The organism is Legionella sp. 39-23 (assembly GCF_001897665.1).
Taxonomy (GTDB): domain Bacteria; phylum Pseudomonadota; class Gammaproteobacteria; order Legionellales; family Legionellaceae; genus Legionella; species Legionella steelei.
In genome coordinates, this window is the sequence record NZ_MKTO01000040.1 from 1 (window position 1) to 47,163 (window position 47,163).

The following is a 47,163-nucleotide window of genomic DNA, read 5'->3' on the forward strand; positions in this document are numbered from 1 at the left end:
ATTGTAAAGTGTCAACTATGTCCCCGAACATATGTCAGGGATGTCCCCGGTCTATACACAGCTAAGCCCAGCATGTAACAATGCCAATGTATGAACATTATGGTACGTACTTGTTAATTGAGATTACCGTGATGGTTTTCATAATGGACATTTTGAGAAATAAGAATTAATTCAGCAAACGCTGGGCTTAACGGCCCAGCCTACCTTACTATTGAGCTTAGCTTAATAGTGTCATCTTATTATCCGGAATGGGAATGCTTGAAGAACTTGAGCATTTCATAAAAAACATAGGGTCCGGCATCTCTATGGTCGAGGGTGTCGCTGACTGATTGAATAAAGACGGCACTGCTGTATTTTGTAAATTGCTCATAAGCGAGTTCGGCACCATGATAAGGCACGTCTTTATCTCCTTTAGTACCGATAAGCAGTAACGGTGCTGTTGGTGAGAAATCATAATGATTGAAATAGCTCCTAAGGTTGTCCGAGTGGCTATCTGTATGATCTAAGATGGCATTGAAGAATTCCTGTTGAAAAATTAATGCTGGATTTTGCGGGAGCGCATTAAGTATTTCTTTCGACGAATGAAGTCCATCAAATAATTTGGGAACAATGACATGATATGGGCTGACAAATATCTGATTTAAATCAGTCCAATAGTTTTTATAAGCTTGCAGGGAATAGAAAAAATACGCTAAATAGGCAGTTGCTCTGGGGCCAGGATCAAGCATGATGAATTTCATCGTTTCATCCCAGTCATAAGGTGCTGAACCTAAAGCAACTGCAGTAACCGGTATGTTGGGATACTGTGTGCTAAGTAATTCAAACATCACTAAAGAGGAGAAGCCTCCTTCTGAGTAACCACCAATATAGAGCTGATCATTTACTTTAATATGTATTTTTTGGGCAAGTTCTTTGGCGGCCAAAAGCATATTCACACTACTGCTGGCAAGGGTTTCATATTGTACGTAAGGATGTAGGGTTAACTCGTTATCTCCAAAACCAAGGTAATCTGGCAGCACTGTCAAATAACCACCATGGCTGGCAAACAAGGCAGGATAAATCGCATCACCCTCTGTCATTCTGGACGGTGCATCATTGTGGTTGAAGCGAGTTCCATGTTGATAACTTACGATGCCCAGGTCACCCGGTACTGAGGGGATCGCAACGAGACCAGAGGCGGTGCTTATATGTCCATCGGGTGCAGGGGTTTTATAATTAATTTTATAAAGGGTTACATCGTACTTTGCTGTCAGTGCATCAAGTGGCGGCATTTTTTTTAAGGCTACTTCTGCCATTTCTTTAGGAAGCATCCCTAGCGAAGTGTAGCTAATTAGGATTTCATTATCTTGTTCTAGTGATTGGCTATGGGAATTAATACTTAGAGTGAAATATAAAAAGAAGAAAATTATTTTTTTAAAATGTGCCATAGCGATCTATTTCCAAAATAATATTTTAAAAGAATAGGGATGCAACCATCACTCAGGGTCAACTTTTTCTGCATGGTTGTCAATTGTAAATTTACTTACGCCACGTGGTTTTTCTTGTACATAAAAAATTTTCCCGTTCCAACTATTGGGGGGCAGAGAGCACTTTTCGGAAAAAAATGTGTCGAAACGGATAGGTTTTACTCTCCTTAAAAGTGGCTCTTTTTGTCTTTTTATTTTACACGTTAGACTTATGATTTCATTACCTGAGTTAAGGGTAAACATATAGACATCTAATTGGATTCTGCTAATCTATAGCCTCAGAGGATTTCTGATTAAATTTTTGTTAAATGTAATCTGTTAATGGAGTGAACGTGATAATTTTAAAACAAAAAGGGAAGTTTCTTTTCGGCTTATTTCTTGCTAACAGCACCCTCGCTTTTTCCGGTACTTTAGGTGATGTTCAAAACTACAGCAACGGCTTTTTCGTTACTGGCGGTGCAATATATGGTTCTTTAAGTGACGAAGGAATTAATAAAACTTTATTTGCCGATACGTTTACTGTGGATGGCGATATTGTTGCACATCAAATAAGACCTGGCTCGCGTTGGGGCTTTACAGTAGGCGCTGGTTATACATTTGGCCCGCAGAAAGATAACGATGTGACATTTACTTATACTAATTTAAAAAGCAAAGGATTTAGTGAGATAGTTAATACCGGACCCCAAGGCGTACTATCAAACCGCTTAAGCCAAATTGTGCAAAATGAAAATAGTTTCTTTAGCCTGCTACATGCTGGTGGACAGGAAATGATTAATGCGAGTGCGTCGGTCAGTTCTCACTATGATTTCCAAACTGCTGAATTATTAACACATCATTATTTCCAAAGTTCTGTTTTAAAAAATGTGCGTTTTTCACGTTTTTATGGACTTAAGGCGACTGAGTTTAAAAAAGGATTTTCAGCTGAATACAATGGAACCATGGCATTTTTAACGCCCAATTTTGCATTGCTCGAAACTCCATTAGACGATGAAATTGATTACTCAGCAAAATATTTCGGAATTGGACCTCAAATTGGTATGGGAGCATCTTGGAGCCTAAATCGTTATATAAGTGTTGTCGGCGATGTATCGGCGTCTGTTTTAGGTGGTTCTTATAATTCTGGCTGGGATGAAAAGTTAAGTACTTCAGGAGTTATTCCTAATTACCCAACTAATGCGGTGATGAATCAATATAGTTATAAGCAATCTACGCCAACAACGCTTTGGACTTCTATTGTAGTGGGCTCGAATATCGCAGTAGCAGCAACAATCCCGTTCCATAACGGCAGCAGCTTTGGCGTTCAAGGTGGTCTTAATACAGAACAATATTGGTCACAGGTTAATGCAGAGTCAATACGTAGCAGTATTTCTAAAAATAATATCTACTTTGCTCAAAGATTTGCTGTTCGTGACGTTTTCATTAAAGCAAGTTACACATGTTAATCTAAAAGACACAATATCCAGAAGTTTGTTTTTAGATTGAGAAAGGCTTTATAAGGTACATTATGTTTGGATACTTAATGTACCTTTAAAATGACCGTTGTTTTGAGATTTAAGTTGTGGAGGTAAAAATGCTAGTGAGTCAATTAGATCATTTAGCAATTAATGTTATTCCTAGCCTGAATCAAATTCATCCAACAGCATTGATTGCTCCTGGGGCTAAAATCGGTCCTAATGTCATAATCGGTCCTTATTCTATTATCGGTGAAAATGTAAGGATTGCAGAAGGAACATCAATTGCTTCCCATGTAACAATTGAGGGATGGACAGAAATTGGGGCGCGTAATCAGATCAGTGCCGGGGCCATTATCGGAGGCATTCCTCAAGATCTCAAGTTTAATGGAGAGATCAGTAAGGTCGTTATTGGAAATGATAATATTATTCGTGAGTACGTCACTATAAATCGTGGAACGCGAGGAGGAGGCGGACAGACATGCATCGGTAATAATAATGTTCTTATGACCTCAGCGCACGTGGGACATGATGTGTTTATTGGGAATCATAATATCATTTCAAACGCGGTGGCCATTGGTGGCCATGTCGTTATTGAGGATTGGGTCACGGTCGGCGCTCTTTGTGGTTTACATCAATTTATCAAACTAGGTCGTATGTCCATGATAGGGGCTCTTAGTTTAATCACTAAAGATGTTTGTCCTTATGCCTTGGTTTCAGGAAACCCGGCAAAATTATATGGGATTAATGTCGAACGTTTACGTCGAAGAGGGTATTCATCTGAAGCAAAAAGCTGTATTAAACGTGCATATAAGACTTTATTTCATAAAGGATTAGGCATTGCAGAAGCCATCATACAAGTACAATCTGAGTTTGCAGATAATATTGATATCCATCATATCGTGCACTTTCTTAAAGGTTCTACTCGTGGCTTGTATCGTTAAGATTCATTAATTAAGGTGTTTGCATTGTGTCATTTCGATTTTCTACTCCCCAAGGTCCTTTTAGTTTGGCTTATTTAGCAAAGTGTTCTGGCGCATCACTTCATCATAATGGTGGCGCGACATATACCGTTACAGATATTGCGCCACTTGCAAATGCTCAAGAACATCATATTTCCATGCTGCATGAGAAAAAATACATAAAAGCGCTAAAAAACTCTCAAGCAGGTGCATGCATTATTTCACCAAATTACATACATCATGCACCCAAACAGATGCATTTATTGGTTCATCCTAATCCCTATAAGGCTTATGCACTTATTGCACAGGTCTTCTACCCAACTGATGCAGTGAAACATTTTATTGCTCCGACTGCTTTTATTGCTGCAAGCGCTACGCTTGGTCCAGAATGTCACATTGCTCATGGTGTTTATATTGGTGAGCACGTTCGTATCGGCGCTCGTTGTAAAATTGGAGTTAATACTTTTATAGGTGATGGTGTCGTCATTGGCGATGATTGTTGTATTGAAAATAATGTCAGTATTAGTCATACCGTTATGGGAAATCAGGTATTGATTTATCCAGGAGCACGAATTGGCCAAGATGGGTTTGGTTTTGCTGGCGATGAGCATGGATATTATAAAATTCCCCAGGCTGGTGGGGTTGTTATCGGAAGTCATGTTGAAATTGGAGCCAATACCTGTATTGATAGAGGCTCTATGGAAAATACTGAAATTGGTGATTGGTGCCGTTTGGATAATCTGATCCAGATTGGTCACAATGTAAAAATTGGGAAAGGGTCTATTCTTTGTGGGCAAGTCGGTATTGCGGGCAGCAGTAAACTAGGTGAATATGTTACCTTAGCTGGTAAAGCTGGAGTAAGTGGGCATCTTACTATAGGAGATCGTGCTACGATTCTGGTTGGTTCTACTGCAGTTCAAGATGTTGACCCAGGTGCGCGAGTGGGAGGCTATCCTGCTTTACCAGATCGTGAATGGCACAGACAAACTTACTTTTTAAAAAAACGGCTTAAGAGCGACAAGTACCCAGAAGCTGATAAATAGCTAAGGCTGCTTTTTCATTGGCGTTTTGTTTTAAGCAGTGGTGTATGCTCGTAAATTGTTTTTTCTGTTCCTCGGTATCTGTAGAGTTCAACAATTGAAATACTTTTTGGGCAATTGGCCTAGCTAATGCTTCAGATTGGATAAACTCAGGAATTAATTTCTGGTTTGCTAAAATATTAGGTAAGGAGATAAAAGGGATTTTAACTTGAGGGGCGATAATGGCATGATTTAACGCACTCCATTTAAAGGCAACAACCATGGGACGTTTTAATAGCATGGCTTCTAATGTGGCCGTTCCTGATTTGACTATCGCAAAATCCGAAGCAAGCATGGCTTCACGAGATTGCCCATCCAGTATCTTAAGCTTTAAATCATACCCCTTACTTGCTACTTGTTGTAAAAAAAGCGCTTTTAGATTGGCATTGGCTGTTGGCACAATAAACTGAAGATCAGGCATCTGTGTCGTGAGCTCATGCATGACGTCAAGGAATAACGGTCCCATATATTTTATTTCACTTGCCCTACTTCCTGGGAGGACGCTAATTATTTTGTCTTGAGTTGAAAAGCCCAATTGTTTTCTGATAGGGGCGGCATCAATGTCTATGTCAATATGATCAGCAAGAGGATGGCCTATATAGCGTACTGGGACATCGAACTTCTTATATAAAACCTCTTCAAAAGGAAATAAAGTAAGAATTAAATCAACAGCCTCTTTAATGTAAAAAACTCGTTTTTGTCGCCAAGCCCAGATTTTGGGGCTGACCAAATGGACGGTTTTAATCCCCAATTTTTTTAGGCGTAGCTCTAGAGATAAATTAAAATAAGGATAATCAATTCCAATAAAGACATCAGGAGGATTTTTCTGCCATTCCTTATAGAGCATTTTTCTGATTTTGAATAATTTAGGGTAATGAAGCAGCGCGTCACTAATTCCCATAACAGAAAGGCGCTGCATGTCTATCCTGGAGTTAAAACCTTCCCGTATCATCTCAGGACCACCAATGCCCATCCATTCAATATCCGGCAGATGCTTTTTTAGCTCGCGTATTAATCCTGCCCCCAATAAATCTCCAGAGGCTTCTCCAGCAACTATTGCAATCCGAGTTGGAGTTTTGCTTATATCCATAATGAATCAATACGGTAGTTTTTTAATGTGCTGATATTACTTAACTGAGATCTAAAAGCCAAATACTATTTTATTTTCGAGGTTGGGAACTAATTTTCAGGTTATTTCTCTAGTTTTGGATTTTGCTCTGCCAAAAGCGGCATGTAGTTGATTTTTTTCTTGGGCCTCTTTAATGCCTTGAGAGAATAAGAAACTTGAGCTAATCTTAAGCCCTTAAAATTATGTAGATGGTTAATGTGTATAGTATCGCACGAGGCAACAGACTAAAATTTTTGGACTCTCAAAAACATATTTCCTATTGCTTCTGGAGTCTCTTCTTTTTACATATCAGCTGTTGGGTAATTTTGCCTGCGATTTTTCAACTTAATGTCCCGCTTGATGTATGTGAAGGATTTGTTTGGGGCAACGAATGGCCTTTAGGCACTTACAGACATCCCCCCCTGTATGCATGGTTGCTCCAGGCTGTATATTATCTATTTGGAACTTCTCCCGTTGGATTTTATGGATTGTCCGCATTCGCTAGCGGATTTAGTTTATATGCAATATATCGAACAGGGGCTTTACTTATTAGTCCAATTCATGGACTAATGGGAGCCGCATTGGCACAAAATATAGTCTACTTTAATTTTCTATCTACGGAATTTAATCCTAATGTATTACAAATGTTTTGGACAGCGATAGGAAGTTATGTATTTGCGCTGGCTTTATTACGCTCTAATATAATCTATTGGATCTTGCTTGGGTGCATCATTGCGCTTAGTTTTTACACGAAATACACCACCCTAATACAAGCGACCGTACTTTTTTTATTCCTGGTCTTCAATTCTCGTGCTCGTAATAATTTTAAAAAAGCAGGTCCTTATCTGACGGTGTTGTCCTTTATTATACTGTTCATTCCGCACCTTCAGTGGTTAATTCAGCATAATTTTCTCCCCCAATATTATATCAAAGATAGACTTGGGGATGTTTTAACCGTCAAAGACAGCCTATATTATTCCCTACGTTTTTTGCTGGTCCAAATTCTTGATTGTGTTTTTTCTTTATTAGGAGTCTGCCTTTTATTATATCCTTTTCATGCTATAAGCCCCAAGAAAACTGAAGAAATTTTCAAAAGAAAGATTGTTTCCTGGTTGGCTTGGTCTCCCATTGTATTATTAATTTTGATTAGTTTTATTAGCGGTCATAAAATAAAGGATATGTATGGTATGCCTTTCTTATCATTTATCCCGCTTGCACTCTTGTCTTATTTTGAAGTGAATAAAAATAGGATTTACAAATTTTTTTCCTTCTGGATAGTCATGTTTCTGTTTCAGATTACACTTTATGTGGGCGTCAATTACTATCACGCAAATGAAAAAAATGATAATCCGCGTCGAGTAGATTTTCCAGGACTTGAATTGTCAAAATACGTTCACTCATTATGGCATACAAAAACACAGACACCTTTAAAATTTATTATTGGCGACACCTGGATCGCTGGAAATATAGCTTTCTACAGCAGTGAAAAACATCGGCCTAATGTATGGATTAATGGGGACATACGTATATCAGAATGGATCAATTTATCAGAGGTAAAAATGAATGGCGCTATTCTTATATGGCTGCAAAACGATGGTGAGTATGCAATACCAAGCTATTTAGCTGAAAAGTTTCCCAATGCTCAATTAGGCGATAAATTCAATCTGGTGTGGGAGAAACATCCAGAAAAAATGAGTACTTTTGGCTATGCTTACCTGCTGCCTACATCTTAGACCGTATAAAACTGATATAGGGTAGTGTATCAATTACTCCATTTATATTTCGATTGTAGGGGCTCGTTGTCGAGATTGGTATTGGACTGTTTATCCCTTTACTTTCTATACCCGCGTAGGTAGACTGCGTGAGCAAATTTTCTGCTTGTTGCAATCTACAGATTAGGATGTTGTATGCTCGAGATGAAACGCAATTGTAATGTGCTTCCGGTGAATTGGGTAGGGTGGATTGTTTACTTCTTGATGCCCACAAAGTACAGCATTGCGCAAAAAAATATCGAGCAAGTATTCCATGGTTTGCTTTCAGCCTACGAGAAAAAACGTATTGCTATTGCCTATTATTCCCATATATTTCTTTGTATCAAAGAACTTTTTTTAATGAATTTTTTAACAGAAAAATCTTTAGAGAAGAGGGTGAAACTTATTGGTGTCGAACATCTATATAATGCGCTCAAAAAAGAAAATGGGGTGCTTATTTTAACGGGGCATTTAGGTAATTGGGAGTTTGCTCCTCTGTTCTCACTGAACCAAGTTGAAAAAGGAGCACACCATTACTATTGTGTTCGTAAAGCATTACGACTCAGTTTTCTAAATTCTATTTTTTGGGGCCGTTTTGAAAAAGCGGGCTTTAAAATAATTAACAAAAATAATGCGCTTGCTGAAACCCGTCTTGCATTAAGAACTAAAAATGTTGTTTTTTTCCCTTTTGATTTAAGACCACCTTGCCATAGCAAGTCCAGTTTAAGCGCCAGTTTCTTAGGCCAGCCAAGTAAAACTTATGGAAGCATCGCTTATCTGGCTCATCGTCTGAATTGTGCCGTATTGTCCGTTAGTTTTTATCGATTAAACAAAAAACAACATATTATCGAATTTTACCCTGAAATTCCCAGTGATGCTTCTAAAGACAAAAAACAAGCCTATCTGGAAAATACGGAAAAATATAATAAAAGATTGGAGGAAATGCTGCTTGCATATCCTGAGCAGTGGCTGTGGTCGTATAAGCGGTGGTAATGTCGTAGGAGATGTAGTTGAGGAGTCAATGTCGCATTAGTATTGCAGGATTTCTATTTTATTATTTAGTACCGATACGTCGGAAAATCGTGCTGGAAAATATCGATCGTGTTTTTAAGAATCAGCTTTCTTTAAAAGAGAAAAAGCATTTGGCCTGGGCGTTCTACTCGCATGTGGCTTCCACTATCAAAGAGTTAATCTTTATGGATTGGTATGCGCGCGTTGATAATCGCGTGGAAATTAAAGGGATTGAGCATCTTTTGGAGGCCAAAAAACAAGATCATGGATGTTTTCTGCTTATGGGGCACATAGGGAACTGGGAGTTAACTATTTCACTGGTATTTTCTCAATTGAAATCGTTAATTGGTCCTATTTGGATTATTAGAAAGGCCATTCGTATCCAGTGGCTTGAACGGCTCATTTTTAACCGTAATCAGCGTTATGGTGGGCAACGAATTGATAAAGCTGGAGCCCCGCTAAAAATAATCAAGGCACTAAAAAATAAAGAAACGGTTTTATTTACCATGGATCAGCATGCCGAACTTAAAAATAAAGAAGGTATTGCCGTAAACTTCTTTAATGCTAAGGCAGGAACGTTCCGCAGTTTGGCTCTTTTTGCCGGTAAATATCAAGCTCCGGTGGTGCCTCTTGCATGCTATCGCCTAGCCAATGGTAAACATGTACTGGAGTTTTTCCCCGCCTTATCATGGGAGACCCATCCGGATGAGGAGCAGGCAATATCTAATAATACCTTACGGTATAACCAACAATTGGAACAATTAATTCTTGAACATCCCGAACAATGGTGGTGGGTTCATCGTAGGTGGAAACTGTGACTATTGAAACTCCAGCTCTTTATCGATTTAAGTTTTAATAAGATGATAAAATGAAAATATTGGTCATGCAGCATAAAAAAATTGGTGATGTTTTAATGAGTAGTATTATTTGTAATAACTTAAAAAAAATAATGCCGAATGCAGAGATCCATTACTTAGTGAATAAAGAGGCTTTACCTGTATTAGAAGGAAACCCTAACATTAGTCGGGTTATTACCTTGCATCCTAAACATAGGACTAGTGTCCGTACTTTTATAAAGTTTGCTTTGCAAATCAGGCGTGAACACTACGATATTGTAATTGATGCGTATACCAAATTGGAAAGCTGGATTATTGTTTGGCTTTGTAACGCAAAGCGTCGGGTCTCTTATAGGAAAAAATACAGGACCTTTCTGTATACAGATAATCTTCCTCGAGAATCAGTAAAGAACACTCCGCCTGGTCGGATGATTGATTTAAAACTGCTTTTAATTCAACCCTTTTTAAACAATGTAGTACCTGAACGCCATCCGCAAATCTATCTTTCTGAAGATGAAAAACAAAGGGCTGCACTTTTATTTAAAAAACACCATGTCCCTGCTAAAAAAAACCTAATGCTTAACATTTTGGGGAGTTGTCCTTTAAAAACATATCCTCTTGAATATATAGCAACGCTGGTGAATCAGATAGTAAGCCAGGTCGATGTGAATATTTTATTTAATTTTTTGCCTGACCAAAAAGAGGAAGCACAAAAAGTCTATGAATTGTGCAATGATGACGCCAAAAAGAAGATATTTTTTGAGCTATCCAATTATGATTTAAGAACGTTTATTGCGATTATGAATGAGTGTGATGCGATTATCGGTAATGAAGGTGGCGCAATCCATATGGCGAAAGCGCTCAACAAGCCTTCGTTTACAATTTTTTCTCCTTGGATAAATAAACATGATTGGTCTACTTTTGAAGATGGCATAAATCATGTTGCTGTTCATCTGTCTGACTTTAAGGCGGATTTATATATGAATACTCCTGATACGGAACATAAGGAGAATGCACTCGAACTTTTTAAAGAGCTAAAGCCAGAATTTATTTTACCTAAGCTTAACGCTTATTTAGCCTATCATTTTTGGCAACATACTGATTAGACAATATTTTTATTAGGGTAATTGGGCTTTATATTTTTGCTAGGCTCCATTAGAGTACGAAGTAATTAAGGGAACATCTAGAAAAGGAACTTATTATGAAAGCAGTCTTGGTTTCTGGATTTGCTCGTTCGTTTATCTCTGGACTGCCTATTGCAGATGCAACAATTACTGTACTTGAAAATAACCAACTAAAATTTAAGACGGACGCTTCTGGAAAATTTGGACCATTTGCATGGGCTGTCGGCAAGCCCATTACTTTAGTTTTTGAGAAACCAGGATCTTTTTGGACTGGATATAAGACAACACAAACCGCTACGGTGATTGTCCCACCAGAAGGAATAAACCATGAAAATTACGTTAAAAATATTTCATTCCAAGTTCCTTCCAATATGGCTTATAAATTACTTTCATTTGCTATTGGAGAAGCTGAAGATCCGGACGCGTGCCAAATTGCTGCAACCATAACACCGCCTAATACAACCATGGATGATATTCCACAAGGTGTTGAGGGGGTTACAGTCAGTTTATCTCCTAACGTAAAGGTACGAACTTTTTATTTTGATATTTTTCCATTTATCCACAAAACCAATCCTTTTATCCGCACTTTGAAATCGACGTCACTGGATGGCGGCGTGGCTTTTCTCAATGTGCCGCCTGGTGATTACATTATGGAAGCAAGAAAGGATAATATCCTTTTTTCTAAGGTAATTATTAAAGCGCGTAAAGGAATGCTTGTGAACGCAAGCCCGCCACAAGGCCCTACCATGCTTATGGATGCAAGTTCGACACAGGATACGGCAGTGATCCAAAAACCTAAAGTGAACAAAGCTGAAATAAAACCCAATCAATTTAGTTTTTTTAAACCTGCTTTAGCCTTCGGATTAACTGCGGCGGCGGGGGTTCTTCTTGCGGCAACTGCCTTAAATAAGAGTATGGCACCATAATTTCAAAAGAGAACTATACTCTAAATATTCTCTATTTTTTTAGTTGTGAGTATGCAAGAAAAAGAGGAAGCACCGACAATTCAATTTAACGCACAGCAGGGAAAAGAAACCACAGAAAACTTGCTCAAGAAGATTCTGGAAGATGGATTGCAGGCGAACAATCTTCTTGTTGACACGCTACGTGAACATGCAGAAGAAAATAATTTACAAGAGTCTTTAGAGTTGTTCAACAATCCTCCCCCCAGAAAAAAAGCAACAGATGAAAAGGCTACCCAGGAAGAGGCTGTGCCAATAGGTAATAAACAAAAAAACGAAGGATTATTTGAGCAGCAAGAAGAAGTTAAAGCATATAGAAATAAAGCCCAAAAACTAGAGAGTACGACACATAATCCTGCAGCGTAATCCGTTACCCCATGAAGCAAAGAGAGCGTATGAATATGACTTCAGCGATAGAGCAGACAGTGAGAAGAGTTTTTGATGAACTGTGGAATCAGCAAAAGGTGGCAGTAGCTGATGAGCTATTTTCAGCAAAGACTTCAATTCATTTTAGCTATGAACAAGCAGCCAATTTACAGGATTTCAAAGAAGCGTTACAACAATGGTATAAGGCCTTTCCCGATCTACTGCATCAGATTGATGATCTTATTGTGAGTGGCGATAAAGTGGTGACACGTTGGCATGGCCATGGAACCCATAAGAATGAATTTTCGGGTATTCCCGCCACAGGTATATCCGTGTTTTATAGTGGGATTACCATTTTTCGCCTGGATCATAATCATCAAATTATTGAAGCCTGGGTCTATAGTGATTTAAATGACATGATTGCCAAAATGCAACAAAGCCAAAAACAATAGGCCTAATTATGGAACACGATCAAACAAAGCGCTATGAAAAGTCAAAGAAATTTCTCCCTCAAAATGTGGGGTGCTTAATCAAGAACTTACAGCCTGCGATTGCATGGTCACCCAATGAAAAGTTTCTTTGCTATAGGCATGATACGGCAAAAGGCTATGAATATCTTATTTTTAATCTAGAGAGTAAAAAGAAAGAACCGGCTTTTGACCATCTATTCCTGGCAAAAAAAATTGCTGAGCAATTAAATAAAGAAATAAACGCCTTTATATTGCCCATCAGTAAGGTGGATTTTTTTAACGAGCATATTTTGCAACTCCATATCGAACAATTTATTTTTCAATATGATAGAACAACTCAAGAGCTCGTATGGATTGCGGATACCACACAGCAAACCGCCATGTCTCATTGTCCTACAATTATGGAAATTTGGGGGTTTATTCCCGCGACAATCCTGTCACGAATACGTTCACCAGATCAGCATTGGGATATATACAGCAAAGACCATAATTTATTTCTTTTTTCAGGTACTGAGAATAAAGAATATCAACTGACTACAGATGGGAGTGCGCTACAGGCCTATGCTGCTTCCCCAGATACGAATTTAACTTCGCTCACACTACGCCGTATGCAGATAACGCTTCCGCCTATGGCGCTTTGGTCTCCTGACTCACAAAAGATTGTGACGTTTCAATGTAATCAAGAGCATGTAAAAAAATTAGCATTGCTGCAACATGTGCCGGAGGATGGTTCTTTGCGTCCGCAGGTTTTTGAGGCGCATATTCCGTTGGTCGGCGATGCAGTGATTCCAGAAATTAAATTATGTGTGATTGATGTCCGCACAAAGACGCTGCGCTTTATTGACGTGCCTCCATTGATGCCTGCATTGGTAGGCTCACCGATTGAGGCAGGCTATGTCTGGTGGAGTGAAGACAGTAAAAAAATCTTTTTTTTAAAAGAAGAACGAGGAAATCATCAGCTTTCTTTATGTGAGCTGGATGTTGCTACCGAGCAGCTGCGGATTATTTTAACTGAAAAATCCACGGGATATGTTGAACCCAGCCAGCTCATCCTGTGGCAGAATTACACGCACATACTCGAAGCAACGAATGAATTTACTTGGTTATCTGATCAGCATGGTTGGGCGCATCTGTATTTACATGATTTACAGACTGGACAAGTCAAAAATCCAGTAACGCAAGGTGCGTGGATGGTGCGTAAGGTATTCCATGTCGATCTTATCAATCGGTGGATTTATTTTTTAGGGAATGGAAAAGAAGCGGGTGTTGATCCCTATTTTCGTTATTTATATCGTGCCCGTTTAGATGGGAGTGATGTGCAATTACTAACCCCAGAAACAGCCGATCACACCATTGTTTTTTCACCATCTCAGGATTATTTTATCGATTATTATTCGTCTATGGATTCTCTTCCCATAACTAAATTACGTGATACAAATGGGCATGAGCTTGCAATGCTGGAAACAGCCGATTTTTCTCAATTATTTGCTTTGGGCTATAAGCCGCCACAGTCGTTTTGCCTTAAAGGTGCTGATGGAGAGACGGATATTTATGGTCTTATCTATTTCCCTACAGATTTTGATCCTAAGAAAAAATATCCAATAATTGATGATATTTATCCCGGGCCACAATTGATGCGTGTACCTAAAACATATTGTTCTGATCTTCCAGAATATATCTATGGTTGTTGGTGGCCTCAAAGTTTGGCTGAGTTAGGATTCATCGTTGTTAATATGGACGGACGCGGTACCCCGCTGCGTTCTAAAAAGTTTCATGAGTATTCGTACCAGCATTTAGAAACTGCTGGAGGATTAGAGGATCATGTAGAGGTCATTCGACAGTTAGCCAAGCAGTATTCTTATATTGATATCAACCGAGTGGGTATTATGGGGCAGTCAGCAGGAGGTTATGCGGCAACGCGCGCATTACTGATTTATCCCGATGTCTATAAGGTAGGGGTTTGTGTTTCTGGGTTACAAGATTTACGAAGTTATTTGGCATTTTGGGGGGAGCGCTATCAAGGTTTGCCAAGTGATATAGATTATACCGTACAATCAAATTATCCTCTGGCGTCACAATTACAGGGGCACTTATTTTTAATTCATGGTGATTTAGATGATAACGTGCATCCGTCCAATATGATGCACTTAGTGGATGCCTTAATTAAGGCAGATAAGGATTTTGATATGTTATTAGTGCCCAATGCAAATCATTCTCTTTATTTCACGGATCAATATGTTTTACGCAGAATAGGGGCGCATTTTGTTGCGCATTTATAGCATGCGGAGCCCGCAAATTAGTGGTGCGCAACACATAAATTACGAGTAAGGAGAAGTACAAAGAATACCTTGAAGAAAGCACAACCCACTGCCATAATAAATTTAATTCTCTATCAGTATTTTCAAAGAAAAGGACTCCTTATGGCCACTGTAGGCACTTATCTTGCACAACGCTTCCAAGAATTAGGAATGAATGATTATTTCGCCATTCCTGGAGATTACAACCTTGGTTTGCTAGACGAACTATTAAAAAACGACTCCCTTAAAATGATCAATTGCTGTAATGAGTTGAATGCAGGTTATGCCGCAGATGGTTATGCGCGCATCAAAGGCGTTTCTGCTCTGGTGGTAACCTTTAGTGTTGGTGGTTTAAGTGCAGTCAATGCGGTTGCAGGAGCTTATGCTGAGAATTTGCCGATCATTGTTATTTCAGGTGGGCCTAATACGAACTCGGTGCAGGATGCGGAGATTTTACACCATACTTTGGCAACGGAAAATTACAGCTACGTTCGCGAAATATTTGCGAAAATTACAGCGCATAGCGTATTTATTCATAGACCAAGTGATGCACCCATGCAAATTGATGCGGCGATCGCGATTGCACTTGAAAAGAAAAAACCTGTTTATATTGAAATTGCATGCAACATTGCGGGAGCCGATGTTTCTCCTCCGACACAACGGGCGCTTAACGTCAAACGCTTGAGTGATACCTCCTCTCTTGCTGCTGCAATTGAAGATACCGCAAAACAACTTAATGCTGCAGTCAAGCCAGTGTTGGTAGCAGGAAGTAAATCGCGACCCTGTGAGGCAACTGCTATGATTGAAGCTTTAAGTCAATCTTGTGGTTATGCCTTGGCAGCAATGCCTGATGCAAAGGGATTTATTTCAGAACAGCATCCTAATTATATTGGCATTTATTGGGGGCCAGTCAGTTCGCCTGGATGTGGAGAAATTGTCGAATCAAGTGATCTCTATTTTTTTATCGGACCTAATTTTAACGATTATACAACTGTTGGCCATATGTGTAACATCCAGCCAAAGAAACTCATTGTCATTGCGGATGGTAGCGTGTCTGTTGCCGGTAAAGTATATACCGAAGTGTATATGAATGAGTTTTTGAGTGGCTTAAAGGACAAATTGAAATTCAATGATGCGTCGCTTAAAGCATACAAACGCATTGCGGGATCTGCTCCCTTATATCATGAGCCGGATGACTTGAACTCACCGCTCACTACACGATTCCTTTTTGGACAAATCCAAAAGCTTTTAAGTAGTGATTACGGTGTTTTGGCAGAGACTGGTGACTCATGGTTTAATGGCATGCGTCTTAATTTACCCGAAAATTGTCCCTTTGAAATTCAAATGCAATATGGATCAATTGGCTGGTCTGTCGGCGCACTTCTGGGTATGCAAGCAGCACTTCATAATAAAAAACGTGTCATTGCTTTGATCGGCGATGGTTCGTTCCAAATGAGTGCTCAAGAAGTGTCAACCCTTATTCGTTATGGGTATAAACCCATTATCTTTTTAATGAATAACGCTTCTTATACGATTGAAGTGCAAATTCATGATGGTCCGTATAATGTGATTAACAATTGGCATTATGCTGATTTGGTGGAGGTTTTTAACGGACAGCAAGCCAACGCTCGCGCGTTTAAAGCACCTACGCATCAAGCGCTTCTTGATGCAATCGAAGAAGCAAAAAAAACAGATGGATTATGTTTTATCGAGGTGATTTTAGATAAAGATGATTGCAATAAAAACTTGTTGGAATGGGGCGCTCGCGTCGCATCATACAATGGCCGCTCTCCAAGAGCGAATTAGCGGTTTTCATTTCATATCATAAAGGGCAGATACGTATCTGCCCTTATGTTTTCTGTAGTGTTTCCCTCTGCCGTGAAGGATACCATCTTACCATTCAGACTCCTTATTCAATAAGAAAACATGGACTAAGATACAAAATGCACTTTCTTAGCAGGTAAGTCTGTTTTATATGAAAGAACTATACTTATAGTCACTATGATGATTAAAAGGGACTCATATGAAAACCTATCTCAATCCCCAACCACATGCGGTGGAGCGTATTAATAAACTTCGAAATAAACCCAGTAGTATGCCAGCTCCCAGGCATGAAAAGGTGGTGCCAGAGCGAGCAGAAAAGTCAGATACCGAGATTTTTGAAACTGAATCTGAGGAACAAGCTTGGCGAGATTCTCTTGCAAAAGATAAATCGCACTGATTGACTTTGCGATAAGGAAATACCTGGGTAATTAATGTCCTACTGGTAATACTCACAAAAGAGATAGCTTCTGGATAAAGGCTTTATGTTGGTCAAAATGGAAAAAAATCGGATGACTATTTAGTGTGGCGCTAATTGCAAGGAACATACACAAAATTGAATAAAATAAAAAAGCTTATCTATCATTTTTTGAACTATACTGATAGGCACAAGGCAATACCAATATAGAATAGATAAATAAAATCAATATCAAGAAAGTTTTATGATGCGCTCATTTCTGCGAGGTTAAGTCGGTTATCACCTGTAGTGAATGCCGCAGTGACCACCATATTAGGGGGCATTCCTTTATTACAAGATGTTTTTTGGGGTTTCTCTTGCTGTAACCATTATGTTTGGGCTGACCGTCGGTACGATACTCACCATGTTTTTAGTACCTGCCTTTTATTGCATTTTATACCGCATTAATTCCGAGAAAGGAGGGTAGCCTACCAAGATAGCGCTTGGTTATTAATCCATTTTATTAATTAAATAGATGCTGAGTTTATTAGGCAGCAGTCTTAATAACTGTGAGAGGTATACCTGTAATTTCGGCACTTTAATTTCAGTTTTCTTTTTTTCAATCCCATCAACGATTAGTTTAGCCGCTTTACTCACACTATAAATGAATCTTTGCGGAATATTAGCATTATCGAGTAATGACGTTTGTATAAAACTGGGTATCACAATGGAAACAACGATTTGTTCTTTTGCTAACTCCAGCCTTAGGCCTTGAAAAAAGTTACTTATTGCGGCTTTACTCGCTCCATAGGCTTCGCATTTGGGAAGACAAAAATAAGACATAGCACTACTCATTGCGACCAGCTGAGGTTGGCTGCTGGCTCTAAGCAGTGGAAGGGATGCTTCAACACCATAAATAGGCCCTAAGAAATTGACTTGTAAAATCGCTTCAACCGTCTCACTATTAAAATTTTTTACGTCAATCGATTCATATTTTCCTGCATTAAGAAACACAAGATCAACATAGCCATATTTTGCTAATATTTTTTCCCCTGCTGCTTTATTCGCATGTTTATCAAGGACATCAAACGGAATCATGTCTGCTTGCGTTGCATCAGCAACTTCTCGTAGCGCGGTTTCATTATAATCTGATAAAATTAATTGATAACCTCGTCGATGCATTTCCAGAGCAACTTCTTTACCTATTCCCAACGCTGCCCCAGTGATCCATGCTATAGATTTCATTTTAGTCCTTAAGTCTTTGCATCAATCAATAATATGATAGCCACTATCAATATAAATGGTGTCACCGGTAATGTTTTTCGCGTAATGACTTGCAAGGAAAACAACCATCGCGCCCACATCATCAATATCAACCAACGATCTGAGAGGTGATTTTTCTTTTGCACGTTGGATTAATTCATCAAATTTCTCCAGGCCTGAGGCCGCGCGTGTTTTTAAAGGACCAGGAGAAAGGGCAATTACCCGAATCTGTTGTGGTCCCAGCTCTACGGCCATATAGCGCACAGAAGCTTCTAGAGCTGCTTTAACGGGTCCCATGAGATTATAATTTTCAACCACTTTTTCCGCACCGTAAAAGGACATCGCAAATAATGAGCCACCATTTTTCATTAGTGGCTTCGCGCGATTTGCTATGCGGATAAACGAATGACAAGAAATATCCATCGCAGTGAGGAATCCTTCTTTAGAGCATTCATACACGGGGTTTTGTAAATCCTGTTTGGGCGCATACGCAATAGAATGGATGACGATGTCAATTTGTCCCCATTTTTTGTTTATTTCTAAAAATAAATTATCTAAATCATGTTCGTTGGTGACGTCACACTCACAATAAATCGTGGGTTTAAGAGCATTGGCAATTTCATCTACATAGGGTTTGGTTTTTTCATTTAAATACGTGATTGCCAGGTCAGCACCAGCCATTTTCAATGCGCGAGCACAGCCAAAAGCGATGGAATGGTCATTGGCAATACCAATTACTAACGCTTTTTTTCCTGAAAGTAATGTATTATCGATGTTCATCATTCCTTATGTTTGATAAGACAATAGCAATGATTGGCAATAATCCATTCTTCGTCAGTAGGGATTGCATAAATGTCGACGCAACTTTTAGAGCTATTAATCGCTAATTGATTGGTCTTATTTAACTCTGCATCCATCTCAATGCCAAGCCATTCAAAGTCTTGGCAGACGGCTTGGCGAATTTGCCATGCATGCTCGCCAATACCTCCTGTAAACACCAAGAGATCAAGCCCTCCAATTGTGGCAGTAAGTGCTCCCAGCTCCCTCCGGATGCGATAAACAAACAACTCGATTGCTTCTTTTGCATGGGGACTCTTATCTTGCAGCAGTTCTTGCATATTGAAGGTACTGCCTGAAATGCCTAATAAACCAGACTCATTATAGAGTACATTTTGAATTTGCTCTGCAGTCATTTGTTCTGATTGCAGCAAATAAAGAATAACCCCTGGATCTAGGTTGCCACAGCGTGTACCCATAACAAGACCATCCAATGCGGTCAATCCCATAGTGCTGTCTATGGATTTTCCTTCCTTGACGGCACACATACTAGCTCCATTACCTAGATGCGCAATGACGATTCGCCCCTTGTGCTTTTGCGGATTAATGCTGCGCAAGCGATGCATAATAAATTCATAGGAAAGACCATGAAAACCATAACGTTTTACGCCTTTTTCATAAAACTTCCTTGGGAGACCAAATAGGTTTGCTATGTGTGGGTGAGTCATATGAAAAGCGGTATCAAAACAAGCGATTTGTTGTATATCAGGGTACAGTGTATTGATACTTTCAATAGCCTGGAGATTATAGGGCTGATGAAGTGGCGCGAAAGGGATAAATTTTTTTAATTGGTTAATCAGCTCGGCAGAAATAAAGGTTGGTGCATGAAATTCATTGCCACCATGGACCACTCGATGCCCTGCTGCAATAATGTTGAATCCAAATTGATTGGTTTTCAGTGCCGAGAATAATAATTCATAAAAATAACTGTAGCCTTGTTCTTTGGAGAAATGCTCTTCTCTCACTAGGACATTATTTTGGTCAAACAGTTTTAGGACGGGTGCTTCTCGGATATTTTCAACGATGCCATGCAACAGTTTGGGTAACACCGCTCTTAATTCGTATACGGCGAATTTAATACTTGAAGAGCCAGAATTGAGTACAATAACATGATAATTGTCCATATTGTCACACTGTTTTAAGTCGGAAACCCCATTGTCCTCGCGTTAGTATAGAGCATTCTTCAAGTGATTACACTGCCAATAATTCTCATTGAGTCAGTTAGAAAAACGATGGATATACTTAAAGATTGAATCCTACTGCCACACAACACAATTTAGTTAAATCCATAATTATTATTTATCCAATTGTCTAATTCGGTTATAGAAATTGGTTTGCTAAAATAATAGCCTTGAGCAATATCACCGTGATGATGTTGTAGAAATAGTAGCTGTGCTTTAGATTCAACCCTTCTGCGACGACCTTCAACCCAAGTTCGTGGCCAATTTCAATCACTTTTTGTACAGTTACCCTTATGCTATTCAGTTAACATATTTTGAACAAATGATTTCTCTATTTTAATTTCACTTGCAGGACTTATTTTCAGCTGCTGTATCATGGCGTATCCTGTTCCAAAATACATTCGCAAAGGTGGTTAATCTAATACTCAATACCCCATTGCGTCTATCAATACTAGAGTTTTTCCTCCCGCGCCATGCCCTCTCTCCCCTGATTTTGCGCCACCAATTATAGTTTCATTGATTTCAACTGCGCCACTCAATTTATATCGACAAGGTTGCACCATTGTTCGACGCAACTTGTTATGATAGCTACCCAATCCAAGTGCCCTCTGAGGCCAAGACAGGACTATTTATCAAAAAATCCAGGCAGCCAACAGGAAGTAATCAAGTCGCAATGCAGAGATGAGATGGCAAAAATTGTTAAAACTAATTTAATTGATAATAAGGCCTTAGATATAAACTTTCGCACCTGGCTTGGAAGAGCGATATTGAATGCAGTTATTGCGCTTCCTGTTAAAATCTATAGCAGTTGTAAGCATATTCCTGAAAACCAATTGTTTTTTAAATTAAAAACTGAGTCACAAACTATTGCAGTACAAATTCACAAGGATATTACAAAACTTGAACCAGCTAGGTAATCCGTGGATTTTTCTCTAGGTGCCGCGCCTATGCGCGGTACCTAGTGCTGGCAAATTATCCTCAATATTTTACTCCTTCGGTGAGTTTTTAATTAATGCGTTTTGCAAATTTATTTGTTTTAATGTGCTAAATTTATCATAATGGCCACTTTTTCAGTCTAAGGGTCCCATGTCATCATTGCTTACAATCAATTTGTTAGAAGATTTAGTTTATGCCGCACAGTTAAATCAAGAGGGCAAAACTGCAGATTATATTCCAGAACTTGCTAATGTGAATCACGACTTGACTGCAATTGCTGTGCAACCATTAGGAGGGCAACCTCTTTCGTTCAGTAATAGCCCGCTAAATCCGGTAACACTGCAAAGTACAGCGAAGATGATTCCTTTGATTGGACTGCTTGAAGAATATGGGGAGCAAGTATTCGAATGGGTTAAGGTAGAACCTTCTGGGGATGATTTTGCCTCAATTACCCGCTTGGAACAGTTTGGTCCTAAACCCTCAAATCCTATGCTGAATGCAGGGGCGATTACCTTATGTTCGCATATTCCGGGCAAAGGTGAACAACAATTTGGCTGGTTAGAATATTGGACACAAAAATTATTTAATCAGCGCCTTAGTATTAACCCTCTGGTTTTTGCTTCAGAAAAACGCACCGGTAATCGTAACCGCGCCCTTGCTTATTTGCTCAAAAGCAGAAGTAATCTTGTTGCGGACGTTCATGAAACACTGGATTTATATTTTGCGCTATGTTCCTATGAAGCGAAGTTAGAGCAAATGCTTTACCTGCCTACTTTATTAGCTAATGCGGGCAGAGACCCAGACAGTGGGGAGCAAATTATTTCCACCGAAACCACTAAAATTACGTTAGCCATTATGGCAACGTGCGGACTCTATGATGAAACCGGCACCCATATGGTCAAAACAGGGATGCCTGCTAAAAGCGGTGTATCTGGCTATACCATTGCGGTTGTTCCAGGCAAAGCGGGTATTGTAGTGCTCAGCCCAAAAGTGAATGCGAAAGGCAATAGCATCCGCGGTGAAATCATGCTTGAAGGTTTGTCGAAAGCAATGAACTGGCATTTTGCATTGCCCTAATCCTTAGCGTCGCCAACACATATAAGCAGATGTAGCCTGGGTGAAACGAAGTGAAACCCGGGTTACAATCCTTCAGAGCCTCACCCAGGCTACACTTCTAAATGCTTCAATACGATTTCAGGATTATTTTATTTCCCGAAGGTTTTCTTCAAGAACGAGCCAAGATTTGCCAATGCTTCTAACTCGAGCTCAGTTTCCTCTTCATCAGCATTATCGGTTGATGGTGCTTGGGAAGTAGGCGCTATAGAGGAGAATATACTGGAAAATTGAGTCACTAAATTACCCATCCCTTGCAGTGATTCGAGCGTTTTATTTAGCTCCAGAAACTCTTGCATCGTTTCTTCCTGAGGAAGTCCACTAGCCAGTTCATTTATCTCTTGCAGCAGTATATCTTGCTGTCGCAAATTGCCTCGATACGCTTTATATCCTTTTTTACTATGTGGACCTCGAGTTATTTCCTTTTGTACATCAATGAGCTCCGATCTTTTTTCTATCAATTGTAAATTGTTGTTTAAGTTTTTTAGAACTTCAGCTTTTAAGAATTCAAACTCCAGACTTGCTACATCAACATGTGCTAAAGCCTTATCCAGCGTCTCAATGTAATTGGAGGCACTAATCTTGTTTTGTCGGAGTTGTGTTTTTGTGAGCTTAGCGTTTAGTTGATGAACCGCGTTTTGTATTTGTTCATTTACAGCCATAATGTCGGGATCTTTCCTTAATCTACTTACCAGGGAACCGAAGTATCTTTCTTCCAAGTGATGTATCTGTTTCATTAAAAAGCGTGAACTTGGGTCTTTTAGCTGGGCGTTTTGTAAGCATTCTAATTGAACTTCAAAACTTTTTAATTCGGCTTCTAAAGCGTTTGCCTCTGACGCACTGAGGTCACGTTGTTCTAGGTAATCCCGTAAAATAACAATCAAATTTTTGAGAAAATCAATGGATTCAATTGTCTTATCGCGATTCATCAGCAAGGCTTTATATAGCGGATGCGTGGCATCAGAAAGTATGGAATAAACAAGTGGTAGGCCTTTGGGGTCTGGCATCAAAAGAGATGCTCCATGACGAATTAGAACAGAGAGACATTCGCTCATCGACGATGTAGGACTATCTACAGCAAGACAGGCCTGTACCATAGACGGATATGCTTTTTTATATACGCTGACGGGCTGATTATTTATATCGACATCTCCATATTGCAAAATAAAATCCAACAACCTTGAGTTATGTGTTTGCAAGGCAACGGAGAGGTATTTTTCAGCACGTAACAGATGATGAGCAGAAGTTAATAGGGCCGCCAAATTAAATTGCCCTTTAAATAATAAAGTGGGTAATAAATTAGTACCAAGTTTGTGGAGTTCGCGACGAATCTTTTGTAATTGTCGTAAGTCTTCCAACTCGATTTGATGCTCGTAGCTCAAACTGATTTCATAAGTCTTCGCAAGTAAGTCCTCTATTGCTTTAGCTTGTACTTCTTCGGAGGCTTCCATGAGTTTTTCCAATTGGAGACTGAGTGTTTTGATCTCCCGTTTTACAGTTGAGTTTTTCGGTTGCGTTGGTGGGTTTGTTTTTGTGACAGTAATCGCTGTTTTTGATGAGCCTACATCTTGTGGGACAACTTCCGCATCGGCGACAATATCCCCATCAGCATGAGTTGATTCATTTTTATGAATGTTAGGTGCTTGAGAGAGAGGCATGGCCAAAACTGGAGTTGATTGGCGTTCTAAGGCGCGAACGGACATTTCGTAAAAGTGCAGAAGTTTTGGGTAGTTTGGCGAACGAGTAAGCGGAATAAGTTCTCTTAATATGGTACATGCTTCTTTCATTATTGGTAATGCCTCGATGGTCTTATCCACGTTGGCGTCAAAATATTTTGCCAGGCGCTCATCGCAATCGTTATAGCGAGCATCTAGGGTTTTAATGAGTTCATTTTGTTGCTGTTTGAGTTGCTTCATCAGCGGCTCTGTGTGCTTCAGCGCCAATCTTATGAATTGATTCCGCAAAGACTTTGTGTCTATTGGTTGATACGCCCCATCGATTTCTTGCTCAAAGGCGATATTTGCGAGTAATTCATCAAAAGTGTTGAAGTACACATGCAATCGATAATGTTCACCGAGCTGGTTTATAAATTCAGCCGTGTAATGATATTGGCTTAATTTGGGATTATCACGATATTCATTTTCGTAGATACTGACATGGTGTGTAAGCAACTCATATTTATTTTCTTTATCTTTGAGAATAAATTGAGTTGGTGTGGGGCATTCAATGCGGTAGTAATGGCGACTTGCTTTATTTGTATCTAATGCCAATTGATATCCTGGAGGTAATTGAACGGCCGCTTCGCCTTGAGAAAGAAAATTAAAAAGTGTATTTTTAGCCATTGTTTGCCCTGGTGTAATAAAATATGCCCACATTATAAGGTAAAAACACTTTTTGTAAAAAACTTTATTGTTTTGGGCTCTTTAAGTCCCACCTGTACTATAATGATTTGCTCTCCAAGAAATAATCATAAAAAAAACAATAGATTATGAACGAACCCATGTATTACTTAGGCACAATTGACTGAAATTTTTTCATTGTATTGTATCGTACGGAGTTTTTTTTCCTCTTTAAATGAAAAACAGCAACTTTGCTTGCAAAGTCATATTAAATTTTTATAATGCGCATAAATATTATTCACATTAGCTCACTATCTATTATGTATAGCAAACTCTATTTTCCCCGTTTCTTTACTGCAGGCTCTGAAAAAAGTATTAATGAAAAGCTTTCCGCTAGCGACACGTTGAAATGGGAAAAAACAAAATATCAAGCGTTATTGCAATTAAGAAAACATGGCTCAAGAATCATCACAAGCCTTTGTGAGTTAAAAGCAATCACCAGTAAAAAAGAAACTGATTCACTCTATGGATATGTTGAGTTTGTCATGCAGAAAGCGATTTCCAATCCGAACTTCAATTCAGCGTTATATGCTAATGAGTTGGGGAATCGATTTGCGTTGTTAAAAGCGAAGATTGAAGAACATAAAAAATTAGAGCAATGTTGTTCTGGAATGAATCTATTTGAGAATTCAATTATCACTGCTGTAGGCGCTTTAGGTGTTGTTTTCTTTGGGGTGGCGGTATCTACTGGCCCATTAGGCATGGCCCTTTTAGCGGTAGGAATGGCCATTGCGTCCGCATTGTTAACGACAATCGCAGCTTATAGTGTGTATGTTGATTCACGTTTTATCAAAGGCAAACAACTCAATGAAATTGAAGTCGGTATAAACTTCATCAGCAGCTATCCTAACGGCTCGCTGTTTGATGAAGTGGACGAACATAGTTTATGTTGTCCATAAAAATTAAAATAAGATAAGAACTTTTTTGTATCTTGATGTTATGCTCCCTCGCCCCTTGTGAGCTATGTTGAAAAAATCGTATGTCATTCCCGCGAAGGCGGGAATCCATCCATTAGTTAGGTACAATGCCAAGTTTGTGAATAGATTCCCGCCTTCGCGGGAAAGACAAAAAGGCAGTTTGGTATTATCGTATACTTCCAAATTATTTATTTAACAAAGCCCCAGGGAGAGGGAGATTTTTGATCGAACTCCATCCATGCAGTGGTCTATATTTGACAATCTCTGGTTAAGTCCCTCGAGAAAAATTTTTAAATACCAATAAAGACTAAATTTTGCTTTTTAAGCTGGATAAATGTCCATATGGCTGAATTTTGGTATACTTAAAAAAGAACTTAAAGCGTTTTTTAGAGGGTGAAAATGTATAAGAAAGATACTGAGCGTGAACCAAGAGTCATGCTGATTGCAGGACAAAATGAAACAGTGAGAAAAATGGAGAGTCAAAAAGGCTTCCCAGCTACCGTGGGGTTAGAGGGATGTGTGGCCCTAATTATTGCTGATAAAAAAGGCAATGCCAGTATTACTCATGTTGATGCAGATACCGATTTGTCGTTTATTAAGCATGAAGTTGCTTTTATGGATGGGGATTTTACCATTGATTTAATAAAAAGACCGGGTAAAGGGGAGCTGTATCTAAAAGTTCTTGCTGCTTTGGATGAGCAAGGGTTATCAGAAATACCACCGTCTGGTAAACAGCGAGTTGTTGACAGTGATGAGGGGACTGTAGTTTATAATTATTTAAAAAAAGTACCGCAGGTTTTTTCTTTTAATGATTTTAAAGAAATTGCTACTCCGGGTGTGCTTCCCAAAGCAACAAATAGATTACATACGCTAGGTTATACCGCAGAAACATGTGTCAATGATCCCCTAAGATTTCAGCTAAGAGTATATAGCCGTCAATTGAATCAGGCCTTATCCTCTAAGGCTACTGCCTTACCCGTATTAGTACACGATGCATCAGGTTGGTTAGATACAGAGGTGGCAATAGATAAGGAAGTTGAATTAATTATAAGTAAAGGCGAGGTACATCACGAGTCATTTTTTCAACCATCTAAAATGCTCTCTTTAAATCATGTTTTACCGCGTTACAATGCACTTATGAAGCATCTTGAGTCACAGAAAAAGCAAGATTCTGTCCTCTGACAGTACGATTTAAAAGTGTGTTTTGCATAATCGAAAGTAGGTTAGGTCCTGAGGTAGCGACAAATAAACACTGACAATATCTCAATGCTCGGCCTACTGTTGCTTTCCTTATTTTGTCTCAGGCGTCGCATCATCAAAAAAATGGTGCATGAGATGCTCCCAGGGGGCTAATTTTGATGGGGGTGTTATCACGGTTTCTACTTCTGTGGCTGCACGTATTCCGCTTAAATAAGCGCCATGGACTGTCGCTGGATCGGTTAACGAAGTCGCTTCGCCAGCAAAAAAGAGACGATTGTTTATCGGTGCACCTATTATTTGATAATTATCTATCGATACATTAGGGGCTAAGTGGGAGTAGGCACCTAAGGCGTAGGGATCATTATGCCAACGTGTCATCACATAAGAAGATGGGTCGGGAATATCTTTGCCATAGATGATGCGAAGCTCTTGCATTATTTTACTTAAAATTTGTTGATCTGGGAGTTGCTCAAACTCTTCTGCCTGCTTGCCAGTGTTAAAAATCAAGAGGATAGGGTGTTTAGAAATTTTATAATAATTCATGATATCGAGCACTGGATACTTTGCTGGTTCTGATTGCACAAAGCCTATCCATTCCTTATCTTTATCCCAAAACACATCTTTAAAATAAAGAAATATCTTATCATAAGTGCCCATCTTGATTTGTGAAAATGCAGTTGTTTTTTGGGCAGGTAATGGTGGATTAAAACTTATTTTTTTAGCCTGCAAAAGGCTAACTGGTATGGTGATGATGACTGTGCGGGCCAGGTATTGCTGATCCTGAGTGTCAATTTTAATAAGGGGCTGTTCGTAGTTAATTCGTGTCACTACTTGATTCAATCTAATTGGAAGATGTTGGGCAAGTAAATTGGCTACCTGGATATAACCCTTGGGGAAAACTACTTGTTTGCCTGAAACTTCGCTGTTGTCGTACGGTTTATCGACATCTACTGAAAGTTGATCTAGATCGCCTGCAAATTCATAAGCATAACTGGAAATGACTTGATATTTTAGTAGGCTTAATTGACGTTTATTGAGATGCTGTTTTTGCGAAAAGAGTTCGAAAGCAGTATTTAAAGAGAGTTTTTTATTGGGTATTTCTTTAAAAAATTGTTCGAAATTTAATACGAGTGGAATGGTTGCATTGACCTCTTCTTCAGATATTTTTTTCCCTTGTTCATCGTAGAATACCATATCCCTCAGTTTCTGCCTTAAGTCATCTGCATTATAGGAGGTAGGGACTGTTTTTATCGATGCTTGCTCAACTAATTGACTCACAGGATTGTTATTTACACCATGAAGCCAAGAAGCACCAAGATCTAAGGTCGTTCCCCATGTGTTGACTGACCATATACGACCACCAATTCGGTCGCGGGCTTCTAAAATGAGCACCTTATGATCGTTTTCTTGTAACTGTTTCGCTGCAGCTAAACCAGAAATTCCTGCGCCAACAACAACAGTATCATAAATTGTGGCATGGCTCTGAGGAGAACATATTATAGATGCCAAAATAATGAATCCCCATGCATTTGAACGGCTGTATCGAAATATACTACCTGCAATCAATAAAAACTGCACTAATTTATTGTTCATTATATGACAAGGCACCCTTATCTATATAGAGGAGAAAAATTGGGCATGGAAGATCCTTATGCCGTCAATGTAAAAAAAGCCAGGGTACAGAAAATGCCGATCGTGGTAAAGTATTATTGCTATTAACTAAAGAGCGACAAATAAAATGACACAGCTCCTATATATTAGACAGACTTGAACCCATTTTGGTAGAATTTTCTAATCTATGTGACGTTATAAGAAAATGGAATGTCAAAAAAGGACACGATATTAAAATTGATGACTACCGATATAAAAGACCTCATCGCCTTAGCAAATCGCTTGCAAAACAATCCAAGTTATTCGCGCGTACTCTCTATTATCAAGATCATGCGCCAAATTGCTCTTCAGCAGACACAATTATTAGACGATTCTGCGTTATTCCTGGATGACTCTGAAAAAACACTTCAAGATCTTTATCAGCAACTACACACCTTGCTTACTGAAAATAATCGCTGCACTACTTGGTTTACAAAGATTATTGCTCGCTATTGCGAGGATGTGCCTGATCTAAAACAACGATTGGAACATTTTATTCAGCACATTCTTGGTCCAATTATAAAGTTATCCAAGAGGGAGCAAGGGGGGCGGTGCTCATTAGTCATTGAGTTTCCGAATCAGGACATGCGAAATATATTTTTGAGTTGTTCCGGAATCATCGAGGAAGAGCAAACGGATGCCGCAACTGATTCAATCATTATTGAGGGAAATACGGTTTCTTTGCCTGCTTTTATCACAAAAAGTCAGCAATTAGCAGTTAGTTTGCCTACGATTGCGACAAAAGAACGTTTGCTTCATATCCTGAATTTAGCCAAAGCAAATCTTATTGTTTCTAATGCCAATGAATGCACTTTTTATCTCAATGATAGACGCATGCATGATACTGCTTCAAAATACCATGTTGCGGTTGTTTGCCCTTATTTCACTGAACATTATAAAATACAATATGCTGCGCATATGCTTGCTCAAGCATCTCGTGATGGTACGAGTTTCTTTAGTCCAACTAAATTGCCTGTTGAACTCACGTTGAAAATTGCATCAGCTAGTTCTTCATCTGATGCAATGTCTATAGATGAGCGAGCACAAATTGCATATTGTAATTTTAATTGGCCTTAAACTAACGCTTATAAGTATAGATTACATCATCATCAGCTTTGGCTGATGGTTTTGGTTCATCTATGCTCTTCTTGCGCGGTGGCAGATCTGAGTCATCCTTGGCGAAGAATGTAGCCCTACTTACGTTTTTAAAGCCCAAACAATTAGGCTTAGGTCGTTCAGTTGGCGCCCCTGCATCACACGTTTTTGTTTGTACCGTGACACTTTCTTTACCAAACTCACCTACTCCAGTGTAAAACAGTTCTGCGGAGCCGCTATTATCTAGGTTGATTGCATCGGTACAACCGAGTGCTTCAAATAAATCTGCAAACTCTTCAGCAGTGACACCGAAAGTACGATTAGGATTATGAATAACCATGACTACCACAGTCTGGCCATCATTTTTGTAGCCAACACCTGTCCGTGGCAATCGATTGGAATGATTATTATTTAATTCAGGTGTTTTTAATTGTGTTTTATCTTTGAGAATAATAAATCCAGAGACGGCATTTTTATTATCATAAAAATCAGGATCTTTTGCTAATTTGTCATCAATTTGCGCATGTGGAATGACGGCCGCTTTTTTAGTCGCTACATCAAAGGTAATGGTATCTAAGCCAACATTCTCTTGATCGAGCACTTTATGTGTGGATACCAGCTCACCACGACTTAGCGATAATCCTGCAAGATAGGTGCGGGATTGTTTTCTTGGGTTGATTTTTTCTCCCTGGTTGGGAACACCTGTTGCCCATACATTAAACCAGTTCGCATTAACTAATAAATCGGGTTTTGCAGAATTTGGGTGCCCTTTTGCCCAGTTGTCACGCCATTCTTTTAAGGTGAATAATGGCACATCAAACTGCCCGCCTTCATAAGGTTGGCCATAGCGATCTGGGAATTGAATTCCGTTGGGCACAAATGTTTCATACATAGATAAGGGGATTTCAACATAATAACCCTGAATATGTTCACGATGTGGGTTTTTACCCAAAATTTCCTCGAAATTTGTCAGGGAGCGTACATCTTGAACTTCAGTTGCCTGGGCAATGCGGTTGATTTTTTCATTGACTGCATCAGTTTTGGTTTTGAATTGCTTACTAAACACAGATTAACCTCGCTGTGGTTCATATTGGAACGAATGTACTATGGCTTCTATGATAATATTTATTTATTAAGGAATTATTAAAAATAGCTCTTGTTGTTTATTTTATCGGCACAAAGCCGGTGTTTTTCACCAAAATAGGCTGATTTTGCACCAAAAAATGTTGTGTAATGGGGTATAAAATCCATTTTTTGCGTATGGATTTTCCTAGCGGTTGCTATAAAGAGAGTTAAACCGAGTAGGGCTTTAAAAAGGGCTATAAAACTTGTAACTAGAGGGTTTTTTCTCAGTTTGCTGTGTTAACTCACTGACTTTTTGTTGCTGTTCGTTAATTATTTTTTGCTGTTTGTCGATAATGGCTTTTAGTTGTTCATCTCTTGCTTGCATTTTTTTGTACTGGATGTAGAACAAATAAAGGGACATCAGTTGTTTGGAGGACATACTGTCTGCTTTTTTTTGTTTTTCCTGTTGTTGCATTGATAATGAACTCAGTTTTTGTTCTTGTTCTAAATTAGTTTTTTTATGCTCAGCAACTTGGGCCTGTAATTCAGGCACTAAAAGATTACGGTGATGCTCCATACAAATTTGTTCAGCAATGCTTTTAAGTGCGTCATTTGTCGAGTGTGTGGTGATCCCGAAGCGTTTTAAAACACCGCCCTTTAAAATCTCTCCTGAGTTACAAAGCCCATATCCTTCACTTAGGCCAGAGAGCGCAATGAGAGTTTGCGGCGTGTCTTCGGTTTTACTGTAAGTTACCTTATAGGTTTTTGATTTTTGGGTATCTAAAAGTAGTTTAAGATCAATGAATAACTGCGATATTTGATTTTTGTATTCTTCTAACTGTGCTGATTCAAGTGAGCCTTCTTTGTCCAGTAAGGTTTTGAGTGATATCACTTCATGTAAAATATAATATAAGAAAGGCCTCCGTCCGCTATCGGCGCAGTGTTTAATGAGATTGTTTAGCTTTATTTTAAAATGAATGGCCTGATTTTGAATTATTTCTTTAGCGCATGTGAGGTATTTTTCTTGCGATGCTTCTGCGTCCGTTTCCACAATTAATTTTTTTACTTTGGATTGGCTGTCGTGGTAACGAATGATAACGGCAGTTAATGAATAGAGTAGTTCTTCTAGTCTTGTCATGTAAAATTCCTTTTTAAGCTCAATCCATGGTCTAATGTGGAACTACATAGCAACTTGATATTTTCACTATATTGAATGTTTTGCTGGAGTGCAAGACCTCGCTCATTTTTTAAGTTCGTGATGAATCTTCTCTTTTTTCTATATCTTGTTCAGTCTATATTTATTATGTTGCTTCACTGAAGGACTAAAAAATGAAAATAGCCATAATTGAACCTATAGGTATTCCCAGTAAGGAAATTCAGTCTGAATTATCTGCGTACACAGTGACGGAGTGTGACAGTCGTAACTGGTCTGACGAGCAATTAATCGAGCAAGTACAAGACGCGCACATTATTGTACTCACCAATCGTCCTTTATCTGCAAAGGTGATTCAGGCAGCAACTGAGTTAAAATTTATTGCTGTTGCATTTGCGGGAATCGATCATGTTGATGCCGATGCGGTACAACAAAGACAGATACCTGTGAAGAACGCGGCGGGGTATGCAAATACTGCAGTAGCTGAACTGGTATTGGGGCTTATGATTTCGTTGGCACGTAATATTCCTGCTAATAATAAAAATATTAGACAAAAAGCAGTAACCAATACTGGGACTGAATTAAAAAATAAGACATTAGGTATTGTGGGTTTTGGCGCCATCGGGGCGGAGGTCAAAAGACTTGCTAGCGCATTTCAAATGCACACTCTTACTTATGATATGAATGCCCAAGTCACACTAGAAGATTTATTTTCCCAATCCGATTTTGTCACTTTACATGTCCCGCTCACCAACGAAACTCGCGGAATGGTGAATTTAGACTTACTCTCGACAATGAAAAAAACAGCCTATTTAATTAATTGTGCCAGAGGCCCAATTGTCAACAGTGCTGCTCTCAAACAGGCATTAGAGCAACAGCTGATTGCGGGTGCGGCATTAGATGTATTTGATATTGAGCCGCCATTACCCACGGATTATAGTCTTTTTGATGCCCCCAATCTGATTGCAACACCACATATTGGATTTAATACCAAGGAAGCACTAAGAACGAAGGGGGAATTAACGATAAAAAATATTAAAGAGTTTCTTAAGACCGAGGGTCTTTAACATCACGATTGTTATTAAGCTATACTTTTTGCATTAAATATGGATATGAGGAGGGGGAAAGCTACGAGTTGTCGGATATGAGCTCGCACAAATCTCATTTTGGTTTAGCTTGGCTTAGTGAGTTAAGCATTACCTTCCCTGCGAAAAAATAAATTCTTATATAAATATTTCGGGGCTTTCCAGTACGCAATTGGCGTTAAAACATGATATTGCCTATAGCGAATACTGGAATGTCGCGACAAGAGCAGTGTACATTCCTGCTTCAGGAAGCAAAGAGTATGGAGCCGCACGTGATGGATATGCACTTAATGGTATTTTAGCGTTTAAAACACAAGTGATTAAGATTTGCGCTATGGTGTCAATATCCTCTTTAAGTACACCCAGTGCAGCTGGCGGCGCGCGTTTTAACACATTTAGTCCTGATGTAAGCCTTACTTGGTATGCGCAAAATTGGTTACAACTTTATGTTGAGGTATTTGGCCAAACGCACGCAGCACCGAATCAGGGCGCTGGATACAATTTAGATACAGAATTAATTTTTCTGGTTACTAAAGATTTTGCCATTGATATGGAAATTGGAAAAAGACTCAGGGGCCAACTGGGAAAATTTTAATACATACTTTTGGACGTGGCGTTAGTTTTATGTTTTAAAAAATCTTGGCCACTGCTTTAAGTCAATTTTTTTTCAGCACAATCATTTTTTCTTTGGACATTTCATGCATCGTCCACGGTATTCCCCCTATGCCATAGCCAGATTGCTTTAATCCTGCAAAGGGCATCCAATCGGTACGGAACGCGGTATGATCGTTAATGAGTACCGTAGAGGCCTCAAGGCCTTCTGCTGCTTTGAGTGCAGGTGTTAACTCTTCGGAGAATACACTGGCTTGAAAGGCAAAAGGTAATGCGTTTGCACTTTGAATTGCCTGGTCAATATGCTCATATTCATAAACACAGGTTACTGGGCCAAAAATTTCCAATTGGGATACTTTGGCATCAGTAGGGGGATTGAATAGTACTGCGGGAATTAATGTCGTTGCAGAAAGGCGTCCCCCTCCAAAGAGTTTTGCTCCTTTTGCTACGGCTTCATCAATCCAAGAAACGACGCGTTCCGTCTCACGGGGGAGAATCAGTGGTCCTACTTCCGTTTCTTTTAAAAGAGGATCGCCAACACGCAGAGATTTGACGCGCTCTACGAATTCATCCATAAACTTAGAAATAATCCCTTTATGAACAAAAATGCGCTGTACTGAAACACATACTTGTCCCGCATGATAATAGCCACCTTTAGTAAGCGCCTGGGTGGTTTGTGTTAAATTCGCACTGCGATCAACAATTACCGGAGCAGCACCGCCATGTTCCAAGGCACAACGAGTTCCTGGTGCAAGTTTACTGCGTAAGTACCAACCTACTTTAGCGGAGCCAATAAAGCTTAAAAACGCAACTCGTTCATCTGTCGCTAATTGTTCAGCTAAGGCATTGTCTTCGGTAATGAAGGTTTGACACCATTCTTCAGCAAGGCCTGCTTGTCGAAGCAAGAGGATAAGCTCCAGACATGATAAAGGTGTTGTCGTTGCGGGCTTAATGATTACTGGACAACCTACAGCGATTGCGGGAGCCACTTGGTGCACAATGAGATTTAAGGGGTGATTAAATGCAGAAATAGCTGCCACGACGCCAATGGGCTCTTTAATCGTAAATGCCCAACGATGTTCGCTTGCGGTGGTAAGGCCCATAGGAATTTCTTTGCCTGCAAAATGTCGTAGTTCTTCTGCCGCATCGTTTAAGCCATCGATGGCACGCGTCACTTCAATTGCTGCATCAGTAAAAGGCTTTCCGCCTTCTTGCGCAATCAGCTTGGTAAAGCGCTCTTGGTTGGATGCTAATAATTGGGCCGCACGTTTGAGGATGGCCATGCGTTCGTGAGGTTTAAGCCAAGCTTCGCGATGATGTAGCGCTGAAACAGCGGTTTTAAGCTTTGTTGCCAGTGCTTGCGCATCATCGGTAGGAATTTCTTTGATTAATGTCCGATCAAAGGCATGTACTACTTGTAGTGTTTTGTTCATGATTTTCCCTTTTTCTCTGGCGGCAGTCTTTTTTGTAATTCATCTACGAGCACCCGTTTATTTTCTGAATAATCAATTGGGAAAATGACAAGATGTACTCCGCCAGTATTGAATGCGTTTTCCAAAATGGATTGAAAATTTTCAATCTTCTCGACGCGTGTACCACGCGCTCCGTAAGCTTCGGCATATTGAATAAAATCAGGATTAGAGAATGTCATGCCGAAGTCGGGGAAGTGATCTACCGCTTGCTTCCAACGTATCATGCCAAATGCATGGTCTTCGATCACCAGAACGACAAGATTTAATTTAAGGCGAACAGCGGTTTCTAATTCTTGGCTGTTCATCATAAAACCACCATCGCCACACACAGCCATCACGCGACGCTCAGGATACAATATTGCAGCCATAATGGCGGAGGGAAGGCCGGCTCCCATGGTCGCAAGTGCATTGTCTAGAAGAATAGTATTTGCCATTTGTGTGCGATAGTTACGGGCAAACCAGATTTTATACATTCCATTATCTAGAGCAAGAATGCCATCGCGAGGCATCACTTGCCGAACATCATAGACCATACGTTGTGGTGTAAAGCGATCTTCGGTAGAGCGAGCAGTAATTTTACTCAAAATACCTTCTCGCAAAGGAAGAAGCGCATTGGCATGCGGGATTTTGCCTTCTATCTTATCTGCAAGTCGTTTTAATGAGGGGCCCATGTCGCCAATGACCTCGGCTTGGGGAAAATAAATTTGTTCTACGGTAGCAGATTGATAACCGACATGAATGACATTCAGATGAGGCCCCATGATAAACGGCGGTTTTTCTACTGTACTGTGGCCAATGGTAATAATGAGATCAGCTTGTTCTATGGCTTCATGAACATAGTCGCGTTCGGAAAGGGCCGCGGTACCCATATAAAGGTCTGTTGTGACAGAAACAGTTCCTTTACCCATCTGGGTTGTGAAATAAGGAATCTGCGTGCGCGTAATAAATTGAGCAAGTGCATTGGTCGCTCTTGGCCGCGAGGCTGCGGCACCAAGCATAACCAGCGGGCGTTTTGCCTTCATAATCATTTCGGCAGCACGATTGAGTGCTTCCTCACTTGCGACGGGGTATTCAACAGGATGCGGGGGAATGAGTGGGACTTTTTTAGTTTTTTCAGCGGCAATGTCTTCAGGGAGCTCTATATGCACTGGGCCTGGGGTTTCCTCTTGTGCTAAGTGGAATGCTTCTCGCACTATGGTGGGAATCATTGAAGGAGCGACTATTTGTCGCGACATTTTGGTTAAGGGTTGCATCGTTGCCACAGTATTGACCATCTGAAATCGCGCCTGATGTGATGATAAAATACCTTTTTGCCCGGTAATCATAATCATGGGCATCGCGCCTAGAAGAGCGTAAGCCGCGCCCGTTGTGAGATTTAAGGCTCCTGGGCCAAGTGTGGTGATACAAACCCCTGCTTTACCGGTTAAGCGACCATAGGTTGCCGCCATAAATGCCGCCGCTTGTTCGTGTCGGGTTAACACCAGTTTAATGGACGAGTTGCGAAGTGCTTCAACAACGTCAAGATTTTCCTCGCCAGGAATACCAAAGATATGTGTTACACCTTCGTTTTCCAGAGCGGCAACTAAGAGTTCGGCGCCTTTGATCATAGTATCCCTCGTCTAGTCCAAAATAGTCCTTATCTCAATATTATAACCTATACACTTATATTTTTTATTATGTCTTCTACTAGGTTGTTTCATAAAAGACCATAACATATAATATTTTTATTTTTATAACGTCATGTAATAGTGCAAGATAAATCGGAAAATCCGGCAAAATCTGTGGCAAAGACCAAGACTCCTGACAGCTTACAAAACATTATTCTTACATACATTGCTCACAATCAACCTGCGCTTAGTTTGAATATTATTCATGATCAACGCCTTGAGATATCGGACTTAAAAAATTTCTTAGCAAAGAACACCACATTGATCAACCTTTTGCCCAGAGAATTAAAGTTTGAAATCCTGAAGCAGGTTCCGCTTAAAGACTGGAAAGCATTAAGAAACGTGAGTAAAGAATGGCGTCAACTTGTTGCTTCTGAAGCAAATTCGCGCATTAAGCTCCTTAGCGCAGGGCTCAATCTCATCTTGACTTTTGATACAGAGTCCATGATGAAATCGTTATTGAATCAAGTTGAAGCATATTCCCTAAGAAGGGGGAGCAGACACGCTCAGGTTGTACAATTAAAGCAATTAGGTGAAAACATGCATTGCTTGACAACCCCCTTAGCAAAATTTCTTCATTACCACGACGTGATAAATACCATTCAAGAAGACATACAACGAGAATATCGTCATGGAGGCATGGGGTTTTTCCCTATGTTTTCTGGTCCGCAAAATAGCCAATTGTTTCAAATTATTAGAGCCACTAGCTCCAAGTGCTTAAAATTAACAAAGGAATCTTGGTTTAAAGATTAATGATTTATATTGATCTTTCTGCGGAACATCCTGTTTCCAAGCTGTTTGCTAGTGCGCATTTAGAAATAAAAAATTTGAGGGACTTAAGACTTGCGGTGCGCTTTGAAGCGGAACCAGAACCCAAAATACAGATGTTCATAGCGATGTAACTCATGCACCATGTGTATATCGTTTCACTTTTTTTAATAAGCGTAGCAATTTGATATTGAGTTTATTTTCTAATTCAGCAAGGCGGTTTTGATAATTGTCTAAATGCAAATCACCTACAAATAACTTACTGGCAAATAAAATATAATTATCGCTTATCGTTGGACAAATAAAGAGCTCAGCAAAATATTCTCGTACGCATTGTATAAAGTCGGAGTTCCATTCAGGAAGCTCGTGAAAATTAATCACAAGCCAACCCGTATTATCCAGAATACGATGCGCTTGTTCTATAAATTGCTGTTGGATTTGAAATGAGTCCATCCCATAATCGAGATACATATCAGCAAAAATGATTTGCGTGTTGTTACTTTTTTGAAATTTGATTGCGGTTTGCGCATTCGCGATTAATATATCAATGTTTTTGGCTGCGGGTAATTGGAAAAAATCCATTGCCACATCATAGACTTTTTCACGAAGTTCAATACAAAACAACGAGCACTCAGGCAGGAGAAAATGCAGGCAGTGAATTAAACTGCCTCCGCCCAATCCCAATAAAGTGATATGCGTTGGATTAATAAATGCCAGAGCTAACAACATCACGCGTGTATATTCATGCACAGGGATATGTGGGTATTGAAGGTAGATACCGGTTTGATCATAGACTGGGTCGAAGTTCAGTGCGCGGATACTTCCTCTATCCATGACAAAAATATCGCCCCAAGAATCATGGGTGCGATAAATAATTGTGTTGCCAAACAAATCATGTTCATTGACGTTATTCTTAGAGTTCAATTGCCGATCCTTTAATACATCCGTACTTTGAAATTAGCTAAAGTGCTTATTTTGACTTATTTATAGAGTTTGTTCCAATATAGGTTTTTTTGGCTCTTTGCGATTGCGACATCACATGAAGGTTACAGGCCTTTTCCTTGGCCTGTAGGGCATGAACAGTTATACAAAGGTTGGGGCTTCTGAAACAGTATGAGCATTTGTTACAGTGGTGTTTGGCAATGGGAACACACCAAGCTGAGCTGCCGCTTTCGCACTACCTGGCAATAGAACTGCCCCCGTTGCTTTCTTCGCAAGTGATCTTTGATCATCCAGCAAGGTATTGCCGTTACCGTCGGTGATTGTCAAATGCAGACTTTCATTATTTTTGTACTGTTTCGGTTTTAACGCAACAAACTGACCAGACAGATCATAAGAGCGGACGTATTCTTCTGCTTGAGCATTTTGGCTCGAGCTGTCAGCAATTTCTAAACGACAGGTGAATAATTCTCGAGCAGCTGCCCATTCCTGTAATTTCCCTTTTTCAGATAAGGCAGCAGTAAAATCAATGGTGTTGGTCTCAAGTACTGGTGAGCCGAATGCTTCTGCTACTTGACGTAAAATATCGGGTTGCGCTGTACCATAACTGAGAATGAAAAATTTATTACGCACGCGCAGTAAAGAAGTAGCATCACCTAAGGAGGCAACCATTTTCTCGAGTGCCTTTATTTGGCTTGCATCATCTCCTATGGTATTGCCACCATCAGTAAATAATAAAATATTATTATGCTGTGTTGTTTGAGACAGAGCAGATAATTGCTCGGCAACAGTACCAAAAAGACGTGTCATATCTTTAGCCGATAAACCATTGATATGTTGTGAGAGTAGCGCAAAATCTTGTTTTCGATAACTACCCACTTTTCGCGTTATGCTGTTAAATTCAGTAATGTGAATTACTGCATCCGGTTGGAATTGAAACAAGGCGTCCGCCAATTCGATAACACTCTTTTTCAATGTCGTCAAACGCGCTCCTTCCATGCTTCCGCTGGTGTCCAAAACAAAATGATAGGCTGGTGGTGTTAGCGTGTCCGGTACAAAAAAGTAAGGTGTTACTTCAGTTGTATCTTCACTTATTTTTCTCTGTGCATAAAACACTTTTTTACTTTCAAAAGATTCTGAATGGGCAAATAGTTGGGGTGAGGGGCCATCAATTAAAATGAGTTCTTGTTGGTGGGCTTTTAAAAACTCTTTGATGTTAAATTTGATCTGTTCCCCTTCGATGCTCATGTACTGATATTTTAGAGAACCAAATAATGGTGCATAAGCAATAGATGGAAGTTGGATGTTAATGTATTCCTGTTGCTCGTCCAGCTGTCCTGTGAGTTGCAAAACATTTAATAGGGCTAAGCAGGATTTTTTATGTGCTTCATCTTTTGAGGTATCTATTGCATTCGCAATGTCTTCAGCAAGCAACTCGGTAATGGTCATTCGTCGAAGCGCTGGTTTTACCGTATCTTTTTGCAGGAGATTTTGCAAATTTGCGGCCAGAGCCTCTGCTTCTTTTGTGGTTCCTGGGCTAAAAATGACACGCTCATCTTTGCAAGCAACTTTGGTGTTTTCTAAGGGAATACCCATGGCGCTTAACAACGCCTCCATATTTTTTGTACGTAAGACATTATTTACAAGATGCTTCATAAAAATCCCCTTTTATTAAAATAGGCGCAAAGTAGTTGGGAATAATACACAGAAATAAAAGGGAAAAATAGATAATTGCACCGTGTGTGCAGACTTTCTTGATGGGGTTTGCTAAGTATCATGTTTATAATATAAATTTTATCTTATTTATTTTCTGAATCTTGCCTTCGTGGTTTTTTGACCAAGTAAAGATCATTTATTATAATAATTAACCTTTCTTTAAGCAAAGAAACTACTTTTGTTTGATAAACGCAGACATTTAGAAATACAAAATAACTTCATCTACAGTCCAGGAATGCATACATTAACTTTTTTGGAATATCCTCCGGAAGATACAATCAGTATACACGTGCTCGGTGAGTTTATGGCGATTTCCGGGGCCGTCGCTTTACTGGCCGGGATTGTCGCTGCCTTGGGCTATTTGCCTCAGATACTAAAGAAGAACTTATTGCTCCCACCCATGACGCGTCGTTCTTAAAATTGGATTAAAGAGCCATTGAGTCTGTCCTTCCTGTAGGTGTTAGCTAATTCGTTGACAAAAAATGACTAAATAAACGTAGGCTGGCTGATGAGCCCAGCGTTTGACTAGGCACCAATAATTTTAACTAAAACTCGTTTATCGCGAAGTCCATCGAATTCGCCATAAAAAATTTGTTCCCAAGGTCCAAAATCGAGTTTTCCTGCGGTAATCGCGACTACTACCTCACGACCCATAATTTGTCTCTTAATATGGGCATCGGCATTATCTTCTCCAGTGTTGTTATGTTGATAATGTGATATAGGCTCATGAGGTGCAATGTGTTCCAGCCATTTTTTATAATCTTGGTGCAGTCCCTCTTCATCATCGTTGATAAAAATGGAGGCGGTGATATGCATTGCATTCACCAAAACGAATCCCTCTTGAATACCACTGTCATTTAAACATTCTTGTACTTTATCGGTTATATTGATAAACCCCATCCGTTCGGGAAGATGAAACCACAATTCTTTTCTATACGTTTTCATTATTATTCATGCTCTTAGTGCAATAAATTTTTTATTTTATGCAATTAATCCCTTTTGTTAAAGAGCATGGATTGTCTGAAAATTATACTATAATTAAAGCAAATTAGAGCCACAGAGGTAAATAACTATGTCTACAGACCCAAAGTATTTTAAACAAGACCTTGGCGATATGCGTGCCTCTTCTCATTTTGAGGAAATTTTTAAAGAAGTAACCGATGAAATGTTGCCAGGAGAATCATGGGGTCCTGAAGAAACAGAGGCTATGCGTTTAATTTCTGAAGGACAGAAACCCCAAGATGTTCGGGCGCAAATAAAATTAAATAACGAATCAAATAAGAAAATAGCGGATATGTACTTTATGATTCTACTTAATACACTGATACGCAGTAAGGCGCCGATGCCATTTAAGTTGCCCGAAAATGAAATTAGCTCCTGGCCTGACAATTATTCCAGAGGACAATTTGCTGCTGATCTAGCGAACCATCAAGCAGACTTGGGACGCACTGCTGTAGGCAAAAAGGCAATGAAGGCTGCGTCTGAATATGCTGGATTATACGAAAGCACGGTAGGCCCAAAACCTAAGCGCGCAGCTGAAAAAGCCGAAGAAACAGCCTATAAAGCAGCACAAGGCGACAGCTCCACATTTGATAAGGCATGTAATACCTTAGGTTTTTTATATGGCGTAGCCGATGCTTTATTGCCTGGGCCTTCTCGACTTCCAAGCATGCTCACTGTGACCAGCCAGTCCGCAAGTATGGGATATGCTGCTGGAATGTTTGCTAATGGTATTTGTCTGTTAGCTCAGTTAGCCTTGGGCGTAAGATAAGCTTCCAATCCAATGAGCACGTTTATCTATAGCCTGGGTGCAGGTTCGAAGGGCCGAAAGTGGGGTTTCACTTCATTTCACCAGGCTTAGATATGTGCAAGTTCCATTGCCACTTTGATGTCCATCTTCGTAATCAGTGAAAAGACATGCTCCAACTCTTGAGCGGAACTATTATTTTTCAAAAATTTCATACAACGATAAGTCAAAATAAGAGCATCTAAAGCTAAGCTTGGTTCCCAGGTAACTAATTGATGTTGCTCAATGAGTTCAACAATAAATGCAGTATAGGGTTTTAAAATGGCGTACTCATTTGCGGCAAGCAATGACTCACATACGGTCATGTAAGCGAATAACTTCACCTTATCACTGATTGCGTCTTTACGAAGCAATTCAAGTTGGTGGATGTGTGTAGGTGTTTTTTTCTTGTCCAACTGCGCAATGACTTCTTTTATCTCGTGCAGTTGCTTTTGCTCGATGACTGATAAAGTTTTTTCACTGTCCATGCCCAGAGGAATCTTCTTTGCCATGAGCTGATTGATTTGTTCTACATAGTTTTCACTGATAAAGGGGGTATTGTTGCTAAATTTTAATTGTTCAATACCAGGAATTCTATTTATAAAATGAATTAGCTCGAGTTTGACGGCTTCATAAGCCTGATTAAATTTTTTATCGAGTTTGTTCAAGGCATTTAAGCTAATCAAATTTAAGTCTAACCAAAAAGGCTCTTGCGGTATTATGTCTTCCGCTGTGGCGACTATGTCACTTAAATTTCCTGTACTTTGAACTTTTTTAATACGCTCTAGATTAAAGTATTCGGGTGGTTTGACGAAGGTTAATCCCTCTTCGTTATAAGGTATGGCATTGATTCCCCCCCAAGCGGCAACCCGATTTAAATAGTAGGCATAGGGATTGGATGAATCCTTTTCCATGAGTTCTCGTGCGGATTGAGTTAATATCAGTAAGGCAGGCTCTAAATGGATATTTGATGCTTTTTGTTGTTTGGATTCGTGCAACTCAATAAACGGTTGCTCCTTGTGCTCTATGACTTGTGGAGCAAAAGTATTCGCTGATTCTATTTTTTCCCGCAAATTGGCAAAAAGATCGATATTTACCGCGCGCGCAAGCAATTCACTCTCGAGTTTTTTTAAGGTGTGGATAATTTGTTGCTGAAACTCCTCATCATCAAGCGTTAATTTCATTTGCGATAAATGACTTAATGATTGTGTCGCACACCAGTTTAACGATTCAATTTTTGCTTGCAAACGCCCTTGTGGGTATGCGTCTTCCCAGAAGTTGACAACGAAATCCACAAGAAATGCTAGTCCGGCTGCGAGTCCTTTAAATTGGTATTGATGAAATAAGCTGTATGCTAAATAGGTGGCGATTTGTACGTCTTTAGTATGATAGGTCAGCAACTCAATTGCATTATCGCTAATACGCGGCCAATCAACGTCAGATGACTGGCCAATTCTTGATAGTTTTTGAATTTCATTACGAATCAGGGTGTACTGAGCAAAGTCATAACATTGTTGGCCTGCTTTGCTGAATCCAGGAATAGGATTTGTTCCTAACGTGTGTATGGAGTCAGCTCTAAACATCGTATTCTCCCTGCGCCCAGCAATTAGTGATGGTTCTTGGGAGCTTAGTTACATGTGCGAGATTTTGTTGTGCTACTCTTAAGTCTTTTTGTGCGGCAAAGTATTTTTCAATCTGCCACATAATGTCACCGCCACCTTTAACGTAATAACTGATGCGCATTTTATCAATTTTGTTTGCTTGCAAAAATTTAGCATGTTCTGGAAAGTCTTGAGGATGAAAGCTTTTTACGCCGGTATTAAAATCCTGTAAAAAGTGCAAAAACCCTTCATTTCCAGGATACTGAACGACCAATCGTGCGCCAGCAAAGTACAGTGAAATCTCTGTAGGCCCGCAGCTATCCAGTTTCCAATTAGAAATTTTTTCCACTGATGGGTAGTTATAATTTTCTAATGTATATTGCTTGTCTTTACATTCAACGCGTAATACTGTTTTATAAGGAAGTGTGGTCGCGTTGACATCTAAGTTTGTAGGTTGAGAATAGACCAGTAAATCAACAGGAGAGCCTTCTTCGGGTTTTTGTTTCATATGGCTTAGCGCTTCCATGTCCTCATTAATTCTCATCCCAAAGTTTAATAATTGATAATATTGGTCAGTGAAAGGGAACTCATGATTTAACACATATCTGGGTAAGAAACGTGTTCCTATTTGTTTGACGAAAGGAAGGGCATATTTGTCATTAAAGATCCACACCAAGCCGCCTTTAGCAAATAATGTCTGATTCAACTCTTCACCACTTAAAGCGATCGTGCGTAGATACACTTCATCGAGCCACTTCTGTTGTACAAAGCAAGAGGCAAAACGATTGGTATAGTCAATGTAATAATCCAATGGTCCCCGCATCAGCATCCAAAAAGGGTTAGATGCATCAAGTTGATCAAAATGCTCCAATGAGCGTCTCATATCGACTAGGGCTTGATACGCTTGCATGACTACAGATGACTGCCTGTCTACTTCAATTTGGCTCAAATACAACTCTCTAGCCGTCATATAAGCCTTAACTGATTGTACGTAAGGTTCCTTATAAAGTTGCTTTAATAAATCACGGTATCTCATATAGGACTTCACCGCGTTCACTTGAGTATTAAAGTTTAATTTATTCGCGACGCTAGGGGGTCTGTTGAACATGTTATTGGGACCAACGCTCGCGGAATTTTTATTGTCGACGTTATTATTTTTCCACTGAGAAGGCTTTTCTTGGAGTTTCTTCATCCAGTCAGCCATCAGGTCAGAAAGCTGCTTAAACTCGATACCCTTATCGCTACTATGACTGTACACCATTAGATCGGAGAATTGCAGAACAAGCTTAACCCAATGAGGTGTTGTAAATGGTAGTTTACCTTGAAACTCTGATGCTAATTCTTGTAAGAAGGCATTATAAGGACTACTGGACTGCAGCATGTCATTAAAAGTTTGATCCCATTCGTATTGGAAGGCTAGTGTTTTAGTCCCTTTATAGAAATTGAGCGCAAAATTTCTCCACACGGTGAGCCGTGCTGCGGCATACCACAGTTCAAAACTACTTTTGGGAGCACTAATGTCGATATATAGAGGTAAGGCATGATTAATTTGTACCAATAACGACTGAATGGCTGCAAATCCTGCTTTGGTGTATGCAGGGGCGATGAGATAATCTCTAACAACATTTGAGCCTACCCAGAAACTGTTTAAGCCAATTTCAGACACCCCATCTTGAGTATTACCCCACGCCAGCAGCCATCGTAAATCCGATGACAAAATATGTGATTGATCAAGCCATAGAATTAGTTTACCTGATTCAACTCGTAGTTGCTCCATGTTTGAATTCCAAATGACATAATCTTTGTATAATGGACCAAACGTATTGAGGAAGCGTTCGGGTAGGCGGTTGTACCCCAGGTATTTTATTTGGGGATCGGGCATTTGCATGATTGTGTTAGGACTAACTCCGCTTATTATCTTTGCTTGAATTAAATTAATCCGACTTACCATGTTTTGGACTAAATATGCTTTTTGTATATCCGTTAGACCCCCATGAGCAAGCATTTGCTCCATGTGACTATCAAGAGGCGTTAAGATATATTGTTTAAAATTATCAACAAATTGTTGGCTGTAATAAGCATATAATCGATTTAAGCCTCCTCGGTAAGGCAATACTTTAATTTGCAACTGATTTCTAAAGAGATCAAGTTGGCTCATCAACGTATGATAATCGCCGAACTGCAGTAGGTTTTGTTCTAATTGATCAGAGAAGGATTCTTTTTTGGGTAGCGGCCTTATCAGCTCCACTAAACGATTGGACGTCGCATTATAGACATAGATTAGATAGCCAGCAGCAACTGCACCCACCAAATACCAGGCTCCTAAATACTCCCATCTCCGTTTGTTTCGTTGTTTAATTTCGGAGTTTAATAAGGACATAGGGCGTATCAGCGAGAGCTGAATTTGATCAATAAAATCATAGTAAAAAACGCTCTCTTCCGAGCCATTATTTTGATATTCACCAAGCAAATAAACCCCGTGTAATACCGCTGGTTCAGTATAAGCTGAAGGTGCAAAAAATAAATTGGTAAAACGCGAATAATTTTCTTTGAGCTTTTTCACGGTCAATGGGAAATTAAATGCAGTGACATCTATTGGTTTTTGTGTCTCGTATAAAACAATATCAATGACTTCTTCAGCACGATTGCTGAGGTATTTGAGTGGCTCAGTTGATGTGGAATCCTTGAGTGGGTTCGCAACAATATATCCCATTGCTTGCGTCCATAAACGCTCAGGCATAAGTCCTGCAAACTCCTGAAAACCATCTAATTCATTACAACGCGTGATGCAAAACAGTACTTGTTGACGATAGCCGGTGAGGAGACTGACTTGATCAATGCGATCTTTCAAGGTTCGCGCAAGATGAGCAATGTCCGATTTATCGCCATTTAAAAGCTTAGAGGCAGGCAGCTCAATGACCACTTGATCGACTGGGGTAATGGCTTTTTTCTGACTCTTAATGTGCTTAAGAAAATCTAGCCATTGTTTTTCTACTTTTTTTGAGGTGTTTGTTTCAAAGAGTTCTGCATCAACACACCAGATAGCAAAATTGTCGAGCACATAAACTTGATTTCGTTGCAGCGCTTCATCTTCCGCATCCCCCACCATAAAATGGGTATGTAGCTTCAACCCATTTGAAATGAGAATGGTTGTTTTGCCAAAAAAAATTATCCAGGGCATTTGCCAGAAACGTTTTGCTCCACCGGCAATATGATTTGTTTCTATATAATTAAGCGCGTTTTCTAAAGTGAGGCGCAAACCTTCGGTCTCAATTTTTTCACCGGATTCTTTGGCTTTCGCAGCTTTTCTTTTTTTATACCACTTCCTAATAGCCCAAGTAATGCTGTCGAGAATAATGAATGCCAAGAGCATAGCAAAGAAAATAAGTATGCCGATCCATATAGGATAATCGAGATGAAACGTTATAAAGGCGGCATAAGCGCCTAAAATAACGACAAGCAAGATCCAGAAAATGATATGTCCTAATCGTCCCATTTGACTCTCTTGCTTAGGGCTGTTTCCATTTCTACTATCCTGGTCAAAATGCCCTGATTCCCTGTGTTCCGATGCTCACATACTTGATGTATGCTGCGCTTCGGTGCTCGA

Annotated in this window: 40 protein-coding genes and 1 pseudogene; 24 read left to right on the forward strand and 17 right to left on the reverse strand. The window is 39.6% G+C overall.

Going from position 1 to position 47,163, the window contains the following annotated elements; translation table 11 throughout:
• Positions 1 to 239: 239 nt before the first annotated feature.
• On the reverse strand, positions 240 to 1,427 hold the full coding sequence (locus BGO44_RS15265; protein ID WP_273201291.1) for an alpha/beta hydrolase family protein: 1,188 nt from the start codon (positions 1,425 to 1,427) through the stop codon (positions 240 to 242).
• A gap of 371 nt (positions 1,428 to 1,798) precedes the next feature.
• Between BGO44_RS15265 and BGO44_RS15270 the strand changes: the two genes are divergently transcribed.
• From BGO44_RS15270 to lpxD, 3 genes are all read left to right on the forward strand, one after another.
• Complete coding sequence (locus BGO44_RS15270; protein ID WP_058511156.1) at positions 1,799 to 2,908, forward strand: Lpg1974 family pore-forming outer membrane protein; 1,110 nt, start codon at positions 1,799 to 1,801, stop codon at positions 2,906 to 2,908.
• Positions 2,909 to 3,036: 128 nt separating this feature from the next.
• Positions 3,037 to 3,861, forward strand: a complete 825-nt coding sequence (gene lpxA / locus BGO44_RS15275) for an acyl-ACP--UDP-N-acetylglucosamine O-acyltransferase (protein ID WP_058511155.1) — start codon at positions 3,037 to 3,039, stop codon at positions 3,859 to 3,861.
• Between the two features lie 23 nt (positions 3,862 to 3,884).
• Positions 3,885 to 4,922, forward strand: a complete 1,038-nt coding sequence (gene lpxD / locus BGO44_RS15280; RefSeq protein WP_273201294.1) for a UDP-3-O-(3-hydroxymyristoyl)glucosamine N-acyltransferase — start codon at positions 3,885 to 3,887, stop codon at positions 4,920 to 4,922.
• Here the strand turns inward: lpxD and lpxB are convergent.
• On the reverse strand, positions 4,888 to 6,048 hold the full coding sequence (lpxB, locus tag BGO44_RS15285; RefSeq protein ID WP_273201289.1) for a lipid-A-disaccharide synthase: 1,161 nt from the start codon (positions 6,046 to 6,048) through the stop codon (positions 4,888 to 4,890). The genes lpxD and lpxB overlap by 35 nt on opposite strands.
• A 344-nt stretch (positions 6,049 to 6,392) precedes the next feature.
• Between lpxB and BGO44_RS15290 the strand changes: the two genes are divergently transcribed.
• The 10 genes from BGO44_RS15290 (at position 6,393) to BGO44_RS15335 (ending at position 17,104) form a co-directional block, all read left to right on the forward strand.
• Entirely contained in the window at positions 6,393 to 7,799 is a 1,407-nt protein-coding gene (locus tag BGO44_RS15290; RefSeq protein WP_273201288.1) for a glycosyltransferase family 39 protein, read from the forward strand.
• A gap of 174 nt (positions 7,800 to 7,973) precedes the next feature.
• Positions 7,974 to 8,810 (forward strand): lysophospholipid acyltransferase family protein, encoded by an 837-nt coding sequence (locus BGO44_RS15295; protein WP_058511151.1) that lies wholly within the window; start codon positions 7,974 to 7,976, stop codon positions 8,808 to 8,810.
• Between the two features lie 17 nt (positions 8,811 to 8,827).
• The gene (locus tag BGO44_RS15300; protein WP_058511150.1) at positions 8,828 to 9,646 is read left to right on the forward strand and encodes a lysophospholipid acyltransferase family protein; all 819 of its coding nucleotides are present in this window, start codon (positions 8,828 to 8,830) and stop codon (positions 9,644 to 9,646) included.
• Positions 9,647 to 9,696: 50 nt separating this feature from the next.
• The gene (locus tag BGO44_RS15305) at positions 9,697 to 10,770 is read left to right on the forward strand and encodes a glycosyltransferase family 9 protein (RefSeq protein WP_273201287.1); all 1,074 of its coding nucleotides are present in this window, start codon (positions 9,697 to 9,699) and stop codon (positions 10,768 to 10,770) included.
• Between the two features lie 95 nt (positions 10,771 to 10,865).
• Positions 10,866 to 11,714 (forward strand): carboxypeptidase regulatory-like domain-containing protein, encoded by an 849-nt coding sequence (locus BGO44_RS15310; protein WP_237760477.1) that lies wholly within the window; start codon positions 10,866 to 10,868, stop codon positions 11,712 to 11,714.
• Between the two features lie 51 nt (positions 11,715 to 11,765).
• Positions 11,766 to 12,116, forward strand: a complete 351-nt coding sequence (locus tag BGO44_RS15315) for a hypothetical protein (RefSeq protein WP_273201285.1) — start codon at positions 11,766 to 11,768, stop codon at positions 12,114 to 12,116.
• 29 nt (positions 12,117 to 12,145) lie between these two features.
• Entirely contained in the window at positions 12,146 to 12,568 is a 423-nt protein-coding gene (locus BGO44_RS15320) for an ester cyclase (protein WP_237760476.1), read from the forward strand.
• Between the two features lie 8 nt (positions 12,569 to 12,576).
• Positions 12,577 to 14,865 carry a S9 family peptidase gene (locus BGO44_RS15325; protein ID WP_273201283.1) on the forward strand — a complete coding sequence of 763 codons (2,289 nt, stop codon included), beginning with the start codon at positions 12,577 to 12,579 and terminating at the stop codon, positions 14,863 to 14,865.
• 141 nt (positions 14,866 to 15,006) lie between these two features.
• Positions 15,007 to 16,689: a thiamine pyrophosphate-binding protein gene (locus BGO44_RS15330; RefSeq protein ID WP_058511145.1), complete on the forward strand. Its 1,683-nt coding sequence runs from the start codon at positions 15,007 to 15,009 to the stop codon at positions 16,687 to 16,689.
• 217 nt (positions 16,690 to 16,906) lie between these two features.
• Positions 16,907 to 17,104 (forward strand): hypothetical protein, encoded by a 198-nt coding sequence (locus BGO44_RS15335; protein WP_058511144.1) that lies wholly within the window; start codon positions 16,907 to 16,909, stop codon positions 17,102 to 17,104.
• A gap of 507 nt (positions 17,105 to 17,611) precedes the next feature.
• Here BGO44_RS15335 and BGO44_RS15340 read toward each other — a convergent pair.
• The 4 genes and pseudogenes from BGO44_RS15340 to BGO44_RS15355 all read right to left on the reverse strand — a co-directional run.
• A complete protein-coding gene (locus BGO44_RS15340) occupies positions 17,612 to 18,346 on the reverse strand; it encodes an SDR family NAD(P)-dependent oxidoreductase (RefSeq protein ID WP_273201279.1) in 735 nt (244 codons plus the stop codon).
• Positions 18,347 to 18,367: 21 nt separating this feature from the next.
• The gene (fabI, locus tag BGO44_RS15345; protein ID WP_058511724.1) at positions 18,368 to 19,138 is read right to left on the reverse strand and encodes an enoyl-ACP reductase FabI; all 771 of its coding nucleotides are present in this window, start codon (positions 19,136 to 19,138) and stop codon (positions 18,368 to 18,370) included.
• A gap of 5 nt (positions 19,139 to 19,143) precedes the next feature.
• Complete coding sequence (locus BGO44_RS15350) at positions 19,144 to 20,325, reverse strand: acetate/propionate family kinase (protein WP_058511141.1); 1,182 nt, start codon at positions 20,323 to 20,325, stop codon at positions 19,144 to 19,146.
• A gap of 500 nt (positions 20,326 to 20,825) precedes the next feature.
• Positions 20,826 to 20,993: pseudogene (locus BGO44_RS15355) on the reverse strand (IS1595 family transposase); the annotation flags it as partial.
• 75 nt (positions 20,994 to 21,068) lie between these two features.
• Between BGO44_RS15355 and BGO44_RS15360 the strand changes: the two are divergent.
• Entirely contained in the window at positions 21,069 to 21,299 is a 231-nt protein-coding gene (locus BGO44_RS15360) for a hypothetical protein (protein WP_273201277.1), read from the forward strand.
• Between the two features lie 169 nt (positions 21,300 to 21,468).
• Positions 21,469 to 22,395, forward strand: coding sequence for a glutaminase A (gene glsA / locus BGO44_RS15365; protein WP_058511138.1), 927 nt, complete (start codon positions 21,469 to 21,471; stop codon positions 22,393 to 22,395).
• A 128-nt stretch (positions 22,396 to 22,523) separates the two neighbouring features.
• On the opposite strand, the gene BGO44_RS15370 is transcribed toward glsA, so the two are convergent.
• Positions 22,524 to 24,773 (reverse strand): hypothetical protein, encoded by a 2,250-nt coding sequence (locus BGO44_RS15370; RefSeq protein WP_273201274.1) that lies wholly within the window; start codon positions 24,771 to 24,773, stop codon positions 22,524 to 22,526.
• Positions 24,774 to 25,090: 317 nt separating this feature from the next.
• Between BGO44_RS15370 and BGO44_RS15375 the strand changes: the two genes are divergently transcribed.
• Positions 25,091 to 25,729, forward strand: coding sequence for a hypothetical protein (locus BGO44_RS15375; RefSeq protein WP_058511136.1), 639 nt, complete (start codon positions 25,091 to 25,093; stop codon positions 25,727 to 25,729).
• 417 nt (positions 25,730 to 26,146) lie between these two features.
• Positions 26,147 to 26,929 carry a hypothetical protein gene (locus BGO44_RS15380; protein ID WP_058511135.1) on the forward strand — a complete coding sequence of 261 codons (783 nt, stop codon included), beginning with the start codon at positions 26,147 to 26,149 and terminating at the stop codon, positions 26,927 to 26,929.
• 108 nt (positions 26,930 to 27,037) lie between these two features.
• Here BGO44_RS15380 and BGO44_RS15385 read toward each other — a convergent pair whose 3' ends face one another.
• A complete protein-coding gene (locus tag BGO44_RS15385) occupies positions 27,038 to 28,540 on the reverse strand; it encodes a flavin monoamine oxidase family protein (RefSeq protein ID WP_058511134.1) in 1,503 nt (500 codons plus the stop codon).
• A 228-nt stretch (positions 28,541 to 28,768) separates the two neighbouring features.
• Here BGO44_RS15385 and BGO44_RS15390 point away from each other — a divergent pair, with 228 nt between their 5' ends.
• On the forward strand, positions 28,769 to 29,674 hold the full coding sequence (locus BGO44_RS15390) for a hypothetical protein (protein ID WP_058511133.1): 906 nt from the start codon (positions 28,769 to 28,771) through the stop codon (positions 29,672 to 29,674).
• A gap of 1 nt (position 29,675) precedes the next feature.
• On the opposite strand, the gene BGO44_RS15395 is transcribed toward BGO44_RS15390, so the two are convergent.
• Complete coding sequence (locus BGO44_RS15395) at positions 29,676 to 30,758, reverse strand: phosphodiester glycosidase family protein (RefSeq protein WP_058511132.1); 1,083 nt, start codon at positions 30,756 to 30,758, stop codon at positions 29,676 to 29,678.
• 243 nt (positions 30,759 to 31,001) lie between these two features.
• Positions 31,002 to 31,895: a DUF3450 domain-containing protein gene (locus BGO44_RS15400; protein ID WP_273201272.1), complete on the reverse strand. Its 894-nt coding sequence runs from the start codon at positions 31,893 to 31,895 to the stop codon at positions 31,002 to 31,004.
• 191 nt (positions 31,896 to 32,086) lie between these two features.
• Between BGO44_RS15400 and BGO44_RS15405 the strand changes: the two genes are divergently transcribed.
• Positions 32,087 to 32,977: an NAD(P)-dependent oxidoreductase gene (locus tag BGO44_RS15405; RefSeq protein WP_273201269.1), complete on the forward strand. Its 891-nt coding sequence runs from the start codon at positions 32,087 to 32,089 to the stop codon at positions 32,975 to 32,977.
• 166 nt (positions 32,978 to 33,143) lie between these two features.
• Positions 33,144 to 33,590, forward strand: coding sequence for a transporter (locus tag BGO44_RS15410; RefSeq protein WP_353743541.1), 447 nt, complete (start codon positions 33,144 to 33,146; stop codon positions 33,588 to 33,590).
• A 61-nt stretch (positions 33,591 to 33,651) separates the two neighbouring features.
• Here the strand turns inward: BGO44_RS15410 and BGO44_RS15415 are convergent, their stop codons facing one another.
• Both BGO44_RS15415 and BGO44_RS15420 read right to left on the reverse strand, forming a co-directional pair.
• Complete coding sequence (locus BGO44_RS15415) at positions 33,652 to 35,040, reverse strand: aldehyde dehydrogenase family protein (protein ID WP_273201265.1); 1,389 nt, start codon at positions 35,038 to 35,040, stop codon at positions 33,652 to 33,654.
• On the reverse strand, positions 35,037 to 36,686 hold the full coding sequence (locus tag BGO44_RS15420) for an acetolactate synthase large subunit (protein ID WP_273201262.1): 1,650 nt from the start codon (positions 36,684 to 36,686) through the stop codon (positions 35,037 to 35,039). The genes BGO44_RS15415 and BGO44_RS15420 overlap by 4 nt, the downstream gene beginning before the upstream one ends.
• A 174-nt stretch (positions 36,687 to 36,860) precedes the next feature.
• Here BGO44_RS15420 and BGO44_RS15425 point away from each other — a divergent pair, with 174 nt between their 5' ends.
• Entirely contained in the window at positions 36,861 to 37,499 is a 639-nt protein-coding gene (locus tag BGO44_RS15425) for an F-box protein (RefSeq protein ID WP_273201260.1), read from the forward strand.
• Positions 37,499 to 37,648 carry a hypothetical protein gene (locus tag BGO44_RS15430; RefSeq protein WP_273201259.1) on the forward strand — a complete coding sequence of 50 codons (150 nt, stop codon included), beginning with the start codon at positions 37,499 to 37,501 and terminating at the stop codon, positions 37,646 to 37,648. Before BGO44_RS15425 ends, BGO44_RS15430 begins: the two co-directional genes overlap by 1 nt.
• A 1-nt stretch (position 37,649) precedes the next feature.
• On the opposite strand, the gene BGO44_RS15435 is transcribed toward BGO44_RS15430, so the two are convergent.
• The gene (locus BGO44_RS15435; protein ID WP_058511125.1) at positions 37,650 to 38,438 is read right to left on the reverse strand and encodes a class I SAM-dependent methyltransferase; all 789 of its coding nucleotides are present in this window, start codon (positions 38,436 to 38,438) and stop codon (positions 37,650 to 37,652) included.
• 159 nt (positions 38,439 to 38,597) lie between these two features.
• Entirely contained in the window at positions 38,598 to 40,109 is a 1,512-nt protein-coding gene (locus tag BGO44_RS15440) for a vWA domain-containing protein (protein ID WP_273201256.1), read from the reverse strand.
• Between the two features lie 238 nt (positions 40,110 to 40,347).
• Between BGO44_RS15440 and BGO44_RS15445 the strand changes: the two genes are divergently transcribed.
• Entirely contained in the window at positions 40,348 to 40,587 is a 240-nt protein-coding gene (locus BGO44_RS15445) for a hypothetical protein (RefSeq protein WP_273201253.1), read from the forward strand.
• Between the two features lie 107 nt (positions 40,588 to 40,694).
• Here BGO44_RS15445 and BGO44_RS15450 read toward each other — a convergent pair whose 3' ends face one another.
• Entirely contained in the window at positions 40,695 to 41,114 is a 420-nt protein-coding gene (locus tag BGO44_RS15450) for a secondary thiamine-phosphate synthase enzyme YjbQ (protein ID WP_273201251.1), read from the reverse strand.
• 127 nt (positions 41,115 to 41,241) lie between these two features.
• On the opposite strand from BGO44_RS15450, the gene BGO44_RS15455 reads away from it, so the two are divergent.
• Positions 41,242 to 41,940 carry a hypothetical protein gene (locus BGO44_RS15455; protein WP_058511122.1) on the forward strand — a complete coding sequence of 233 codons (699 nt, stop codon included), beginning with the start codon at positions 41,242 to 41,244 and terminating at the stop codon, positions 41,938 to 41,940.
• A gap of 86 nt (positions 41,941 to 42,026) precedes the next feature.
• Here BGO44_RS15455 and BGO44_RS15460 read toward each other — a convergent pair whose 3' ends face one another.
• Both BGO44_RS15460 and BGO44_RS15465 read right to left on the reverse strand, forming a co-directional pair.
• Complete coding sequence (locus BGO44_RS15460) at positions 42,027 to 43,538, reverse strand: TssA family type VI secretion system protein (protein WP_273201248.1); 1,512 nt, start codon at positions 43,536 to 43,538, stop codon at positions 42,027 to 42,029.
• Complete coding sequence (locus BGO44_RS15465) at positions 43,531 to 47,052, reverse strand: type VI secretion protein IcmF/TssM N-terminal domain-containing protein (protein WP_273201245.1); 3,522 nt, start codon at positions 47,050 to 47,052, stop codon at positions 43,531 to 43,533. Before BGO44_RS15465 ends, BGO44_RS15460 begins: the two co-directional genes overlap by 8 nt.
• Positions 47,053 to 47,163: the final 111 nt, after the last annotated feature.

Bases quoted from the DNA above. Each gene is read 5' to 3' on its own strand.
- BGO44_RS15265 (WP_273201291.1), bottom strand. From the start codon at position 1,427: ATGGCACATTTTAAAAAAATAATTTTCTTCTTTTTATATTTCACTCTA.
- lpxA (WP_058511155.1), top strand. From the start codon at position 3,037: ATGCTAGTGAGTCAATTAGATCATTTAGCAATTAATGTTATTCCTAGC.
- lpxB (WP_273201289.1), bottom strand. From the start codon at position 6,048: ATGGATATAAGCAAAACTCCAACTCGGATTGCAATAGTTGCTGGAGAA.
- BGO44_RS15295 (WP_058511151.1), top strand. From the start codon at position 7,974: ATGCTCGAGATGAAACGCAATTGTAATGTGCTTCCGGTGAATTGGGTA.
- BGO44_RS15305 (WP_273201287.1), top strand. From the start codon at position 9,697: ATGAAAATATTGGTCATGCAGCATAAAAAAATTGGTGATGTTTTAATG.
- BGO44_RS15310 (WP_237760477.1), top strand. From the start codon at position 10,866: ATGAAAGCAGTCTTGGTTTCTGGATTTGCTCGTTCGTTTATCTCTGGA.
- BGO44_RS15315 (WP_273201285.1), top strand. From the start codon at position 11,766: ATGCAAGAAAAAGAGGAAGCACCGACAATTCAATTTAACGCACAGCAG.
- BGO44_RS15320 (WP_237760476.1), top strand. From the start codon at position 12,146: ATGAATATGACTTCAGCGATAGAGCAGACAGTGAGAAGAGTTTTTGAT.
- BGO44_RS15325 (WP_273201283.1), top strand. From the start codon at position 12,577: ATGGAACACGATCAAACAAAGCGCTATGAAAAGTCAAAGAAATTTCTC.
- BGO44_RS15330 (WP_058511145.1), top strand. From the start codon at position 15,007: ATGGCCACTGTAGGCACTTATCTTGCACAACGCTTCCAAGAATTAGGA.
- BGO44_RS15335 (WP_058511144.1), top strand. From the start codon at position 16,907: ATGAAAACCTATCTCAATCCCCAACCACATGCGGTGGAGCGTATTAAT.
- BGO44_RS15340 (WP_273201279.1), bottom strand. From the start codon at position 18,346: ATGAAATCTATAGCATGGATCACTGGGGCAGCGTTGGGAATAGGTAAA.
- BGO44_RS15350 (WP_058511141.1), bottom strand. From the start codon at position 20,325: ATGGACAATTATCATGTTATTGTACTCAATTCTGGCTCTTCAAGTATT.
- BGO44_RS15360 (WP_273201277.1), top strand. From the start codon at position 21,069: ATGGCAAAAATTGTTAAAACTAATTTAATTGATAATAAGGCCTTAGAT.
- glsA (WP_058511138.1), top strand. From the start codon at position 21,469: ATGTCATCATTGCTTACAATCAATTTGTTAGAAGATTTAGTTTATGCC.
- BGO44_RS15370 (WP_273201274.1), bottom strand. From the start codon at position 24,773: ATGGCTAAAAATACACTTTTTAATTTTCTTTCTCAAGGCGAAGCGGCC.
- BGO44_RS15375 (WP_058511136.1), top strand. From the start codon at position 25,091: ATGTATAGCAAACTCTATTTTCCCCGTTTCTTTACTGCAGGCTCTGAA.
- BGO44_RS15380 (WP_058511135.1), top strand. From the start codon at position 26,147: ATGTATAAGAAAGATACTGAGCGTGAACCAAGAGTCATGCTGATTGCA.
- BGO44_RS15385 (WP_058511134.1), bottom strand. From the start codon at position 28,540: ATGAACAATAAATTAGTGCAGTTTTTATTGATTGCAGGTAGTATATTT.
- BGO44_RS15390 (WP_058511133.1), top strand. From the start codon at position 28,769: ATGTCAAAAAAGGACACGATATTAAAATTGATGACTACCGATATAAAA.
- BGO44_RS15400 (WP_273201272.1), bottom strand. From the start codon at position 31,895: ATGACAAGACTAGAAGAACTACTCTATTCATTAACTGCCGTTATCATT.
- BGO44_RS15405 (WP_273201269.1), top strand. From the start codon at position 32,087: ATGAAAATAGCCATAATTGAACCTATAGGTATTCCCAGTAAGGAAATT.
- BGO44_RS15415 (WP_273201265.1), bottom strand. From the start codon at position 35,040: ATGAACAAAACACTACAAGTAGTACATGCCTTTGATCGGACATTAATC.
- BGO44_RS15420 (WP_273201262.1), bottom strand. From the start codon at position 36,686: ATGATCAAAGGCGCCGAACTCTTAGTTGCCGCTCTGGAAAACGAAGGT.
- BGO44_RS15430 (WP_273201259.1), top strand. From the start codon at position 37,499: ATGATTTATATTGATCTTTCTGCGGAACATCCTGTTTCCAAGCTGTTT.
- BGO44_RS15440 (WP_273201256.1), bottom strand. From the start codon at position 40,109: ATGAAGCATCTTGTAAATAATGTCTTACGTACAAAAAATATGGAGGCG.
- BGO44_RS15450 (WP_273201251.1), bottom strand. From the start codon at position 41,114: ATGAAAACGTATAGAAAAGAATTGTGGTTTCATCTTCCCGAACGGATG.
- BGO44_RS15455 (WP_058511122.1), top strand. From the start codon at position 41,242: ATGTCTACAGACCCAAAGTATTTTAAACAAGACCTTGGCGATATGCGT.
- BGO44_RS15460 (WP_273201248.1), bottom strand. From the start codon at position 43,538: ATGTTTAGAGCTGACTCCATACACACGTTAGGAACAAATCCTATTCCT.
- BGO44_RS15465 (WP_273201245.1), bottom strand. From the start codon at position 47,052: ATGGGACGATTAGGACATATCATTTTCTGGATCTTGCTTGTCGTTATT.